We start from the raw sequence: 57,671 nt of genomic DNA, 5'->3' as shown, positions 1-57,671 counted from the left end.
ACGACCGAGAACATCCGCCAGGGCTGAGCCGTCCGCAGGAGATCCGCCAAGGGCCTCAACTGCCCGAGCACGAACCTCAGCGGCCGGATCGTCGGCCCGAAGAAGGAGGACCTCAAGTACCCGACCTCCGGAGGAAATCGCAGTCGAGTGTCCAAGGGCCTCGACCGATCGGGCACGAACGACGGTGTCGGCATGCTCGGCCGCAGCGATCAAGGGCCCGACGGCCTCCGGGCCGATGCTGCCGAGGGCAACCGAGACCTCGTGTCCGATTCGGTCGCTGGGGTCCCCGAGTAACGCGATCAGGTCAGCGATCGCGGCGGAGGCATCGGGGCCGATCCGGCCAAGGGCCATCACAGCTTCTGCTCGAACATTCTCCCTGCGATCGCTCAGAGTTTCGCGAAGCCCCTCGACCGCCGCCTTTCCGACGCTCGCCAAGGCAAGGGCGGCTCGGAAATCCTGGTGCGTCTGTTCCATCCTACGATCACCGAACGGAGTGTGCAGCGCATGGAGCAGAGCGGGCACGGCAGGAGCGGCGTCAGGACCCAGATCGGTCACGGCGTCGAAGACGGGGAGTCGCACCTGGCCGTCCTTTTCCTCCATCAGGACATTGATCATCGCCGGCAAGGCGACCAGTCGGGTTTCAGGATCGGCTTCGCGGATAGCAATGGCCGAGGCCCGTCGCACCTCGACATTGGGATCGTTGAGTCCCGCAATCCAGGAATTCACACGGTCGGCGGTGGGGCGCTCCTGAACCGAAGCCGGGGAGGTCGTGCCGATCACACTTGAGGCGACGACTGTGTAGAGCGTCATCCAGAATCGAGCACGCACAATCATCCTCCGGTGCAATGAAATTTCCGGCGGGAGGGCCTACCTCGTCCGTCCCGCCGAGTGGACAGCTTGATCAGGCCAACAGTCCTGGCAGCGGCTCGGTGCTATCGCCGAAACGATCGACCGGCACGCCGGCTCCCTGGAGCATCGAAAGCAAGAGGTTGGACATGGGCGTCTCAGGGCGGCACTTCAGGTACTGGCCAGTACGGAGCGCCCCGCCCCCTTTGCCCAGCACGATGACGGGCAAGTTGACGTGGTCGTGGCGGTCGCCATCGCTAATCCCGCTTCCGAAGAGAATCATCGAATTATCGAGCAAGTTCGAGCCGTCGGACTCTTCGACGTCCATCATCTTCTCGATCATGTAGGCAAGGATCGAGATGTGATAGCGGTCGATTTCCCGGAGCTTCCGGTGCTTTTCCTCGTCGTTGCCGTGGTGCGAAAGCTCGTGGTGCCCGTCGGTGAAACCAAGCCAGGGATAGTTCCGATCGGTCGCCTCCTTCGTGACCATGAAGGTTGAAGCGCGGGTGCTATCGGTCTGGAAGGCCAGGACCATGAGGTCGCACATCAGGCGGAGGTGTTCGTCGAAGTCGCTCGGAATGCCCGAGGGCCGCTCGAAGTCAGTACCGGAAAGATCTGCCGAGGAGGCGTTCTGGATCCGCCGCTCAACCTCTCGAACGCCCGTGAGGTACTGATCGAGCTTGAGGCGGTCGGCCGAGGAGACCCGATTGCGAACCCGACGGGCGTCGTCAAGCGCGTAGTCGAGGATGCTCCGGCGGTAGAAATCGCGATCGGCAACGGTCGATCGGGTCAGGCGTTCACTACCGTCAGTGAACAGGCGGTCGAACACGAGTTTCGGATTGAGTTCGTAAGGAGCGGGCGAGGTTGAGGTGCGCCAGGAGATATGGGTCTTGTAGGTTCCACTATATCCGAAGGCATTGCCCGACCGGGCGGCTTCACAGCCGAGTTCGAGGCTAGGCAGGCGAGTCTGGTTGCCGACGTGCCTAGCGTAGAGTTGATCCGCCGAGATATCGACACGAACGGCATCCTGGGACTTGTACGCCTGGGCTCCCGTGAGAAAACTCGCGGCACCCTGGCCGTGGCCGCACCCCTCGTCGTCGCCGTTGGTCAGCGCCGTATTATGCGTCAGACCGTGGAAACAGTTGAGATACTGGCGAGCGAATGAGAGCGGCTGGAGCGTTTCAGGAAGATTGACCAGGGTCCCTGGCCGCTCCGGGAACCAGGCCGGCAGATGCACCCCATTGGGGACGTACCAGTAGCACATCCGGACGGGAGGTCCATCCTTCACCAGGCTGGCCAAGCTTGCGACGGCGGGAAGGCTCTCCATCCAGGGCAGGGCAAGTGCTGCCCCCATCCCTCTGAGCATCGTCCGTCGGTCCATCGGAATCGCCATGTCAATGTCCCTCGGAAACGGATACGGATTGTGTGTCAGAATGTCCGATCGCCCCAAGACCCGAGAGTCGCGACGATCGACCCACACGATTGATTTATTCGGCGACACCTCGGTACTGGAAGGCCCGGCTTTCGACGATTCCGAGAATGATCGCGCGAATCCGGTAGTCGTCGGCGACAAGTCGCTCCCGAATCGCTTCGACTTCGGGATAATCGTCGGGCAAGAGGCCACGGCCGAGGCCATAGGTCATCATGTTCTCGACAAGCGTCCTGGCGAACTTTTTGGTCGAGGTGGAGGTGAGCACTCGCTTCAGTTCTCCGGCGTCCGCAAAGGTTATCCCTCCAGGCAACTCTCCCGAGGGATCAATCAGGAATTCGCCGTCCGTGGACCTCCAGCGACCGATTGCGTCGTAGTTCTCCAGGGCAAAGCCAAGGGGATCCATCTGACGATGGCACGACGCACACTCAGGATTCGTCCGGTGAAGTTCCAGACGTTCGCGAAGCGAAGCATCCTCGGCCGCCTGAGGATTTTCATCCAGCTCAGGCACGCCGGGAGGAGGGGGCGGGGGAGGTGTTCCGAGGATCTGTTGCAGAATCCACTGACCCCGCTTGACCGGGGAGGTCCGATTCGGATTCGAGGTCAGTGTCAGAACACTCGCCTGCGTCAAGATCCCACCCCGATTGCGGTCCCTAAGCGCAACCCGCTGAAACTCCGCACCCGAAATTCCCTCGATTCCGTAGTGGCGCGCCAGGTCTTCGTTGACGAAGGTGTAGTCTGAGTCGAGCAATTCGAGGATGCTGCGATTTTCTCGAAGGATTGAGGCGAAATAATGCTCCGTCTCTTCTCGCATCGCGTTGCGTAAGGCGTCGTCGAACTCGGGAAAGAGCGATTCGTCCCGAGAAGCTCCCGCGAGTGTTCGAAGCTGCAACCATTGTCCCACGAAGTTCGCGACAAACGCCTCGGATCGAGGATCGTCGAGCATCCGATCGACATGTCGAGACAGATCGTTGCGAAGCGTGTCCTCTCGGGCAGCGCGAAAGAGCTCGTCATCAGGCATGCTGCTCCAGAGGAAGTAGGAGAGTCGATTGGCCAGTTCGAAGGCGTCGAGCGGTCGATCTTCGAGCGACTCTTCCGGCTCGACGAGGTAGAGGAATTGGGGGGACACAAGAGCCGTTGTCATTGCGACTTGAAGGGCGCGTTCGTGGCTCTCGCCGCGGTCGTAGGCCAAACGATACATCTCAAGAAGCCGCTCCTCCTCGCCGGGTCGGACCGGACGCCGGAAGGCCCGTTCGGCAAACAGAGCGATCGCTTGTCGGGCACAATCCATCGTTGAATGATGTGCACAGCGAGGAGTGCAAGAAAGGAGTCGACGGTGCGATTCGGGGAGCCCCTCCGGCTCGACCGGGAGGGGACCTCGGACAACCATTGAATCGACGTGCAAACCGCGGGCATCGCCATACCGCTGGTCTCCGCCCGCAATGGCGGTGACAACATCGGGTCCGAGGACTTCGGCCTCGCTCTGGCCCGAAGCCAATGCGACATGAGCCAGGGAATCACCTTCGGCGACGGTCAACCAAAGCCGATAGACGACCGTTTCGTCTTGCACCTGCACCGCTTCAACCCGACGTTCGGCCGCACCCAGACCAATGACGAGCAAGGGGGGAGGCACGGAGTCAGCGATCCGAACTCTCACGAGGCTGAAATCCACCAGATAGCGGCCAGGCTTCAGGGCGTGTTCAAATTCGACCGGCTCGTCCATCGGAAGCGGATACGTTCGCAGGCCGATGAGTTCGGCGGGGGCAAACCCCTCCACATCGGGCAGAACGATTGCCTCGTCCAGAGCCCGCTCGGCAGCATCCAGGTATTTTTCAATGTGAATCGGCGAAACATTCAGAGCCGAGCCGACGTTATCGAACCCGAACCCAATCTCGTCCGGAGGGAACGCCTCTGAGAGGCGAAGGTTCACACCAAGAAGGTCACGGATCGTGTTGTCGTACTCTTGCCGGTTCAATCTGCGGAGAACAACCGGAGGTGGACGCATACCATCGGGACGAGAGGCCAGAACGTCCTGCTCAATCCACTCGATCATTGCATCAAGTTCTTCGAGCGACGGTTGCGGCAGGTCGACCGGCGGCATGATGCGGCCTTCCAGCGCATCAAGCACACGGAGCCAGGTCTCACCGTCCTTGGCAGCAGCAGTGCCATCGTCGAACCGGTCCAGGACGATCCCCGCTTCTGCATAGACTTCTGCGTGGCAGTCGATGCAGTATTGCTCAAGCAGAGGGAGTACTTGCTGGCGAAAGGTGTCGTCCGCCACCGCCCCAAGGGCGAAAGAGGGAGGATGGAACATCCCCACCATGATCGCACCAAGTGAGGCAAGCAGACGTCTCCGGTCGTTCGGCATCATTCCAGTTGACTCGCGATGACAGCCGTGAGTGTAAGCGGTCGAGATCGCTTTTCCGACATAAGTTTGACATAGCGAAGGGGACATGTCGAGAGGCTTCGCTCAACGTTGAGTAGCCACTATCGAACGATCGCGCCTATGAAAATGTACGGTCCGAAGTGGTTCTGGCACGACGCCATCAGAGTTCGTTTCGTACGACTCCCGTAGCTCGTTGAACGGCGAACACCCAACCAAAACCAACTCGGCAATTATTGTTCAATACAGAGATTGACTCTGGTCGGCCACGTCGGTCTCCCCGGGCCATCCTGATCTCATGGCAAAGCGGCTAAAGAATTATCGCATTACCTTACTTAGTTCTATCAAAAATTTGGAATCGACACGTTTCATGATTATGTTTACACATGAACATAAAATTACTCATCAACCACAGAAGTGGGCTCTGATGAGACTTCCGGAGACAAGGGCATCATCATTTCTTTCCTGGGGGCACGCGTTTCAACGTGCCCGACCCATGCACGTTCAGATTCTCGATGGTGAGTTCGTCTGCCAATCGGTCTGGACCGATTCGGAACGTCACACCGCTGAGACCAGAAGCCATTTCTCCCTCGGGTTGGTAGGAAAATGTATCTCGGTCGAAGTGCGTGAGTGGAAACGCCTTCAGTCCCGGCCCGAGTTTCAGCATGAGGACGTTGTCTTCCTCGGCAACAACAGCGTCGCCAACAAACTCGTTGGAATAACGACCAAGATAACTCACGGTCGGTAATGGCGGCGAGCGATCGACCACTTCCTCCTGATAATCCACACGTAAACCGTAATTTGGCGTGGACAGCTTCTCGAAGACAGGAGTCATTGTCATGAACCAGTCACGCTCAAGTTTCCCATCGTCAAACAGATCGAAGAAACTCAATGCAACCGCCTCGGGGACGCCGATTGGCGCCCCATTCGTGAGAACGACGATACCAAGATTCTCGGCCGGAAGAAGAAAAACGCACGTCGCGGCCCCGAAGTCAAACGCACCAGAGTGGCTGAGCGTCAGCCGGCCATTTGGGTCTTGGCCCACGTTCCACCCGAGCCCATAAAAGCCGGTGCGGTCGGCCGAATGCGCTGCCGGTGTGCTGATCACTTGCGGCTTGAAAGTCTCTTCGAGTTGGTCTCTCGCGATCAACAGTTTGCCATCGACAATGCCCTCGGCGATGAGGAGCCGCATCCACCGAGAAAGATCACGGGCCGTGGAACTTGCACCACCGGCTGGAGCCTGAGCGTCGGGCTGGCGATCATATTTTGCGACCCACTGACCATCGACGCGAGCGTGGAGCTTCGCACGGTTCGAAGCGGCCGCGTAATCGGCGTGCCGGTAACTTGTACGCTCCATCCCGAGCGGCTTGAAAAGCCGGTCGGTGGCAAGATCTTCCCAGGTGGTGTCGACAGCCTTCGAGGTTGCCACCCCAGCCTGAGTGAAGGCGAAATTCGTGTAGGCATAGCTTGCTCGAAACAGACCTGCTGGCTTCTGGAACCGTATTCGGTGAAGCACGTCAAACCGGGAATATCCCAGATCTTCGAGGAGGTCACCTGCATGTTCGGGCAACCCGGTCCGATGACAGAGCAAGTCGCGGAGCGTGACCTCGCCTGACACGAAGTCATCATACAACCGGAACGAGGGGTCCAGGTCCGACACCTTCGAGTCCCAGGACACGATTCCTTCGCCGACAACGGCAGCGATCACACTCGACGTTAATGGCTTCGAGACCGATGCGAGTTGGAACACCGTGTCCGGGTCGATCGCGTCTGGCTTCCCGAGTTCTCGGACACCAAAACCTTTCAGGAAGACGACTTCATCCTTATGGACGATGGTAATCGCGAGACCCGGCACCCCGGTCTTCTGTCGGATCTCCTCGATGTACGGTTCGAGCCCCGACACCGCGGCGATCACTCGATCGTCGGGCTGATCCTCCCCCGGGTTTGGGAACGCGAGGGCCATCATCGTGAGTAACCATGGCGAACATGGTGCAAGTGTCATGAACGTTCTCCGAAAGAATCAGAAGGCTGAAGGTTTACTGGGAGATTTCAGGATAAACCCGGGCCACAGTGGAGTCTCGCAGATCGAATGTGTCGAGTGACTTCACCGCAAACTCGATCATTCACCACCCATCCGATCTTTTTCCGGACAGCCTAGTTGGGTGCCAAACCAACTTCCGTAGTCCGCTCGATCATTTCGATCGGGCTGGAGAAGGAAAACCCTCGGCAGACCTGATCTCGCGAGACCTGTACACCAATGGCAGATTGCTCCTCAAGTCGACATGAGAACCGCTGGAACCAGCATTCTGCACGGTCAAGAGATCAACACTGTGATGAGGAGTTACCCTCATCGGCATGCTCGCACGTCACGAGGCAGTTTGCCCTTTGTTCGAGCACAATCCAGACTCCACTCGATCAGCCAGAAACGCACAGCCGATGGATTCAAGGTCAAGCTCAAACCAGGGGACCCCTTAAAAAAAGTGCAATCACTGCAATCAGAGCAACCGATATAACCTGCGTTCAAGGCGTCAAGGTCAAGGTCAGTGGGATCATTGTCGACAGGATGTCGCCGATGAAATCTTGACCCTAGTTGATGACGTCCCGATTGGTGATCTTCACTGTAAAGGACGACGCCAATGCTCAGGAAGTGCATCGGATTCGTACTGGTTGTGGCCTTTGCACCCGGTTGCGGAAGTGTCAACGTGATCAAGGACCCGGGCCCTGGGCAAGCGGGAATTCGATACTATCGACCCAAGCCGTATTTGCTTGTGACTCCGGCAGATCCGACGGGGCGAATGGTGAAGATCGAGACGAAATTCCTTCCCGACTTTTCCGAAGAGTATGCACTTCGAATTCGTGGCAACGGCGCAGCCAAGCTGAAAGACGGCTGGAACCTTGTCGAGGTCAGTGCTGGAGGCAAGAACCCGCCACCTCCCGCCCCTCCTGAGCCTCCTGCAGCCCCCGAAAACGTTGCAGGGGCCGAAGTCCCGGATATGGTGGTGGCTGGGACGAATGTTCCTATCGGATATTATGAATCTGTCTTCGGCGAGGTGGATGGCCGGAAATTCCTGAAAGGCTGGCAATATGTCGGCTTCTCCGTTATGGGAGGTGCATCACCTCCCGTACCATCACTGGTCACAGGCAACGGAGGCAACGGTCAGGGCGTCTCATGCCCTCACGGGCGTAACGGCAATATCCCCTGCCAGCCGAACGAGTACGGGGTACCTGCCTGCATGGAGAACGGGCTTGGAATGTATGAGGTCGAACCGCCCCTGTTCGGACTAGTCATGATTAATGGTGTCATGACCTTCCGCATGATCGATGAGATCGCGATGAACCAGGTCTGCCCCTCGTACGTGACGGTGCCGAAGCCTCAACCACAGTTTCCGCAAGAAATTCCGGTCGAACGGGATTCCGACGTCCGGACCGACCCCGACCCCTCGGATCCGGCGACCGATGTCCGCGTCAGCCCCGAGGCTCCGGCCCCCCCCAACCCCAATCTGCCCCAGTCCAATTACGACATTCCCTCGAGCGTTATTCCGCCTCCAATCATCCCAACATTCTACGCGCAGTAACGCTCAAGAATGCACTTTGGCTCCATGATCGCTTGGAGAACCCTGGGTGAGTCGACATCAGGAATTGTTTTGCTAGCGTAATTCCTGCCTTCGTCTGATCGGAATTGAGCCACGAACACATGCGGGGTTGGGCATTCGGGCCGGCCCCGTATGTGTTTAGGAATCGGAGTGGTTCCAAGAAAAGTATTCAAGTTTGGTAGCCTCAATGATTGTCGCCAAGCTGAACAGCAAGACGAATGTCAAATTGACAGAGTCGATGGTAGACATCCTTCGCTCGCTCTGGATCATCATCCCGAACACATCGGTAGAGTCCGGCGAAAACCCGAGCACATAGCTCGGCTTCTTCCCAACGCTCCAGGCGGAACTCGTCGATCTGACGAGCAAGGTCGTCGAAGAGGGACCCAGCGATTGACGGCCGATTCATTGCCAGGCAAAGTTCTGCCTGTTGAAGTGCCCGAAGAAACCGTTCCCGACCCGTTCGAGCCTCCCGAACCGCTCGGGCCATCACGGAAAGTGCCTCTGCGTTGTTGCCCGATTCGAACAGGTCTCGAGCACGGTCCCAGGGGTCCGGCTCCTGGAATTCGGTGGCGAGATCCTGGGAGCCCAGATTGTCCGGGAGCCTTTGCGGAGGCTCAGGTTCCGGTTCCGGCTCGGGTTCCGATTCGGCCTCGGGCTCGGGCTCCTCGGTGGGTTGAAGCTCGGCGAGCCAGGCCCGGGTCTCCCGGCTTGCGCAAGGCGTCTCGTCATCCATCTCACATTCGGGCCAGTCCGGATAATCCGCCAGCCAGGCCAGGAGCATAGCTTGAACAGCTCGTCGGGCATGGTCGTGGCCAAGTTGATCGAGCGCGAGCATGGCATACCGATGATCATCGAGCCAGCCAAGACCTCCAGGCTCGCCCAAAGCTCGCTCGCAAACCTGAAGTAAGCTCTCCCAATCCTGGTCATCGGCAAGTCTGCGGGCCTCTCGGCGAATTTCCGTGGGAATCGCGGGCAACTCGGAAGAACTTGGGCAGCCGGTAATTCGATAAAAGTCTCCCATCGTCAGAGCCCGAACGACGAGATAGGGGACCGGGTCGGAGGCATCGGTCCCTTGAAGGAACCTGGCGGCCTCCGCAATGCGTCGGCGGGCATCGGAGGTGTCGAGAATCGGTCCTGAACTTGACCGTGAGCGGCTCGAAGGTACAGGACGTTTCGGCTCATCGAAAGGAAGTGACTCACTCGGTTCGTCTTCAAGAAATTCTTCTTCTCGAAATTCGTCCGCTTCGACGTCCTCCTCCACCTCGTCGGGAGGCTCGGGAGGTTCCTCAGTAATGCCTCGGGATTTGACCAGCTTCTCGACAATCTTGCTCACGTCTTCAATGGCCGAGACGCAGGCAGAGAGCCTTGGACCTTTGCGCCCATAGTGCTCCTCAGCCGAGAGACTTTCATTGAGCTGGTCGATCGAGGTCCGACAGTCTCGAACCTGCATCAGAAGGGTTCGATAGAACGACTCGTCGGTCGCTTTCACGGCATTGTCGAAATCCTCGGCACGGATCTTGCCCTCGGCCTTGAATTCGTCGGCACGGTCGGGATTCTTGGCAATGGCCTGCTCGACATCCCGAGATTCCTTGTATCGGAAGAACGAATAGCACAAATCGCCGAGTGCGTGGGTCAGTGGGACGGATCGGAGAATCAACGGCAAGGAGCGATCGCCATCGAGCCATTCGATCACTCCCTCCCGGAGTTCCAGGTCACCATCCTCAGGTTCCGGGTGCATCGTCTCCCAGAATCGCTCTTGCATCTGTCGGATTAAGATCAATCCATCTCGGAGACCCGGCAAACCGAAACGACGAGCCAGCGCATCGGCAACGAAGGCAGCAATGCGGAGGTCTTTCGTTCGTTCACGGAGCAGATCCGTCCCCAAGCTGATCACAGCGTCGAAATCAGCGAGTTTTCGGTCCCGTTCATAGATATCTCGGCTCGACGCATCTTCATCACTCTCACGAGCAGCCTCGAGCTGAGCAAACTCGTCTTCCCAGCGGAGGTCGTCTCCAGCGGGTCGATCCTCGGAAATCGGTGTCAGAAGGGAATCGAGATCCAGGAATTGTGCCGATGCCATGAGCGATCCTGACCAGAGCGGTCTACTTCAGAGACAGATCGGACGATCGGGACCGCAAGGCCCCGATCGAAAAATCTTCCCAGGAACCAACCAAAGACTCAATCATCGTTACTCAATCTCATACGTGAACGCACCCGATTCGTCCACGCTGACGCGAGCCGACCGGATGGCGTCGCCTTCGGCCATGCGGGCCAGCAACGCCCGAGAAAGCTCCGGTAACAAACTGCGAGTCAAGATATGGTCGACATTTCGGGCACCGCTCTCGACCTCAGTGCATCGAGCGACAATCGTATCGATGAGGGCATCATCATACACCAGGCTTGCCCCATGGTTCTCTGCCATCCGACGAACAATCCGGTCGAGTTGCATCCGGGTGATCTGGCGTAATACGTCGTCACGAACCGGATAATAAGGTACAACGATCATTCGTCCAAGCAACGCTGCGGGGAAAGCGTTCAGCAAATCGGGCCGCAGGGCCTCATTCAATTCTTCGGGTGAAGGAGTGGCCTGGCCAGCCGGAGAAACCCGCATGATGGTGTCTGTCCCCACGTTGGAAGTCAGCAAGATCACCGTGTTCTTGAAGTCAATTTCGCGTCCTTCTGCGTCTTCGAGAACGCCCTTGTCAAAAACCTGAAAGAACAGTTCCATCACATCTGGGTGTGCTTTTTCAACCTCGTCGAGCAGGAGGACACTATAGGGTCGTCGGCGCACTGCCTCGGTCAAGACACCCCCCTCTCCGTAACCGACGTAGCCGGGAGGAGAACCCTTCAGGCCCGAAACCGTATGGGCTTCCTGATACTCGGACATATTAATCGAAATCAGGTTTCGTTCTCCCCCATAGAGTGCCTCGGCCAGCGCGAGAGCCGTCTCGGTCTTACCGACACCGCTGGGGCCAACCAGGAGGAAGACGCCGATCGGTCGGCGAGGATCGGTCAAGTTGGCGCGAGCCGTACGAATACGCTGACTGATCGCCTCAAGGGCATGCCCCTGACCGACAACGCGCTGGCCAAGCATTTCATGAAGATTCAGTACCGTTTGAATCTCGTCAGCCATCATGCGACCTGCCGGGATTCCGGTCCAGCCAGCAATCACCTGAGCAATGGTCTCGGAATCGACACACACTTGCATCAAGGGAGACTCACGCTGAAGAGCCCGAAGATCGGTGGTCTTGGCAACGAGCTCGGCGCGGAGTATCTCAAGATCGGGGAGAGGGGTGCTGGACTCAGGACGAGGTTCCCCGTTCTGTTCGGAATCGGAAGCAAGCCTGGCCTGTTCAATCGATTCGAGCAATTCGCGGATTTCCGTGACTCGCTCGCGTTCGACCGCCCATCGAGCCTCGAGTTCGGCCAGGCGGGTCTCGGCTTCGACGAATTCTGCGGATCGAGCCGCGATAAGTTCGCTATGGGGAGAGCCAGCAGCCTCGTCGCGTCGGAGGATGCCGAGTTCGATGTTCAACGCCTCGATCCGACGGCGGGCATCCTCAACCTCAGCAGGAGTCGCCGCCTGGCCGATGGCGACGCGAGCACACGCCGTATCGAGCAAGCTCACCGATTTGTCTGGAAGCTGTCGACCACTGAGATATCTGGCCGACAAGGTGACAGAGGCGTGGATCGCCTCGTCGAGGATCCGAACCCGATGATGCCGCTCCAGCATCTCGCTGATGCCTCGCATCATTGTGACCGCTCTGGGCTCATCAGGCTCCTCAACCTTCACAACCTGGAAACGACGGGCGAGGGCCGCGTCCTTCTCAAAATATTTTTTGTACTCAGCCCAGGTGGTTGCGGCGATCGTCCGCAACTCTCCCCGAGCCAGGGCCGGCTTGAGAAGGTTGGCGGCGTCTCCCTGCCCGGCCTGCCCCCCTGCGCCGATGATGGTGTGGGCCTCGTCAATAAACAGAACGATTGGGACGGGTGAGCTCTTGACCTCAGAAATCACCTGTTTGAGCCGGTTCTCAAACTCGCCCCGCACCCCGGCTCCGGCTTGGAGTAAACCGAGATCGAGGACGTGAATGCGAATATTCCGGAGCACTTCAGGCACATCACCCGCCACGACACGCCGAGCAAAGCCCTCGACCACGGCCGTTTTCCCTACGCCCGCCTCGCCTGTCAAAATCGGGTTGTTCTGTCGCCGTCGAATCAAGATGTCCACCATTTGGCGAATTTCTTCATCACGACCGATGACCGGATCGATCTCACCAGCCTCGACTCGGGCTGTCAGGTCGACGGTGTACTGGTCAAGCGCTCGACCAGCACCAGCTCCTGCCGGCGTTCCCGTCTCTATTCGGCCAGCGGAAGGTGCGGCCGTCGACGCCGAGGCCGGTCCAACGTCCTCGACCGATCCGGCTGCGACATCAAGCAACTCGGCCTCGAGGCGATCAGGCGAAAGCTCGGTCAAGGTCGAGGACATTTCCCGTGTCAGCCGTCGTAGCTGATCGTTGCTGAGCAAGGCCAACAAAACGACTCCCGATCGAATTTGTCCGAGACCATACTGGACAGAAGCGAGGAGCCACGCCTCCTTGATCACGTCCTCAATCTGAGGAGCTAGCGTTGGCGTTCTTGAATTTCCGGTCTTGAGGCGGTCGATGGCCGAGATCAGGTCGTGCTGAAGCTGGCTCAAATCGATGTTGAAGTGTCGGAAGATTCGTTGAAGATCCGAATCGACAGACTCAGAAAGCTTGAGCAACCAGTGTTCGATTTCGACACTATAATTCGTGCGAGACAAGCAGAGTCCCGCGGCGGCCTGAAGCGCATCCAGGCATGTTGGGTTGAGTTTCTTCACCAAGGTCCCAACCTGAATCGCCATCGTCCTATCTCCTTTGTGAATTGAGTAACATCGCGTTGAGCTCAGACACAAGCAAGACCATCAGGTGTCCGAAACCCAAGAAGTTCGACACATCCCCATCGAGAATGCCCGAAATCTTTGTCCCTCTGGTGAGAAAAATTGAGTAAATCGATTCCGGCCGTCGTCAAGGATCTCCGACTCGAGACGAAGAATTTCTCTGGAGACATGTTGCAAGACGCTCGCACAGAGGTTTAGATTCAAGCTGCATGTCCTGTAAGGCTTGAAAAGGCCATTTTGACATGTTGGCTGGCTGGCCTATTCAAGGGTGCATAAAGCCCACATAACCAACCTCAACATTGAGGAACACGTTAATGCCTGGCGATGAGAGCCTCCAGCACAAGCTCGACCGCGTTCGTCCCCCTCGCGTCCAGATCACCTATGACGTTCAAGTCGGCGACGCGCAAAAAAAGGTTGAGCTACCATTTTTACTCGGCGTCCTTGCGGACCTATCGGGGCATCCAGAAGAACCGCTTCCTTCGATGAAGGAACGAAAATTTGTCGAGATTAATCGCGACAATTTCAACCGGATCATGGCGGGAATGAAACCGCGACTGGCGATGAAGGTTGACAACCAGTTGCAAAAAGATGGCACCCGTCTCGGAGTCGAGCTCAAGTTCAAGTCGATCGACGACTTCGAGCCCGAGCAGGTTGTTCGCCAAGTTGAACCGTTACGCAAACTTCTGGAAGCCCGCCAGCGCCTGGCGGATCTGAAAACAAAAATCACGTCGAACGATCGACTTGACGGCTTGCTTCAAGATATTATCAAAGATACCGATCGCCTGAAGCGGCTTGGGGAAGAGACGGGGCATCGAGATCAGAACGAGTCCGGATCGTCGGACACAGGCGAATAACTTGGGAGGCCCCATCATGAGCACCGAAGCCAACGAACCCCAGGGCCAGCCCGTTGCCGAACCCGAGACGACGACCCAATCCTCAGCCGAGCCAAGCCTTCTAGATCAGATTCTTGAGGTCAGCCGGGCCAAGAGCGAGGAAGATCGAACCTATCAGAGCGATCTGATCGGCCAGTTCGTCGAAGACGTCATGAGCGGTCAGATGAAAGTCTCGGCCAACACCGAGGCAATGATCAATGCCCGCATTGCTGAACTCGATGAACTCCTGAGTGATCAGCTCAACGCCATCATGCACCACGAAGACTTCCAAAAACTGGAAGCATCGTGGCGCGGCCTGAACTATCTGGTGCAAGAGTCCGAAACCGGAACAATGCTCCAAATTCGGGTGCTCAACGCGAGCAAGAAGGATTTGTTGCGCGACATGGAACGCGCAAGCGAGTTCGACCAGAGCGCCTTGTTCAAGGCCGTTTACACGTCCGAATATGATCAATTCGGCGGCACCCCATACGGTGCTTTGATTGGTGACTATCAGTTTGGCAAGCATCCGCAAGACCTCGCCTTACTTAAGCGGATATCCAACATCGCGGCCTCGGCACACGCACCGTTTATCGCCGCCGCAGGTGCGGATATGTTTGGGCTCGAATCATTCACGGAACTCCCCGAATTCCGAGACCTTGCCGAAATTTTCCGGACCAGGGACTACGACAAGTGGAATGCCTTCCGCCAGTCGGAAGACGCTCGGTACGTCGGACTCTGTCTGCCTCACATCCTCCTCCGGCTCCCTTATGGTCCCGAAACCAAACCGGTTGATGCATTTCAGTTTCGGGAGAGCGTCGATGGGAAGGAGCACGAGAAATACCTCTGGGGGAATGCCGCCTACGCCATGGGAGCTCGGTTGACCGATGCCTTCGCCCGCTTTGGCTGGTGTGCCTCCATTCGAGGCGTTGAGAACGGTGGACTCGTTCGCGATCTTCCCGTACACACCTTCTTGACCGACGACGGCGAGATCGCGGCCAAGTGCCCGGCGGAAGTCCTCATTTCTGAGCGCAGAGAAAAAGAACTGGCCGACCTCGGGTTTATTGCACTGACCCACTGCAAGAACACCGACTTTGCCGCCTTCTTTTCGGCCCAATCCTGTCAGAAGGCGACCGAGTACCAGGGGACTGATGGTGACACAGCAACCGCAAATGCAAGACTCTCGACCCAGTTGCCATACATCTTGATGACGAGCCGGTTCGCGCACTATCTCAAGTCCATTGCTCGAGACAAGATCGGCTCGTACATGGAACGAGCCGGATGCGAACGCTGGCTCAATGACTGGATCATGAATTATGTGACCGAGGACGATTTTGCCTCGGATGACACCAAGCGGCTTTATCCACTTCGAGCGGCCCGCATCGACGTTGAGGACGACCCACGACGCCCCGGCTGCTATCGGGCCATCGCCTACATGAGACCACACTATCAACTCGACGAGTTGACTGCCTCCTTGCGGCTGGTCTCCGAATTACCCGCCCGTGCGAAGTCCTGACGATTCGCCGGTCACACCAGATGAACAAAGGCTGGATCGATCGATCTCCAATGCGTGATCGAATCGATTTGGCCTTCTCGACTCGGGTAGAAGGTCTTCCAAGTCACCCGGACCGTGGACGATTTGATTCGTCCAGTCCGTTCCACTTTCATCCAAGGCCCCTCAAAGTGGGCCGTAGTCCCTGGGGAGAATCCCGATGGCCGCCGTAGACTATTTCTTGAAGATCGACGGCATTGACGGCGAGAGCCAGGACGACAAGCACAAAAACGAGATTGAGGTCCAGTCCTGGAGTTGGGGCGAAACCAATAGCGGCGATGCCTCCCACGGCGCCGGGATGGGCGCCGGCAAGGTGAGCATGCAGGATTTCCACTTCGTCATGCAACTCAACAAAGCGTCACCGAAGCTCATGGAAGCATGCGCAACCGGCAAGCACATCAAAGAAGCTACATTGGTCTGCCGCAAGGCAGGTGAAACACCCCAGGAATACTTGAAAATCAAGTTCTCCGACCTGCTCGTCTCCAGCTATCAGACGGGAGGGAGCAGTGGTGATGTCATCCCGGTGGATCAAATCAGCCTGAATTTTTCAAAAATCGAGTACGAGTACAAGGAACAGAAGCCTGATGGCTCTCTCGGAGGTGCCGTTAAGGCCGGATATGATCTGAAGGCCAGCAAGAAGGTCTGATCCGGTTGACCGATTCGGTTCGACCGAGCCTTGGCGATTGAGGATCGACTTCCCTTGTCTTCCCAGGGAAGCCGATCCTCATGATGATGGGTCGTCACAATCCTCTTTGGCATTGACTGCCATTGCTGGCGAACTCTCCCGAGATTGGGCCCGTCCCCTCGAACCTCTGGACCGGATTGAAGGTCTTCTGATGGCTGGTCGCGATTCCAATCCTCGATTTCAACACTCGCTCTGGGATCGTTTGACCAATCCGGACCTGATCCGTGGGAGCGACGTTGGTGTCACTGTTTCCAGCGAAATCGAACGCATCAAAAATGAGGTGCGCCGCGATTTAGAATGGCTTCTCAATTCACGTCGGACTCCAGGCGATCCCCCAGCCGGCATGAGCCATCTCTCACAATCGTTAATGACCTATGGACTACCTGACATCACGTCAGTAAGCCCGGGCGACACAGACGCCCGCAAACGCCTGACCCAATTGCTCGAATCCGTGATTCGCGATTTCGAGCCGAGACTCTCCAACGTCCGAGTGATCTTCGAGCCACAAAAGCAAGACAATACGCTCGGCTCTTTACACTATCGCATTGAAGCCATTCTTCGCGTCGACCCTGCTCCCGAACCCGTTATTTTCGACACGGTTCTTCAGCTCGGCAACAAAGCATTCATTGTCAACGGTGAGGACACATAACTTGCATTCAGCCTCGATCTCCTTCTTGAGAAAGACGAGCGTTATTATCGAATTTGCGAATAACCTAGGTTTTCATTAAATTAATAGCCCAGTCGTTTTCCCATCTGTCCTCGTTCAGGTTCAATCGATCCAGGCGGTTCGATTCCTGGCCGGCTCGACCTCTGGGGCCATTGGACCACAATTTGACGTCGTGCCTTGTTCTCGAACGAAGACCGCCCCACTTTCGTTCTTCCCTTGGCGAAGGATTGATCATGGGCTGCCATGAACGACGACTTTCTCAATTATTACAATCGTGAACTTGCCTTCATCCGTGAGATGGGGGCTGAGTTCGCACAGGCTCATCCTCAAGTCGCCGAACTCCTGATGCTGGAGGCGGGCCGATGTGCGGACCCCCATGTGGAACGCCTTCTTGAAGCGTTCGCGTTCCTCGCGGCTCGCTTGCGCAAAAAGATCGACGACACCTACCCGGAGCTGACCGACGCCCTGCTGGAAGTCCTTTACCCTCACTACCAGCGACCGATCCCCTCCATGACGATAGTCCAGTTCTCTCCCACAACGGATCCGTCCAAGATCGTTGCTGGATACGAAATCGAGCGCGGTTCCCGCGTTGTCTCTCGCCCCCTCGATGGCGTGCGATGCCAGTTTCAGACCGTCTATCCGGCCTGGCTCTGGCCGGTTGCGGTTGAGTCTGCCACGGTCTTGCCAGACCGAGTCACCATCGCAGGAAAGCCGGTGGGATCGGTGGCAATGATTAGCCTTGAGCTTCGGTGCGCGGCGGCCGGAGACTGGAGAAGCCTTGAAGGATTTGATCGTCTCCGGTTCTTTCTCGATGGTGGCGAGCCGGTTCCTTCGACGCTCTACGAAGCGCTCTTCAATCGATTGGTTGCGATCTGGCTTCGGGGTCGAACAACTTCGGGAGAGGAGCAGACGATCCCTCTCGGCCCCAACGCCGTCGAACCCGTTGGGTTCGAATGTTCTGATGGCATGGTTCCCTATCCCGAGCGATCTTTCCCCGGCTACCGGCTGCTCCAGGAGTATTTCGCGTTTCCCTTGAAATTTCAGTTTTTCGACCTCACGGGACTCGACCGGCTCTGTAGAACCGGATTCGTCGGGCCGGTCGAGGTGATGTTCTTCCTTGATCAGCCACCACATACGGATATCACGATTCGGCCCGAGAACTTTCGCCTGGGATGCTCCCCTGCGGTCAACCTGTTCAAAAAGGTTGCCGAGCCAGTTCGGCTCGATCGCCTGAGGAGCGAGTATCGCCTGGTCCCCGACGTTAATCATCCCTTGAGTTTCGAGATCTACTCGGTCGACCGGGTAGAAAGTGTTGGCTCCTATCTCAACGACTCGGTCAGCTACCGGCCGTTCTACGCCCTGCGGCACGCCGACCGCGAGCGAGGGCCCCAAGCATACTGGTTCTCCCGGCGACAGCCTTCGCTCAGGTCGGGAGATGCGGGCACCGACGTCGAACTGACCTTCGTTGACCCGTCGTTCTCCCCGACGACTCCCTCCACCGAGAAGGTGACCGCCTACCTAACCTGCTGTAACCGAGACATCCCCGCCCGATTACCCTTTGGAGGAGATCAGGATGTTGTCTCGCTGGAGGCCGAAGCCCCAGTCGGTCGTGTCCGGTTGTTGACTCGCCCCACCAAGACTCTGCGTCCTCCATTGGGGCGCAACACCCAGTGGAGAGCCATCTCGGGGCTGGCCTTGAATCACCTCTCACTGACCGAATCGGAGCCAGGGATCGAGGCCCTCCGTGAACTCCTGGCCGCTTACGACTTCGCGGATTCAGCCGTAACTCGTAAGCATATCGGTGGGATCATAGGAGTCTCCAGCCGTCGCATTGCTGGGAGGACTGGTAACCGCCTGGGAAGGGCTGTGAGCCTGGGGATCGAGGTCGAATTGACCTTCGATGAGTCGGCTTACTCCGGAGCCTCTGCGTTTCTGATGGCCTGCGTGCTGGAACGGTTTTTCGGATCATATGTCACGGTCAACTCATTCACCCGACTGATCGCACGGCGCAAGCAGCAAGAGGGAGTTTGGAAGCGATGGGCACCGCGCAGCGGCGATCGGACCCTGCTCTAAGCGATCGGCTATTCACCGATCCCACACCGTTTGACTTCTTTCAAGCCGTCCGATTGCTCGAGCAACTTGGAGCACCGTCGGGCCGCCTCCCGATCGGACACGACGGGCCGCCCGCCCGGGAGGCGGTCCGGTTCCTGGCTCATCTCTCGCTCTCGTTTCCTCCCAGCGCGATCACGGGGATCGACGGTCGCCCCCCATACCCACCAGCCAATCCTGCGGAGTCAATCGGTGTCGCTTCGGAGCGGTCGGCGATGGAGACGCCTCCTAAGCTGACCACCGCGTTTCTCGGCCTGGTCGGCCCCCTGGGAGCCCTACCGACGGTCTACACCGAAGCGCTTGTCGGACCCGATCGTAGGCGACGCGCTGCGGCCGCGATGTTCTTTGACCTTTTTCATCACCGAATCGTCTCACTCTTCTACCGGATCCGTCAGAAGTATCATGTTCCGCTGCTCTGGGAAGCGTCTCGGACCGCTGGAGGCGCAAGAGCCGACCGGTTTGCTCGCCACCTGTTTGACCTCATCGGCCTGGGCTCCCCATCGCTCCAGGATCGGCTCGCAGTCAAGGACGAGGCCCTGCTGTTTTATAGCGGCGTGTTCGCGCAACAGCATCGACCAGCGATCATGCTCGAACGACTTCTCCAAGATCACTTCGGAGTAACGGCTCGCATCCAGAGTTTCAGTGGTCAGTGGCTCCGTCTCGATCCAGACCAGCGGAGCCGTCTCGGTCGCCAGGGAGCCTACAACGGGCTCGGCACCGAGGCCATCGTGGGACGAAGGATCTGGGACGACCAGAGTAAGTTCGGCGTCATCCTTGGGCCAATGGGTCTCCAGACGTTCCGCGAGTTTTTGCCAAGTGGTAGTGCCTCTCGTGCGCTGATGGACCTGACCCGCCTCTATATCGGGCCGGAGTTGGATTTCGATGTTCGCTTGATCCTGAAATCGGCCGAGGTGCCTCCTTGCAAACTTTCCGTCGATTGCAACCATGCCTCGCAACTGGGACGTACGAGCTGGCTCAACCGCCGTTCCAACCGACCCGACGCCGATGACGCTGTCCTCCGACCACCTCCCAAACCCTAGGGATCGTTGCGGAAGACCTTCAAGCGTAGTAGCCTGAGAACGCCGTCTCCGAAGACAAGAGAGGGTTTCTTGCCCCGCATTCAACGTGTGTCCACGCTCAAGACGGCCGGATCGCGGGTCGTGCCACCCCGCCCCGAGAATGAGAAGAACGATCATGTCGAAGCGAGCCGTTCACTGGTATGAGGGGATGTTCCTCAAACCTCACCACTTCCAGGCCGCCGATCGCTTCCATCGCGATCGGCTCCGGGAGTCGGAGGACTGGCTGCACCCGCACAATTGGGGTCTTCGATCGCTGGAAATTGACCCAGACGCAATCGCCAACTTTACCTTCATCCTCCGGTCATGCCAGGCAAGGTTCAGGGACGGCACAACCTTGAACGTTCCGGGCGAAGCCACCGTCGATCCGCTCGACCTCCGGCCGATCCTCTCCGCTCATCCCGAGGCGACCATCTCTCTGGCGGTCCCGACCTGGCAACCCGGCCGCGCAAATGTCGCCCTGTCCTCGTCGGCCGATGGTCCTCGATATGTCATCGATGCTGTCGATCAGCCGGACGAAAATACCGGCGGAGACGAGGAGGGGATCGAATTCCGGAGGGTCCAGGCGCGACTGCTGGCTTCGCACGTCGATCCAACCGGGTACGAAACACTTCCGCTTGCTCGGGTCTCCCGATCGGCCTCAGCCGATGCACCCCCTCGGATCGTCCGATCGTACACCCCTCCCATCCTCGGACTCGACGGCTGGGAACCGCTCAACGACGAGGTCCAGTCCGTCTTTCAGATGCTCCGAGCCTGGATCGATCAGGAGGCCAGCTATCTTGTCGGACGAAAAATCACCTTTGAAAGCCAGGTTATTGGCGAGTCGGATCGAATCTTGAAGTTGAGTGCCGTCAACGGTGCCTTCTCCGCCATGCAATCGGTCCTGTTCACCCGGGGGTTGCATCCCATTCATGTCTACATTGAACTTTGTCGACTTCTCGGCCATCTCTCGATTTTTGACGACGCGAGACGTCCGATCGACGTACCCAACTACGACCATGATGACATCGGACCGATCTACGCCCGTGTAATCGCCGAAATCCGCCGACTCATCGGTGGCGGCAGGGGTCCAGAATGGACCAAGCGTTACTTCCAGCTCGAAGGAAGACGGTTTCAGGTCCATCTTGACGCTGACTGGCTCCGAGAAACGACCAAACTTTACATCGGCGTCGAAACCGTCGAATTGAACGACGCCGAATGCGACGAATTGATGAGAGGGACCAACTGGAAACTCGGGGCAGGGGAGCAGGTGGGCGAAATCTTCCGCCAGGGGCAATCAGGCCTCGGCCTTCAGCCTCTCAATCGAATTCCGCCGGCCTTGCCTCGCAATGTCGTCTACTTCGAAGTTCAGAAAAAAGAGCCCTACTGGCGAGACGTCTTGCGGACCCGAACACTCGGACTCCGGTTCAACCTCGAAGGCGGTTCCTTTCTGGGAGACTCGGAAGCCAAGCAACTGGTGGCCCTTCCCAGGCCCCGGATCGGGTCGCTCGTGGAGTTACAATTTGCCGTCTATGTGATTCCCCACGCCTGATGCATTGCCGAGATCGTCCAGACGGAGTCCATCGCCGCAATGACCGATGCGTTCGCTGATCTCATCCACCCCTACTTCGAGCACGTCATCGCCCTCCAGGACCGTCTGGCCTGGGGAGAGTCTCCCTCGATCGACGTGGTGAAGAACGAATTGCTCGTGTATCTCGACCGAATCGAAAACCGAGCCGCCACCAACCCTCTGCTCGCCGAAGACTTCGCCATGGTCAAGTACGGACTCGTTGCCTGGACTGACGAGGTCTTGACCGACTCCGAATGGGGCCAGTCGGTCGATTGGGGTGCTCAGGAACAGATCCTCGAATGGGACCTTTACCGGAGCAACCTCCGCGCCGAGAAGTTCTTTGACATGGCCGCTCAGGCCGAGCGGCGAGGCAGTCCCGACACGGTCGAGGTTTACTTGCTCTGTGTCGCCCTCGGTTTCCGAGGTCGGATGGCTCTGGTTGATGAGACACAGTTGCTCGACTGGGTCAGCCATCTGTATCAACTGGTCCTCCAGGCCAGCTCCGTCTCGTCGAAACCTGCCTTCCCCGAAGCGATCCAGGCTGCCAAGCCTCAAGGCATCGGATCGCTTCGCGGGGCCGGATTGCTTGTAACGGTGAGCTCCCTCGTGGCAATCTCGGCCCTGGTGACACTTGCCTTCTACATCCTGTCGGTGCATCTCGACTATGTTCGATGACGAATCCGTTCGAGTGTCCTGCACCCGGGCAACCGAGGCATGATCATGCTCTCTTCGTTGTTGTGGAATAAAGTCTCTCTGATCATGTACGGGGCCGTCGCGATTGCTAGTGCGGGGGCTGCCGTGTTGTGGTCGAAGCATCCGTTGCGATGGCTGTTGGTAATTGCCACCATCGTTCTCGCGATCGGAGCGTTTGGACCCTGGAAGGTCCCGGAGATCGACCCGCAGTTACCTTCGATCTTTTCGGGATGGGCGCTTCGGGTTTGGCTCTTTGGGCTCGGATTGATTGCCCTGCTCTCGATGACCCATCTCGTTGCGACCCTCGTCCGCCATGCTCGCGGCCTAACATTCGAACAGGGCGAGGGGCGTTTCTCGGATCTCGATGCCGCCTGGCAGGAGATCCAGATCCGACTGGGTCAGGCTGGTATCGATTTGGGCCGGCAACGCCTTTACCTCTTGCTCGGCCCCGACGAGGGACAGGCCACGGCACTCATCGATTCCGCCAATGTGCAACTCTTTGGACGCGCACCGTCCTCGGCCGACGCTCCCATCCACGCCTATGCGGTCGCCGACGGCGTCTTGCTCAGTTGTGCTGGAGCATCGAGCTTTGGCAGAGCCAACGGAGACGGTCCCGATCGCCTTGCCCACCTTTGCCGCTTGATTCGTCAGCTGAATCCCGAGGAACCAGTGCTCCGAGGAGTGGCCGCCTTACTTCCGATCAGCGTTGCAGGCAGCGGGAACGAGCTCCAGGTCGCCTCGGCCATTCGGAACGATCTGAATGCGATTCGATCGGGCCTGCGGCTCCGCTGCCCGACCTACACCGTCTTCACTGGCATGGAGACGGTCGCCGGCTTTGATGATTTTGTTGCCCGAATCCCGGCCAATCTGAGGCAAAGTCGCTGTGGATTCTCGATTCCTGGCGCTCAACTTTACCGATCCGAATTCATCTCCATCGGCATTCAGTGGATGCGCCAGTGGTTCAATTCATGGTCCCTGGAGCTTATGGTTCAAGAAATACGCAATAAAAATAGCAATAGTCGGTTGATGCTCCTCAATAACGTCGTACGCCGCAACCGCGACCAGTTAATCCATCTGCTCGACGCATCCCTTTCCACGCATGAGCAGTCGGAGCCGGTCCTGTTCCGGGGATGTTATTTCGTTTCCAACGGGGCCGAAGACCACCAGCGGGCATTTGCAACGGGACTGGTTGCGGGCCGGGGTGGGCGACTCCTGGTTGACCACGGTCTCACGACCTGGTCAAAGGAAGCCGAACGGCTCGACGCACGATACCGATTCATCGCGATGGGCCTGGCGTTGGCGGCTACATTTGTGGCCGTCCCGTTCTGGTATTTCGGCATCATCACCCGATTGGAAGAAACCGATCAATCATGGATCGGCTGGACCGGGCTGATAGGACTGGCGCTCACCTGGATCGTGGTGCTGAGTATCTGGCGGCTACGTCGTCCCGCTGTCCAGACCACGGAAGCCACCGCGGGCAAAGCGGAAATCCCTAGCGTCGCGTAACCCGAAAGTGAAGTTCGCCGATCAGAACGATGTCAGCGGAGTCGGGGAAAGCCCGATCGCCGACCCGAATTCGTGTCCGCTCTCCCATCTTCAGGAAGGTCCCGTTCTTGCTTCCGAGATCTTCCAGCACGAAATGGCCTTCGCGTTCTCTCAGGCAAGCGTGGCGACGACTGACCCAGTGATCGCCGGTCAATGCGATGTCGCACCCCTCGCCTTCGCGACCAATGACCGTCAGATCCGTCTTTGTGATTGGCACCGAGGCAGCCGGTTGGCCATCCGGTCCGATGAACTCGAGGAAAGCTCGAGGGGAAAATTCCCGGCAATAAAACACCTCTCCTGAGGGACTAACCAGTGGAGAAGGTGTCGATACCGACGAAGCCTCGCGAAAGACAATCACATGCCGGCCAACCCTGAATCGTGACCCTTCGGTGAGGGGAACTGAGCTATGTTCGGGAATCTTCAGATACACACCATTCACCGTTCCGAGATCCTCGACGACAAGGTGATCGTCCTCATCAACGACAAAACGCAAATGGCGATCGGCGAGGTGTCGGGTCGCGGAACCCCGACCCACGAACTGTTCCACAGCCGACCGCCCTAGCGTGAACTCACCCGAGGAAATCGTTGCAAGCCGCTCGAAAATGCTTTCCCCATCTCCTGCAAGAATTTCCAGCCTCAATAGCGACGAATCCCGCTCCTCCGAAGAACCGGGAGTGATCCCGGGTACATAGGTTGCGTTTGCTGAACTCGGCGCCCGGGAAGTTGGAGAAACTAGAGGTCGAGACGGTTTGCGAACCTCCTCGACGGGCGACTTCGAGGAGGGGATCGCCGAGATTCCCGTTGATCCCGGCGACGCTGGTGCCTGAACTCGCGGATCGGGCGAGGCGATCGGTTGTGGACGCTTTGGACCTACAGCGGTGTCGAACTCCTGGCCTGGTACGATCTCCCGAGCCAGTAGAGCGGAATCCGTTGGAGGCGCCTGGGAAGGAATCGACGTCTCCCAAGGATTCTCCCGTTTCACTCGGTCAGCCAAGGGCAACGGCTCGGCTGCAGCGGGCCGCGTTTCCCAGAAATGGTCGGGAAGATCGTTCGGCTCAGGCCGGATCGACCGTACAGAAGGAGTTCTCGGGGCTGGCACGTCGTCCCGTCGAGGAGGCAACATCGTTTCCTCACCCGAGTCAGCGGGAAGTTCCCTGGATCGGGCGACGTTCTGAGGTGTCGCATGCCCCGCAGACGGAGGGGAGGCACTGTCTGACGCTGGAGAGGCGGCCCGTTGCTCGGCGAGTTTGGCCGCCTGGGCCTCGGCAATCATGCGCTTGACATCCTTGCGTGGCAGGCCGATGGTTTTCTTGTCACCCGACAGGTCGTCGTCGTTCGGCATCGGTCGCCCCTATCAATCGTTGAGTTCACCTCGGGACCGTCGGCCCGTCCGATTTCGATTCGCTCCCAAGCCATCATTGACAAATCAAATCAATCTATCTTGATTTGAGAATAGGTGAAAACGTGTTTCAGAAATTGGTTGAGAAGATCGCTGAGCCGACAACTCAGGCTGATACTATCCTAGGAATCGACACCGGCCTCGGACAAGGGAGCGACGCATGGCCCAGGAATTCAGGACGTAATTGTACCGGGCAGGCATATCCCACTATACTCGACCGAATGGATAAACCGGCACGCTGTTACTCCGATTGATGCTCGAATGAACTCTCACGAGTTCGCGTTGCGGATTCTCCCGAGAAAGAACGTCTCGGTGATCCACATCGACGATCGAAATTCGAAACGTTGGACATAATCTGGACACCAGGATTGACTGGCGACAAGGAAATTTAATGATCCCGTTCCACCGACCTCGATTGCTGACTGACAAGAGTGGCAACGGTTCATTCCGGCCGGCTCTCAGGCGACCTGGATGATCGAGTGTGGGCTTAAAGTATGCTTCGTCGGAGGAGTCGATGGAATCCTACCAGCAGGCGAATCGTCCGTTGACGGTCAGCACCCCTCTGGGGCCGGATACGCTCTTGCTGGTCGGGCTGAGCGGAACCGAAGCGCTCTCGCAACTGTTCCGGTTCCGCCTTGAACTGATCGCCACCAATCAGACTGACATTCCCTTTGAGAAAATGCTTGGAAGGAAGCTGACCGCCCACGTGAAGTCTCCCGGAGGCAAGACACGTCACTTCAACGGGATCTGTTGTCGGATGGCCCAGGGTGGTCGCGACCCGCACTTCACGACCTACCAGGCCGACGTGGTTCCTGAAGCCTGGTTTCTAACTCGGAAGGCGCAGAGCCGGATCTTTCAGAGCAAAACGGTTCCGCAAATCCTTCAGGAACTGTTCGAGGGACTTTCGATCTCCTTGAAGCTCAAGGGAAAGTACGAGCCACGCGACTATTGCGTGCAATATCGAGAAACCGATTTCAACTTTGCCAGCCGCTTGATGGAAGAAGAAGGGATATTCTACTTCTTCACCCATTCCGACGGCGAACACACCATGATCCTCGGTGACTCATCCGAGAGTCATCCTGACGTTCCGTTCGGATCGCAGACCACCTTTGCCGCCCAACTCGATGATAACGTTGACGAGGAACGGATCCATGAATGGGCCAAGGCCCAGGAACTGAGATCCATGAAGGTCACACTCTGGGATCACTGCTTCGAGTTACCGCACAAGCATCTGGAAGCCGAAACTCAAATCATGGACTCGGTTCAGGTCGGCACCAAGTCGCATACGTTGAAGCTCGGCAAGGCAGAGAAACTCGAACTGTACGATTGGCCAGGAGAATACGCCCAGCGTTTCGATGGGATCAGCCCAGGCGGGGAAGAACGCCCCTCGGACATTCAAAAAATCTTTGAGGACAATCGCCGGACCGCTGAAATCCGCATACAGGAGGAAGCCGCAGGAGCCCTGGAAATCGCCGGGGCCGGCAAGCTCCGTCAGTTAACCGCCGGCCATCGCTTCAGCCTAACCCGCCACTTCGACGCTGACGGCTCCTACATCCTCACCTCAGTTCACCATTCAGCAACGCTCAACAGCAATTACCGCACCGGCAATCTCGACGAATTTCTTTACAGAAACACCTTTACGTGCATCCCCGCCGCACTCCCCTATCGTCCTGCGCGGCGCACTCCGAAGCCCGTGGTTCAGGGAACCCAAACCGCCGTGGTCGTCGGACCAAAAGGTGAGGAGCTGTATACCGATAAATATGGTCGCGTGAAGGTCCAGTTCCACTGGGATCGTGACGGGAAACACGACGAGAATAGCTCTTGTTGGGTCCGTGTCTCCCAGCCGATCGCCGGCAAACGCTGGGGGACCTCGTTCTGGCCCCGGGTCGGCCAGGAAGTCATCGTCGATTACCTTGAAGGTGATCCTGATCAACCAATCATCGTTGGCACCGTCTACAACGCCGATCAGATGCCCCCTTATCTCGGTGACGGCCCCGACGACGCTCACAAAGACGATAATAAGATAAGCGGGTTCAAGTCGAACACCTCGACCGGCGGATCCGGCTTCAATGAGTTGCGGTTCGACGACAACAAGGACAAACAACAGGTCTTCCTCCACGCGGAACGCAACCTCGACGTTCGGGTGAAAAACGACGCCAAGTACCGAATCTATGGCAACACCCACCGAATCATCGGCTGGGAGAAAGACGGCGACTCCGGTGGTAGCCATTACGAGGAAATCTATCAGGACGAACACCGCTACGTTCGTCGTCATCAGGTCCAACAGATCGGCGGAAACTTCCAGTTCCTCGTCGGCAAAGGGCCCGAGGACGGGGGCAATGTCGACATCGTCATTGAGGCCGACCGCAAAGAGTTGATCCGGCGCGACAGTCACGAACACATCGAAGGGACTCGCCGAGAACGAGTCGATGGCAACCAATCCCTCTCCGTCAAGGGAGATCTCCTCGAACAGGTCGGTGGCGAGCGATCGACTCAGGTTGGCTCCAATCGCAGCGAGCAGATCGGTGGCGATCAATCACTCAACATCGGCGGAAACTTCTTTGAGAAAACCGGAATGAACCACGCGGTCGACTCCGGCATGGAAATCCACCTCAAGGCAGGCATGCGGGTCGTCATCGAAGCGGGAGCACAACTGACGCTCAAAGGGCCCGGCGGGTTCGTCGATATCGGGCCAGCCGGTGTGGCGATCCAGGGAACGATGGTCCTGATCAACTCGGGAGGCGCGGCCGGGGCAGGAAGCGGAAGCAATCCCAATTCACCGATGTCTCCTGAGGCACCTTCCGACGCTGGGGAAGCACAGCCGACCACCCCTGAGAAAGCCGACAATGCGAAGACTGGCCAGAAGTCCTCGTCCTGATGACCACTCCTTCAACGATTGTGAACTCTCACAAACATCCCCGTTGATTAAGCCGAGGAACTCGCCATGCCCCCTGCCGCCCGTGTTGGAGACCTGCACACCTGCCCGATGGTCACTCCCGGAACTCCACCTGTACCTCACGTGGGGGGCCCGATTTTGCCCCCAGGCTGCCCGACCGTCCTGATTGGTGGACAACCTGCAGCCCGAGTTGGCGATATGGCGACCTGCGTCGGTCCACCTGACGCGATCGCGATGGGATCGCCAACCGTCCTGATCGGCAACATGATGGCTGCGCGTCTTGGCGATTCGACTGTTCATGGCGGCATCATTAGCGTCGGCATGCCCACAGTTCTGATCGGCATGACCGGCCAGGGTGCGGCCCTTGTCTCGGCCGCCAAGACCGGCGCCCCGTTCTGCGAGGTCTGCTCGAAATGACCACCGGATCGCGGTTGATGACCAGGTGAACTCGTGGCCCATGTCGCTGCCATCCTTGAGGTCCTCGCAGGACCCGATTCCCCCCGGTCTTTTCGAATCGAACCGGGAACCACGGTCCGAATCGGTCGCGCGGACAGTGCTGACTTCATTCTGACCGACCGCTCGCTCTCTCGCTTTCATTTCTCCCTCTTCCTCCGTGATTCCACGATCGAGCTCCATGACGCATCGAGCCGCTTCGGCACCTTCGTCAACGGCGATCGCGTGACCAGCGCAATCCTTCGTGACGGTGACATCGTCGAGGCCGGGGTGAGTCGATTCACCGTCCGACTTCTCGTGGAGCCTCGGCCAGCCCCTCGGTCCGCTCCAGTCACTCCTGAGCAGCCGATCACCGGACCTCACTCTCCCTCTCAGAAGTCACTCCTTCCAAGGAGTCCCCTGGAAATCCTCCAATCGCAACCGCACCCACTCTTCGCAATTCTCGATGCAGCCCGAGATCCCTTGATTCCCGCTCTGCTGAACTCCTGTCCCGAACGGAATCAATCGTTGTACGAGGGCCCTCTCGCCGATCAGCTCGTGGAGTCAGCCCCCTCTTTGATTTCGCTTCCCACCGAATCGAGATTCCTAAATACCCTCTTGACCGAAGGATGGGGGAAAAGCTGGGGAATCGCGCTCTCGACAACCTCTCCGTTCGACGACCTGCGCAAGCACCTGAGACGATTTCTCACCATCGAACGCGAAGGAAGTGAACAGGTTCTGTTTCGTTTCTATGACCCAAGAGTCCTGAATATTTTTTTGCCTACATGCACTCCTGACGAGCTTCTTCAATTCTTCGGCCCCATCCAATGGATCGTTGTCGAAGGCGATCGACCAGACGAACTTCGACGCTTCGGAGTCGACCGGAACGGACTTCACCGCGAGGTCACCTCGGTGACCTGTTCCCCAGGTGCTTCGGAATCGTGCGAGAGCCCCTGAGTCCTGGCGCATCAGTGACCATTACGGCAAGGGACCTGGACCTCGCCAGCGACACATCGGAATCCAATCATGTTTAGGCTGAGGCGATCCCAACTTGATCAGATCAGCTCGGCCCGACGGGTCAAACTTCACCAACGGATCGCCGAGCGTTATCGTCACCATCTGCCCGAGATCACTGCACCCTGGGACGATCAGGAACTGCTTCGCCGCGTTGAGCAGGCTGATCGCAAGGCCATGAGTCTCGGCATCCAGACCGAGCGTGGAATCTCGCAATATGTCGGATTCGCCCTAGTCAACGGCCCGGATTTTGACGAACATCCCCAAATTAAAGCGTATTTTCAATCTTCCGGATTGACCCCCGACGAAAAGATGCAACTGCTCACAGATCGCTGCGCGTCTCTTGAGCAATCGCAACGGTTCCCCTGAGCCACAGTCATCCTGACTCCGCCGGCACCCTTCGGGTTCTTCGACAGAGGCCACGACCTTCCATGATCTTCGCGACCGCTTTGCCGCTGGCCCCTCCGATCAGCCCACCGACCATTGCATGGGATGTTGCGGTCCTGATTGTCGCGGGCGGGATACTTGCCTATCAGGCCATCCAGAAGGCGACGGAAAACGCCCCGACTGATGTTGTCTCAGACACGACCGATTGTCCAAAGAAACCCTGTCCGCCCTGCGTCCCTCCCGTGGGTACCGTCGCATTCGAAATTCATCGCGTCCCTCCCTCCAAACCTCATTTTCCTTGCTCAGGGGACCATGTGCACTGGTTCATGAGGATGCAAAATCCGAACAATTGTCAATGCTTCTGGAAACGCAACTTCAAGCCTCCAACCTGTCTCAATCCGGGAGAGGTGTTTCAACAACCTCCAGGAGCCGTCCCGATGTGATCGTCTCGGTCACTGGTGCGTCATCGCCCAACTTGGGATTCCCAGAAGAGGTCAACCGTGGGTTCACTCGGCCGGCTAATCGGTTACGACATTCGCTTCGCTCCTTCACCTAGGCTCCAAGGCCTGTGGACGAGCGAGCGCCGAGAGCAGTTTCTCCTCCGCCCCGAAGTCGACTATCCGTACTCGGTCGATCGCGCGGTCTGGCCCTCTCGGTTTCGGCTTGGAAGCGCGGAACCGCCTCCAGGTCTGGAAGGCGCGGAGATGATCCTCCTCGATCCGGCAACGGCGAACACTCACTACCAACTCTTTGACCTCTGGGATGATCTCACCCGAATGCTTGCCCCTCACAGGGCGTCCTCAGACGGGGATGTCGGCGTGAGTATCGGCCTGGTGTTCCCGGAACATGACCCAGAGAAAACACTTACCCTTGAGGACGAATGGTGTCGTGCGATTCTCGGATCTCCCATCCTCCCCTCTGAACCTGATCCGGCCTGGAAACGAATTGGTTACGACGTGGCCAACAGCGGCTTTCTCAGCGCGATCTCGAACTGTGGCATGTCCGAATCCGAGCGTTCCCCCCTTCGAAGACGCTGGAGCAATCACCTGAACACGTTCGGGCTGTTCGAATCGGGAGATGCTGCCATTCGATACTGTGTCGACGCCAACGAGCGGATCAAAGACGACAGCCCTTTCTTCGTTTTTGAACTCCACCTCATCTGGAGCAGCATCCCGATTTCCTGAACGTGCCCGCGCTCGATTCGTTGTGGACGCTCCCACTGCAAGCTGGGGAAAGACTTCGGGGCTCATCCTTGTGGTTTGGGCTCAATCATTCAGAACGATTGGCCTTCATCGACACCCTTGCCCCCTTTCGAATCGAAAGCGCTCGGAAAGAGTTCGGTCGAAAAGGACCATTGTGTTTGGCTGTTCGAATTGATTTATTGGATGCAAGGTGATGCGTCGTGTTTCGTCGGTCATCGAGGAGGGAAGGAGGCGTTTGTCCCTCGCGTCGAGCCGAGTTCCCCCCGAAGTCTCGAGGGATACCCCATGGCCACCGTGACGCAACCCCCGCTGGCCAAGCCGCTCCGGGCTCGCCTGATTCTTGAGGGAACCTCCGCCTCGGTTTCCTTGATCCTGATCGCCTGGCTCTTGCTTTGGTTTATCTGGCAGGCACCCCGCGCGACGGCCATCCGGGCCTTTGTCGTTCCGGAATTGGAAGTGCCGTACCAGGGGGCTGATCAACAAGCCTTGATCGACGCTGCGCTCGACAGCGACGGTCGCACGTTGCCACTCAATCAGCTTGAGAGTGCCCTGAGCGACGCTGTCTCCGGCCGAGGCGACCCGATCGTCGTGTCCGTCTCAGTTCCGACGATCGCCTCAGGTCCCCAAACCAGCGGACTCGACCAGGATCGATTCGTCTCGCTCGTGACTCAGGTGGCTCAGAAAGCCCGGAGACCCGTCCTTCTTGCCTTCGATCTCTCCCAACTTCGAAGTAGTCGCGAGCGAGGACTCTTTGGCAACGCTCCCACCCGAGGACTATCCGAGGCGCTCCAGACCATCGATGTTCCGGACGAATCGCCAGGAATCGGTGTCATCTTTTCCTGTGGTCCGGGACAGACGAGCTGGATGATCGACGATCTTGGCCGATCGGTCTTCTCCTATTATCTGCAACGAGGACTTGAAGGAGAGGCCATTGCCTGGACCGAGCGGAGCCGGGGCGGACAGTTCTCACTCGATGGCCTCACCCAATACCTCCGCCATCACGTCGCAACCTGGGCTCGGGAAAACCGAAACGTCGTACAAACTCCGGAGCTGGTGACGCTCGGTACGTCTCCCGATCGACTCACTTTCTCCCCGATTCGCCCTCCAGGGCAGACTTCGACTGATACCTTGCTCACCAATCCGGACCCTGCAGAAGACTCACCCAAAGCCCTCACTGACTCGAGCCAATCGGCGGGACCGAGTGACGAATCCCCCGAGGATCGCTCGCCTCGTTCCCCGACTCTCGACCCGCTCAATGCACTGCTTCAGGCTCTCATCGACGAGTGGAAGGCACATGATGCACTGCTGCGTGACGATCCTCCTGCCTACCGTTTCGCACCAGCGCAATGGCAACTCTATGAACGTGATCTTTTGCTTGCCGATCGACTCATCCGAGAGGCCTTTCGTGATCCACAGATCAGGCAAACGGCTTCGCAACGTCTGATGCAAGCAAGTAGCGTGCGGGGGAACATGACCAACACCGTCTCCCGTCGACGAACCGAACAGCAACGATTCCCGATCCGTACCCTTGAGTCCGACCGAGACGCCCCAGGCATGCTTCGTGAGGCTCTCGAATACCTGACGGGACGGAGTGTCGAACAGCTTGCTCGCCGCGAGGTCGTATCTTCTCCCTCACCCGCTGCCAAAGCAACAGAGACCAGCGAGCCCGATTCGACAGTGACTGAAGAGCGCCAGCCGACACCGCCTCCCGAGCTTGTCGCGGCGACCCGGGGAATCCACGAGATTCCCTTCCTGGAACTTCAACTTCCGGCTTGGGCCTATCGATTCACGGAGCGCGATGCCTTCAATCGTCCTGACTACTTCCGGAACGCAACGCGAGGCGATCTTCTGCTCCGGACCGCCCTCGCTCGACGTGTCGCCGAATCGTCCCTGGCTCGCGATCCACGCGGTCTACGCAGTATCACCAATTCGATCGAGCAAGGCGATCGTGCTCGTCGAGAGGTCCAGGATCAGCTGTTCGGACTTGACGAGGTGATCCCTAAATCCATTGAAGACCGATTGAACGAATCCCTAAACCATTACGAATCCGCCAGATTCACGATGGATCGGTTTGCCCAGGGGCGTGCCTTGCTCGAACGAATCTTCGCCCAGCTTCCCGCTTTGGCGCAATGGAAGGTCCGAGATGCCTCCTGGATCGCTCCTGATGATGAGGCCTCGCTGCCCGAGGCCGTCGTCCGGGCGCTCGATGCGGCCGACTCGCTGGCCACGCGGCTCGCGACCGTTGCGATCGACCCGCGAGTAAATTCCTTGGCCGCCGAAGAGCTTGACCGTTCCATTGATCAAGCCAACCGGACCTTCGTCACGCTTCTGGACCAGATGAATGATCGGGCCTCAAGACTCTCTCGAGGCCAGTGGCAGGCCCTCCACCTGCTGCTCGATACGCCCTTGCTCTCCTGGCAGACTCGCGAAACTCTGTTGACGTACGAAACCAAGGAATGGCGACTCTCTGGGCAAGCTCCTCCCTCTCGCGAACCCCGAAACCAGGCTGATCCCGATTCGCAATTCGATCGGGCCTTGATGGCCGAGGCCGCCGCCCTGGCCAAGCTCGACAGTCGGCTCCGCTTGCTTTCCGAGGCAACCGCGCCGGACGGAGCTTCCGAAAGCCTTCTCCGATTGGACCGTGCCGCCGACGATCTCCGCGCTCGACTTGTCCGCACGGAGGAGACTGCCAACCCTGACGACCTGCTTGATCGCTTCGCCTCCTTTTCGGACACCGTCGGCGATGTCCGACGGTCGTTCACCGGAAGCCAATCCCGTCGGCTTCCTACCGTCCACGACGAACTATTTCTGGTTCTCTGGAATGATGAGTCCAGGTACCGCCTCCGTTGCGCCGCCGAAATCGAGCTGATGGGACAAGACGCCAGAGACGACCAGCCCACCCGTCGCCTCGACGCCTTCGGCCAGCGGATGGCCGCCCTGCTGCACGCACAGAGGCTCGTGGAAGACAACGATCGTGAGGGAAGTGAGTTGCTCCGTCGGACCGCGAACGAGGCCCGGACGAACATTGGTGTGGAGGAGATCCAGGGAGGCCCTGAGGTTAGCCCGAGGTCCGGAGTACTCGCCTTGCAATGGCAACCGAGCACTGATCGCCTGATGATCGGTCCCGAAGGCCATCAAGCCGCGTTTCAGATCGCTGCCGTCAACCGCAACGCAGCGGTTCCCGAGGGCCTCGCGTTCGTGGCCGCCCTGATGCCCTCCGGAGGGTCGGGGGCCTGGCTGAAGGTCCGAGCAGAACAGGCCACCGAAGGCAGTCGACTCGATCGGATTCCCGGGGGCCTCGTCCCGGTCGGATCCGTTGCCCAATCCGCTCCCCCTACCGTCTCATTCGTCGCGACGCAGGAGGATTTGGACGTCTCTGGCTCTCCCGACGTGCAGGTTCAGGCCCGTGGCTTCTATCGTGGAAAGGTCATTCAAGGTGAAGGGAATCAACCTCTGGTCATGTCGATCGTCGCCCGAGACTTTGGCCAGCCGGTCGAGATTACCATTGCCCAGAATCTCGAACCTCTGAAACGAAAGCTGGAGCCCTTCAACATTCCCGTCACTCCGGAACGTTACGACGTGTTCGCACTAAACAACGGCACCGGATTCATGCACCAGGACACGGATCTGCCCTATCTTCTGACGATCAGCAACACACGACAGCGACCACTTCGAGTACGAATCGTTCGAACATTGCTTCCCGCCGATGGCAAGCAAGACGAGCCGATTCTGCTGGGAGAAACCAAAGGTGTCGAGTTGCAGCCCGGAATCCCTTGGGAAGTCCGAAGCACCATGAAAGCGCTTGACGTCCGACCTCGGGACGAAGACCGATTCCTGAGAATTCAGGTCTTCGAGGAGGGGTCGGCCCCCGACGCCCAACCGATTCGAGAGAAAACGGTCCGGTTTCATCAGATGTCCTGGAAGTCTTACCTGACGGTCCAGGCCGGAATTGATCCCAAGGTCACTCGCGTTCGAGCCACCGATACGCCCTTTGGCGCCTTCGTGGTCACGCTTTCGCGACGTGAGGGCGACCCGGTACGTGAGCCGATCATTCACGATGAGATCAGCTGCACATTGAAGCAAACCGTGACAAAGCCGCCTGCGAATCCCGACAAATGGTTAACTCCTGGTAAGTTCATGTACTTTGATCATACCCTCGAAGACGACGACCAGTATCCCTGGCGCCTCAGGGTCGGAAACGTGACGATTACGTCCGACATGATCAGCAACCCTCCGCCCCAGGAGAATCCCTGAGCAAGAGTCAGCCAGGTGGCCTCCTGGTCAATCCCTAGGGCCTGATCGCAGACCGCCCGCATCAGTGACCGTCGCTCGTGATCGTAGTAGGCCTCAGCGCCGACCCAAGGGAGAGATCATGGATCCGAAGCCGAATCCAAACCCCAACGGGAATCCGACCCCTCCGCCGGACGATGACCCCGGCAAGACCCTCAACCTACTCTCCCCCTCCGGCTCCCAGGTCGGAGGATCAACTCCGCCATCGCAAGGCTCCTCGTCGCCCGATCCGCTTACGGAGCAGGAATCCACTGGCAAACTCTCCTCAACTGAAGGAGGTTTCCGACCTCCTTCCATCAGCGTTCCCGAAACCGAAAATCATCCCTCCGCCGACCTCCCTAGCCAGATCGGGTTGATCCACCCTGGCATGGTCTTGCTCGATCAGTACGAGGTGCTCGAACACCTCGGCGAGGGCGGTATGGGGGCCGTCTGGCTCGTTCGAAACACCGGCCTTGATGCGAAACGCGTGCTCAAGGTGATCAATCCGAGCCTCGTCGGCAGCAAGTCGCTCCGTCAACGCTTCACTCGCGAAGCGAAATTGATGGCCAAGATCTCCTCGCACCCCCACGCCACAGTGGTGCATGCCACAGGAGTGGCGAATGGGGTGCCTTACATCGAGATGGAATACATCCGGGGCCGCTCCCTTCGGCACGAGCTTGGTGCACGTCATTCGATGGCGATGGACTGCATCGCTCGACTTGCCTCGCAGCTCTGCGACGTCCTCGGCGAGGCACATCGCCACGGCATCGTCCATCGCGATCTGAAGCCGGAAAACATCATGCTTCTTGCCGACCGAGAACCCGGTAAGGAGTTCCTCAAGGTCCTTGACTTCGGCATCGCCAAGCTCATTGAACAGCAAGATGGGGCCGAGAGTGGCATCGCCACGCAGACTCTCGGAACCGAAGGGTTCATCGGCACCGCCGCCTACGCCAGCCCTGAGCAGATCAAGGACGAGTCTCCCGATCATCGCAGCGACCTTTACTCGCTCGGGGTCATCCTGTACGAGATGTTCACCGGCCACCGCCCGTTCCCGCAAAAGAAGCCTGAACAACTACTCTTCGCCCACTGCTTCGAGCCGCCCCCGCCGTTCTCCGATCACGAGGGAGTCGAGGCTCCCCCCGCTGTGGAGCAGGTGATCCTCCGCTGCCTTGCCAAGGATCGCAACGATCGGCCCTCTTCCGCCGAAGAACTCCGCCAAGATCTGCTTGAAGCCGTCTTCTCTGTTCTTAGCCCCACAGAGGTCTTCACCGAGTTCCAGCCCCCCCCTCCGACCGAACCTCGACGAGTTCCGAACCCCTCGCAACCCACGCTCCCCCTCAAGCCAGAGTCCGATCCCCTTCTGCGGAACCGACGATGGCGGATTGCTCGATGGATCGTCACGGGAATCCTCGCGACGGTCGCCGTTGCGGCCTCGGCCCTGATCGCCGTCCGGTCCTTCGACGGAGCATGGGACAACAAGACTACTGCTCCCCAGGCCCACACCGATGAGATTCCGAGCACGTTTCCTCCCTCGATCCTGGCATATCTTGCGGATCGAGGATTTACCCCTGGCGACGATGCCCTGCCTGACCCGGGCGGAAACCCTTCGGTCATCATCCGCAATTCCGACGGTCTCCGCCTCTTCCGGCACTCCGGAGCCTATTTTCCCAGGGGGTACACTCCCGACACCGCGGCCGGTGAAACCGATGGCTTGCCCAATGCCATCGTTCGGGAGGATGGTCCCCGTTTCATGCTCGTCCTCGGGACCGATGAGTATGGCTTCGAGATGGGAGCGCCCGATGAGTACGGCGGAATGAAAACGCTCCCAGAGGAACAACCGCGGCACCAGGTCGTTCTCTCCACCTTTTACCTGCAGCAAGCCGAGGTAACCGTCGGTGAAATGGAGGCGTTTCTCAACGAGGTCGAGCAGTGGGATCGCACTTCGTCGGACCTGGAAATCTACCGGCAAGCGATCGACGATCTCCAGCGAGCCGGGGTGAAGTTTCTTGCCCACCCCGCCGCTGGTGTCACCCGTGAACTTGCTGAAGCCTACGCTCACCATGTCTCAGGACAGCTTCCGACCGAGGCTCAGTGGGAATACGCTGCCCGATCCCGAGGTCAGGACCGACCCTTCGTCTGGGGTTTTGAAGAAGACAAGAAACGCGCCAACATTGATTCCGGTCTCGTCTTCTCCCTGGCCCCAACCCACGAAGCAACCCTCTCGCCCGACGACCGTCTCCAAAACCGGATCGCCTCAGGAGACATCACCGATCAGGAAATACTCGACCTGGCTGGCAACCTCCGCGAGTGGTGCCGAGACGTCTGGCGGCCTTATGGTCGGCACGCTTCCAGCACCGACCCACTTGAGGAACCCGTCGATCGGGAGGAGGCCAACTACGTGATCCGAGGAGGCTCTTACCTCACGGAATTCCCAGAGACAGCCCGCACCACCTGGCGCGCCGACGCCACCACGGTCGACTATAAAGGCCCCCTGAATCATAGCGATCACGATCTCGGCTTCCGCGTGGTTGTCGAATTTCTTCCCCTTCCTTCTGACCCGTCTGCTCTCATCAAGCCCGAATGATTCGAAATCCGATTCGTGACAGCCCGCGCTCGGCCAATTGAGCCGAAAGGATCAACATCATGGGACTCCTTCCGATCGCGGTGCTCACAATGGCCGGGCTTGCCGTGTCTCTGGAGGACCAGGCCCGCTCCGCTCCCTCTGCCGATCCCGAGCTTTGGGCCGTTGTCATCGGGATCGACGAGTACACTGAGGGCCGCGCCTTACCTGGCTCTCGGGGCGCGGCCCGCGATGCCGAAGCCTTCGCCACCTGGCTCACGACCGAGGCCGGTTGGCCAGCCGACCACATCAGGCTGATGATTCCTGGGGCTCCAGCCCAGTTGCGCCCGATCCGGGCCAACCTCGACCACGCGATTACCCAATGGCTTACCGATCGCGTTCGACCGGGAGACCGCATCGTCGTCTACTTCGCCGGTCAGGCCGTCAGCCTCCCGCCCGTTCCAAACGCAAAACCAGGAGACCCGCCCCGCGATTACCTTCTCCCCCTCGACGCCCGCCTCTCCGACCTCGATGGGACTGGCTGGTCGCTCGGCGACGCCCTTGATCCGATCGCCTCCCGAGGTGATCATCCAATCCTTTGCCTGCTCGACACCGGTCCATCCGGTCGAGTGCGTCCCGTGGCCCCCAACGGAGTACCGTACGATCCCGCCCCTGCCTCCCGCATGCTCCGTAGTGTGCAGCGATGGCCAGGGACGACCGCCTGGCTTGCCGCCTCGGACGGCCCCGCCCGCGAAACCCGCGACGGCCGCGGCCTGTTCACCTCCCGATTGATCGAGGCCCTCGGCAATCGACAGGGCGCTCGCAATCTCTCGGCAGCACTCGACCGGCTCCGCCGCGATTCGGACCTTGCCGGGCAACGCATACAGACATCCGGCGGGTTCGATCTCAATCTCTCCCTCGTTCGAGATGCCATCCGCCCGGCTCGCGACCTCATCACCGAGCCGATCGTCCAGCGAGGCCACGGCGACCGTGTCATCGCCGTCGCCTTTACGCCGGATGGAGGCCAGATGATCACCGCCAGCATGGACTCGACCGTCCGAGTCTGGAGAGGGGCAGGGGAGGAACTGCTCCGCGTTCTGTCCGGAGTCCTGGTCGGTGCCCGCTCCCTCGCGATCAGCTCCGACGCCTCGACACTCCTGATTGGAGGTGGTCAGGGCGAGGTCGCCGTCTACGACCTGAGCCTGGAGCGATGGCGATCTCCCCGAGCTGTCGTCCACGAGTCTCCCGTCCGGTCGGCTCAGTTCTTGCCTGGCGAGACCCATGCCGTCACGCTCGACGAGGCAGGACGATGTGCCGTCTGGGATCTGACGCTGCCCGAAGTCAGCCTCTCCACGATCATCGCCGACGCCGGAGCCTTCGCCATCACCACGGCCACCGATCCCGAGGGTGTCGGCTTCGCCTTGATGGTCGAGGAGAATCGCTCTCGTCAGATCAATCTTTACACTCCCACCGGACAGTTCCTCCGCGCGTTGCGTGCTCCGGAATCGGCTTCAGGGGCACTCGCGCTTGGCCCCTCGGGTGATCGGCTGGTCATCGGGACCACAGACGGACGGATCGTTACCGTCGGAATCGAGGGTCGAATCCTGAGTGAACATCAGATCGGCCAGGCGATCTCCTCACTTCGAGTCGCACCCCGATGGCTGGTGGCGGCTGCCGGATCATCCTTGATCGTCATTTCCGAGGATCATCACGGCCCCGCAGCCCCCCTCGATCTAGGTGAGACGATCGACCACATCTCCCTCTCGGCCGATGGACGACGGTTGGCGGCCTGCTCGACCTTCTCGGGGAAGATCCTCGCCTGGGATCTCACCGCCGACGGCCGATCCGCACAACCGATCCTCCTGGATAATGCCGGAAACGGCGCGGCGCTCTCCCTCGCCTTCAATCCAGGGGGCGACATTCTTGTCTCTGGCGATGGACAGGGTAGTCTTCGCTCCTGGGACCTGCCGGCGGGAACCGCTCGGCCCACTGTCGAGCGAGGGACCGGCGCGATCCGTCACGTCGCCGTTTCACCAGACGGCCGCCATCTGCTCCATCTCGTCCAGGATGACGAATCGACAGGCTCCGCCTTGATCTGGGACCTAGCCGAGGCTGATGGCCGAGGCGTGCGCACCATTCCCGGCCGCTTCGAATTCGCAGGCCGATTTCTCGACGACAACCGCCTCGCCCTCCTTCAAGCCCCGATTGCGGGCTCCCCGGGAGGACCGGCGCTTTTTGATGTCCCCACCCTTGCGCGACTCCCCGTTCGCTTCGATCGCCCCTCCATTCGGAACCGACCATCGCGAACTCGGTTCACCTTGCTGACCAGTTCCGGCGACGGGTCCCGGATTGCCGCAGCCAACGAGACCGGCCCGGCCTTCATCTGCCTCTGGGATGCCAACACCGGCGAGCTACTTAGCGAACCGCTCCGCGATCTCGACGGGAGCGTGGCGGCCCTGGATCTTTCGACCGACGGCCGCCGCCTCTTCGTGGCTGACGACCTCGGCATCGCGAAAGTCTGGGACCTCGACGAACAGGCCGAGCCGGTGCTCGCTCCCCGCGTGCTCGATCCCGCGAACGATGCCCCGAACGGCTCGGCCGTTGAGATCACGGCCGGAGCGATTGCTCCCCGTAACGCTGGGCTCGTGTTGCTCGGTCGCCGAGACGGACGCCTGGAACTCTGGAATCTCAACACCGGGGCCACCACACCGGTCACTCGGCTTGATGGTGCCGTTGCCTCCGTCGCCTTCTCGGCTGATGGCCAACTACTGGCCGCAGCCGGTGATGATCGCCGGATCGTTCTCCGTCAGGTGGACGATCCCGGCCGGCCGATTGCACTCGGAACCACTGGTGTGAATCACCAGGAACGAGTCCACTCCCTGGCCTTCTGGACCAACCAACCGATCCTCGCCAGTGCCAGTCAAGACGCGACCGTTCGCCTCTGGCAAACGAACCCGTCAGAGTTGCTCGGCACACTCACCGCCTCGGAGACTGGCGCGAGCTGGGTCGCCTTCACTCCAGAAGGGCTCTTCGACGCCTCTCCCGACGGGGAGCGTCGGGTCGCCTGGCGGATCAACGACCAGCTTGCGCCGGGGAACGACGACGATCGGGTGGCGTACCTCGATCAACTGGTTGCTCAACGGCATGTCTACGGCCTGACCGACGTTCTTCGACGAGGAGAACGTCCCGAGCCACCTCCCTTACCGTCGACGAGACCCCCACTTGTCATGCTTGAACCGGCCTCACCTCACGATCCAAACCGCCGCACGGTTGAGTTGGTCGTGAGCCTTGGCGGCGAGGAGATTGAGAGTCTGAGGCTCTATCACAACGGATCGAGTCTCGCGGTACCTGAGCCCGATAGCCGCCGTTTCCGTCTGCCACTAACACTCGTTGAGGGCGAAAATCAGATCTACGCCCTGGCCAGTCGTCCCGGCACAATCGACGGCCGCTCCGACATTCTCCGGCTCCAATGCGACGTTCCCACCCCTGGCCGATTGCATGTGCTGGCGCTCGGCGTGAGCGACTACCGGAAGAACCCCGAACAAGCATTGCAGTTTGCCCATCTCGACGCACAGGCTCTGGCAAGCCATTTCGGGAAACACGCCCCGGGAAGCGTGGGAAAAACCGTTGTTCTCACCAACGATGCGGTCAGCCGGGAATCCGTTGAAGACGTCTTCCGGTCCCTTCGGCAAGAGATCCGCGACCATCCTGAGGACACCGTGGTGGTCTTCCTCGCTGGTCACACCGATGTCCGTCGCGAGTTCTTCTGCTTGCTCTTGCCCGAAGCCGATTTGCCCACCCGTCTCCCAGGACAGACCTCGATGCCCTTACCCGAGCTGGTCGCCATGCGAGGTGCCCATGACTCAACCGAAAGTCGCGCCCCTCGGCCCGGCCGCGACCCGATCCTTGATCCGGTGGTCTTGCCTTATGCTGAGATCTATCGCCAGATGCTTACGCTCGATGCCCTCAACCGGCTCGTCATCATCGACGCCTGTCAAGCTGATGCCATCTTCGACGACCGTGGTGTTAGTCTCTTGATGCGTCGCTTGGCCGACCGCGATGCCTACGAGGCACGAACCTCTTACATCCTGGCCGCTCGCCGAGGGGAACGTGCACTTGAAGCCTCGGAACTTGAACACGGCTTGCTCAGCTACAGCCTCCTCCGAGGTATGGGAGCAGGCGGACTGCGAGAGGTCTCAGGGTTAACGATCTTCGATCAATATCCCATGGCTGACCTGAACGGCGATTCCTTGATCCGAGCTGACGAATTGAGGCAATACGCCAACTTGACCCTTCCCGCCCTCGCCGAGCATTTTCTCGGTATCCCCCTGGCCATGAGAGGGGCTCGTGGCGAAGGGGACCTCCCGAACACGAATACGCTTGCGCAGGGTTCAGCCGATTCCTCCTCCGCCAGTTTCCCGCTCGTGGTACTTCCTTGAGCTGTGCGTGATCGATGGATTCAAGGGACCTTCACGACTCAGCAGTGAACACGTCATCCCTCGCCATTACTCATTTGAGGCAAACCCCTTCGGCACGGGAACCTGCGGGTCGAAGATGGCAATCTCTCCCGGCAGTCGGAACGAGTCGGGATCGAAGTAAAGATCCGCAACCTGTCGGTTCGACGTGAACTCGGCAACTCTTCGGATCACGCTGGCCCGGAAGTCGTCGAGGGTAATCGGCTCGTCAGGATCGACCATCGGCCGGATCCGGGCTCTCACCGTGACCGATTCGATGACTGCCTGGGCAAAGGCTCCGAGCGTCGCCAACCGCTCGCTCGGCCGTTGCTTCGATGCAACGAGGACGATCACCCCCCGTCGGTAGGCCAGGTCACGCACCCAGAGGTCGTAGCCCCGACCAATCCAGTCGGGATGGTGCAACCCATCAAGCAACAGGACAACCTGGCAACCCTCACTTGAAAGCCGCTCCAGGACCTCGGAAACAAGTCCAGCATCCACTGCAGGGGCGGGTGGCGTTGCGTCGGCGGTCGCATCGCTTCCGAGCAACATCAGCTGCGATCGTCCTCCGGAAGGCACCACCAGATGCGACTCCAGCACAACGAACACCGAGTCGCCGGCCCTCAGTGCCCCCGAGTCGGCCCGCGCTCGAAGCTCCTCAAAGACCTCGGCAATCTGGTCACTCGTGGCCGAGAACACACCTTGCGCATCATTCGCTGCACCGAGCACGTCCCGATCAATCTGCGATTCCGGGAAGCGAGACTGATCGGTCGGTGCAGCAAGGAATGACGCGATCTGCTCCGCATCTCGCGAAGCCGACGCGATCGAGGGAACATCCTCGCCGAACGCCTCGACTCCGATCGACCGAATCACCAGTGCCGGTCCTCGAGGAGGTTCGGGCAGGGTTGGCGGCTCATAAACCACGCGAACCGTTTCCGTGTTGCTCACTCCCTGATCATCGACCGCCTCAACCACAATCAGGTTCGTGCCGAGTTGGAGCGTCAATTCCCGCTCGGCCCGGAGCGATGGCGGCGGCTCGTCCGGGTCAACGCCGCCAAAACCTTTCGTACCCACCCGAAAGGAGAACGACCGAATCAACCGAGACTCGGCGGCCGTCGCGGTCGCCGCGATCGTAAGCTCCGGAGCCTGGACCCGTTCCGGCACCCCTTCGAAGGTAATTGTCGGTGGTGCAAGGATGCGGACAGGGGCCTCGTCGGCCCCTCCCCGAGCGATCGCAACCGCCGCACCTCGGTCGGCGGTTTGAAGCAACGTATCGATGGCCTCTGGCCTGAGCAGTTGCTCCTCGTAGCGACTCAAAGGATGGAACCGTGTCGGCTCCATCAAGGCACCAATCGGGGGATTGACATGCCATCCAATGAGCCGATGGTCGCCAGCAACCGACGTATCGTAATACCCTTCCGGCATCCAGAGGACCCATTCTCGGTCGACCCCAGGATAGAAACTCAACAACGGACTGTCCCGCTTGGTCGTACCCACTGGAAACCGATCGGCTTCACCATCTCGAATAACCTGAAGATAGATCAAGCGATTGGGCACCGAATCATCGACCAGGCTCGAGAACTGCTCGATCGGAATCGGAGCGTTGCCGTTCACCCCTTCAATCCCAGCCTCATCGACCCGATCTCCCACATTCAGGCCCATCAAATCAGCCATGCTTCCGGCGACAACCTCGGCAACTTCCCAGCGTCCCTGATCATCTCTCTGAAAGGTCGCACCCAGCGGCGGACGCTGATCGACCCCCTCCAGCGACCAAAGCCGAATGGTCTGATCGTCCGAGACGGTGGCGAGCCATCGACCATCGGCGGAGGGTGCCATGCCGAGCACCGGTCCTTCGTGCCCTGATAAAACTCGGGTCTTTCGACCGTCCCGAGCCCGGTAAAGGACCACTCCTCCCTCACAGCCGACCGCCAACATCAACTCCTCGCGACCACCCTCCGCCGGCAGAAAACTGTAGCACCACCAGCGACGCTCCCTCACTCGATCCAACTCGATCGTCGCCCGAACCCGACCGTCTGGGCCGATCAACTCAATCGCATAAATGCCCGTTGGCCTGACCGACCACCCCTCGAACGTTTCGAGCGCTCCTCGAACTTGACCGGCATCTTCGACCGAAACTACCGTCCGAGCGGCAAGGTCGAATCCCTCGTACGGGCGGGGCTCGTCCGGCTGGAGCGGCCGTCTCCGAGAATACGCGAGCGAAGTGCCCTCATCGTTCAGAAACCCGACATCCCAGAGCGTTGCCCCATCGCCAGAAAGAACCATCATCTGCTGATCTGCAAGTGATTTTCGAGGGTCCGCAACGTAGGCGGCCTGGCGATCCCCTCCGCCAATTGCCAGCCTCGAACCATCCGGACTGAATGCAAGACCCAGAGCACGAGCTCTTGTATAGACCAGATTTCTCAACCGACGCCCGTCTGGAAAGCGCCGAACGACGATGTCACACTCACTCCGAGGAAGCTCGGCCTCACCCCCCGACCGGTACTTCAATACACTGACCGCGAGCAACTCGCCATCGGAACTGATGGCAAGTGCTTCGATCGAACCGTGGGTGAGTCGTCCGTTCGCATCCAGAGCATCGCGGTTGAGGAATTCGAAAATCCTGAGATTCGCCGTTTCAAAGCGAATGAGCATTCCATTCTCTCGACCAGCGATCACGAATCGTCCCGAAGGGTCGACGACCAGAGCGTTGATCCGGAGCTGGTCTTCGCTCAAGTTCTCCGGTTGCACCGACCGCGAAATCAGATTATTCCTCCAGTCCCAGATGCGGACGATTCCATCATCCCCGGCGCTGGCGACCCGCTGACCATCAGGAAGGAAAGCCACCGCCTGGACTCCTCCCACGTGATCGTTCAAGACAGCTACCGGGGTCGGTGGAAGATCCTGAAGATCCCAGATTCGCACCGTGCCATCCAGGCTGCACGAGGCGAGCATGCGACCGTCTGGAGAAAAGCTCAATCCTCGCACCACGTCGCGATGACCAATGCGTTGTTTGGGAGCAACATTCGGATCGAGGTCGGTGATCCGGGAGATCGGAGCATTCCCATCCGGCTCCATCAGCTTCGGATAGGCATAAAGCGTGATTTCCCCACCGCTTGAATCCACGCCATAGCCGGCAACCGCGAGCACGCGCTGCCCCTCGGCATCAGATGAGGGAGACAACGCAATCGTATAGATGGACCCGGCCAGCCCGCGAAAGATCGGAGGACGGAGAGTTGCCGACAATCGCTCTCGTCCGTCCGAAAAATCCCAAACATTGACAACCTTGTCCATGCCAGCCGAGAGGAGCGTTCGATCATCAGCGAATAATAGCACCCGCAACTCAGCCGAGTGCCCCCCACCATTGTGGACCAGGATTGGCTTGCTGAAATCGCGGATGGATGATTGGCCAACAACCACTCCGCTCCAGACTCCCAGGGTGATAACCAGCACGACCCAGTTCAGACGTATAGGAAGGCTCCGCCCTGCCTTGCCATTCCAAAGGAGGCTTCGCGGTCGATCACCTGATGCAATGAGCCACCGCATGTGACGGTCCTTCCGCTTATCGTTCCGAACTTCTGCGAATTGCCTCGAACTGAACCATAGCCCCTGGTCCCGATCCTCGCATTCCCGAATGGCCGAGAGCCCGATCGAGCAATGGTGCCACGAACCGCGAGTTTCAGCATAACCGTCAGAAAAGGAACAAGTCGACACACTGGTTTGGCCGATAAATCCATGACACTTCATTGTCCTTCTTCAAGATGGACGACGGGTGTAGGCGATCGGACGGACGGACATCACTAAATCAGGGCCTTTGTGGGCCCTGGGTTCAGCGACCCTCACTGACCTGACAAGAGGAGTGAGTGCAATGAAATGGATGTCCCGACGTCTTCGAATCACCGGGATTGCGGTAAACGGACTCGTAGCAACCAGTCTTGCTCACGGTCAGTCCCTGCATCCTCCGATCTCGCCCCCCAAACACGCTCCCGCACCAACAGTCACCGCCTATCCACAGGGTTATCAGCACCCGGCCACTTCTCTCAGCTCCGACTCGCCCTATACCACGGTTCCGGTATTACCCCTCAGTACCGATGTGATTGAACATCAGAGCGGGTATCGTTCTCAGACCTTGAGACCAGCCGGGCCAGTCGGTGTCCCGTCCGCTCAATCGATCAGTCGCGATCAGTCGGGCTACGGATCGATGCCACTCATGGCCACTCCACCTGGAGACTGGACCGACATCCCCTCGCCTCAATTTGGTGGCTCTGCGCCAGGAGTCGTACCCGAATCGGGCCTTCCCTATGCTGAGAGCCCATTGACATCACCGGCTCTCCCCTCAGAACTTCCGCCTGTTGACGGCGGTTTCGATTTCGAAGCCCCGACGGTTCCTCCCGCCTCACTCGGAGACCTCGCCTTGGAATCGTCGGCCGGCGCTCCGGCCACAGGTCTCGGAGGCGCTGTAGGCCGAGGCGGATTCGGGCTCCCCGGCCTGATCGGCGATATGGGTCCCATCTTCGTCCGACAACAGCGGGCCGCGCAGGAGGGACGTCCTCCGCTGCAACCACCCGAGGTTGGGGACTTCAACCTCCGAGACCTGCCGGTGTCGATCCGGGGGATCAAGCTGTCAGAAAATCAGTCTCCGATCCCTCAGGACCGCGTCTTCTATTCCTTCAATTACTATCAAGATGTGAACGAGTCGATCAACGAATCGCTGAACATCCCCTTCCGTGACATCGCCGTTTACCGCCATGTGCTCGGCTTCGAGAAAACCTACCTCGGTGGGCTGGGCTCCTTTGGGCTCCGGGTGCCGATCGAGACGGTTTCGGCCGTGGGGATTTCCCCCGCAGCAGCAGCCCTCGCCGGCACCTCAACGGCCGTCGGGAACATGCAACTGTTTCTCAAACACATCGTTTATCTTGGGGAGGTTGGGCTTGTCTCGGCGGGTCTTCAGATTTCTGCCCCGACCGGACCAGCCAGCTTCGCCAATGCCGACTTTCTCGCACGACTGAACCCCACCTGGATTCAACCCTTCGTTGGGTATTTCTATAACCAGGGACGTTTCTACGCCCACGGATTTAGTTCGATCGACGTCCCGGCCTCCGACGCGTTGCCGACGTTCCTCTATAACGACATCGGCTTCGGCTACTTACTCTACCAGGCTGAAACCCCTGGCCAGTTCCTGACGCTCATCGCACCGACCTTCGAAATTCACATCAACACTCCCTTGACCCATCGCGATCCGTTCAACATCGAAGATCCGTTTGGAACCCCTGACATGGTTAACCTGACCTATGGAGTGAATTTTGGGTTGACCGATCGCGCCCTACTGAGCTCGGCCATCATCACCCCGGTCACGGGTCCTCGACCGTTTGACTTTGAAGTTGCAGTCCTCTTGAACATCTATTTTGGTGGCACAAGTCGACTGGACAACGTACCGCCCTACGCACGGACGCCCGGCTTGCGATATGCCACGGCTCCACCGATCATCGGCAACTGATTTCCGGTTTCCTGGCAGAACCAATCGACGGGACGAGCCTCCCTCGTTTCCTAGAAGGAGAGGCTTGGCCCGGTTCATCATGACGATCAGCGGCGATTTGCAAGGAGCGTCATGGGTCCACCCGGCAACGATTGATTCGCCACTTGACCAGGGCGGTTTCTACGTCCTGGATTGGAAGCGGTTCGCTGCTGAAGAACGACGACGTCTCCTTCTCGTGCCTGAATGATATTGGCATTGGGCCCTTGTCGAGCCACTTGATCGAGATTCCTCGGAGAGTCCAGCAGCAAGACACCATAGCGAGGGTCGTTAATTCGATTGGCCTGCACAACGTTTCCAACAGACCCACCAAACAGGTAAACGCCTGCGACCGTCGAACGAGGCTGGCCCTGGCCTGGTACAACTGCGAAGACGGTCCCAACAATCAGATTCCCGAGACCCGAGGTCGCTGTCGGACCAAGACCGATGTAGTTGCGTTGAATAAACTGTCGACCCGGAGTGCCCGGCCCCCCTTGAAGAAGGTTCGACACCGCTTCCTGTTCTTGAGCCAGTTCCGTGGGGGAAACGTTGATCGCCACACTGTCAATGAAGATTCCCGAACCAATGTCTCTCGGCAGGTTCGGGTTTTCCGGGATAAAGTCTTCCGGAGGAGTCGAGCGAATCTGATTTCCGGTCACAAAATTCCCAACCGACCGACCTCCAAACAGCGTCACTCCGGTCGAGATGTTTCGCTCGATTCGGTTTCCAGGGCCTCGCTGACCCTCCGGAGCCGGCGAGGCGCCAATCTCATTGTTTGCGGCATTCGACAGGTAGATCCCATTGATATTCCGGAACACGACATTCCCCTGAACCCGGTTTGGCACAAAGGGTGTGGCGGCGCCAAGGGACTCGGCCGAAGGAGTCTCCTCCAACTGCACACCAACCGCCGTGTAGGCAATGGCGTTGCCAAACACGATGTGACTGCTGGACCGATCGATCAGGACCCCGATATCCTGGACCTCCGGTTGATCAGGAGTGAAGATGAACCGTCCGTTGATCAACGTGATCGAGGTAAAGGCTACCGGGTCGATCGGCTGTCCATCCACGCCGACGAGCGGCCGAATCTGGGTTTCAGGAGGTGCGTCGAGTTCCGTCTGGATCTGGCTAATCGCCGTTAGCGTCGGGTTGTCAGCCCCTCCGATCACATTACCGATCACCAGGATTTCGCGAGACTGAGCACCGTTGATCCGGACCCCCGATCGCGTGTTTCCTGAGATCACGTTCCGTTCGCTGAAGTCCGGACCACCAACCGTCACCCCAACGGCGTTGGTCAACACAATGCCATCCTGTTGGGCCAAATTCATCCCTTGAAATGACGGCAAGGCCGTACCATTCGAGTTCGTTCCGACATAATTCCCGGAAATGATCAGGTTCGAGGGCGAGAGGTTGCCAGGTGACTGCAACACCTCGATGCCCGTCGTGGTATTGCCCGAAATCGTGTTCCCACCGGCATCGACCGCTCCCCCAACGACCACTCTCGACGCGTTGTCCAGCACGATGCCCACGAGGTTCGCCTCGTTTGGTACGAGCCCGAGATAGCCAATCCGGTTGCCCTGGATCAAGACCTCTGAGGAGCGTGCCTCCTGACCAGCGTTGACCACGCGGATCCCAGCTCCGGTCGATTGTCCAATGATGGCATTCCCCTGGCCGTCTGAGGTTCCTCCAAGTCTGACTCCGCTCGATTCAACCAGCCGGATCCCGTCGGCTCGGGTCGGCAAACCATTGCGCAAGATCAGATTCCCCTGCACCAAGGCTCCGCTCGATCGGTTGAGGAAAATCCCACTCTCAGCGTTTTCTGACACCCGGCTGTCGTTAACCTGAAGCCCAGGAGCATCCTGCGCCAGAACCCCAAACCCTCCATTCCGAAGGCTCCTGTTCAGCCCAAGCTCCGCGTCGGGCGACCCGACCACGAGAAATCCGCTGCTACCGTTCTGATCGACCTCGTTGCCGACCAGGCGAATCCGAGGCGAATCCGTTACCTGCACACCGTTTCCGTCGTTGCCAATCGAACGGTTGTTCAGGACGCGTAGCCCCGCCTCGGGGTCGTCGCCGGGGGACGAGAGATTCGAAAGAACAATCCCGCTCCCTCGATTATTCAGGACTTCGTTCGAGGCCAGGCCGACCCGAGAGCCACCCGGTATCGACGCATCCACATAGCGGACACCGTCTCCAGCATTCAAAGCCACAAGGTTTCCATATACCCGCACCGAGTCGGTTGCACCCTGCTCCGGCCCGATGACGAAGATGCCATGACTGGCGTTCCCGATCACAAGGTTTCTCTCGCCCGATCCCAATCCACCCACCTGACTTCCAGGAGACTGGAACAAGGTGATTCCTCCCAGCGTGTTCGCCGCCTGGGATTGATTCGTGCTCAGTGTACCGACAAGGTTGCCTTGAATGGAGTGGTCGGAGCCGCCGCCGACCAGGATTCCGAAATCGCCGTTGCCGGCGATCAGGTTCCCGGCTCCCGCCTGACCAACCAGCGTCCCCGTTGTCAGGTTAAGCGCAACTCCATTGCTCCGATTCCCCAGAATCGTGACATCATCGCTCCCAATGCCAATGCGGTTCGAAAGGATCATGTTCCCCCAGGCCGGGAATTCATTCTCTGGGCGGTCGAACACCTCGACCCCTGACCCACCGTTGGCTCCAATCACGTTGCCCGTGTTGCTCGTGGTACCGCCGATCAGTGTTCCACTCGAATCCAGTACGAAGACTCCGTTGCCGACATTCCCCAGGGGGACATTCCCAGACTCGTCGGTCCCAATCCGATTCGACTGGATCACCGTGCCCTGCACCCCGGAAGATGACTGAACGTTGAGAACCTGCACACCGGGTCCGCCATTGGCCGAGATGACATTCCCAAGGCCAGGGAGACCGACCCGGTTCCCCGGGGAACCTTCGACCAGGACCCCGGAGCCCGCGTTGCCAACCCCTCTCGTTCCGCTGAGGTCCGTACCGATCGCGTTGTTCAGCACCGCGTTATCGCTCGAACCGTCCCTTAGCGATACTCCCGACCCGAAGTTCCCGGAGATGTGATTTCGGTTGTTGAAGTCCGCCTCCGACATCCCGCCGATGGAGTTTTGTGACGCCGAACGGAGCGTCACCCCATCCCCTTGATTTCCTAGCGCGGGTAAATCGTTTGGTGTGACCCGGCCGATCTGATTGCCGAAGACTCTGGTCGTCGTCGACCGGTCAATAAGCACACCACTGCCCCGGTTGGCGACGATCCGGTTCCCTCGAATCAGGGTGCCCTCCGACTGCCCCGCCACACTGATTCCGTGACCACCATTACCGAGGTTCGGCAGTGGGCCACCCGGATCGCCGATCACCTGCCCGACGACATTGAAAAGAATCTGAACATCGACGCTCTGCGAGCGAACAGCAATCCCATCCCGAATATTCGCAGCAACGATGTTCGCCGAACCCGTGTCGACCCCTCCCACAAGGGCGTTCCGGGTCGTTTCGAGCAGAATGCCGAATCCACCGTTGCCCTGTCCCTCCATCGGCAGTAACGAATCGAAACCCACTCGGTTTCCGATGATACGGACATCCTGTCCCTCTCGCACCACAATACCGCTTCCCTGGTTGTCAAACACACGGTTGCGATCGAGATCGTTCGTTCCACCGATGATTGACTGAGAAACGGTGACAAACAGAATCCCGTGACTCAATGATCCTTCCACGGTGTTCCCGACCACCATCACGTTGTTCGCCGGACCAGCCATGGCGATTCCGAACCGCTGGACGGGGCTATCAAACCCCGGATCTCCCGGAGCGAATTGCTCGAAACCGATCACTCGGTTGTCTCGGATCAGTAAAGTTGATGACTGCTCCCCGCGAATTCCGTCTCGACGATTGGCCCGGATGAGGTTGTCGATCACCTGATGACCAGACGCCCCGGCCAGTTGCACTCCGTCAAGAATGTTCCCAATCGCCTGGTTATTCCTCACCACCACCGCTTCGGCGGGTTCATCGGCCAATACATCGATCACCGCCACACCCGATCCGAAGTTGCGCAAAAATATGTTATTCTGAATCAAATTCCCCGTCGCGCCCGGACCTTCAACTCGGATCCCGTCTCCGAGGTTGTAGGCGACCGTGTTGGGCGAACCACCAACCGTGTTCAAGGGGGCATCCTGAATCAGAACACCCGAGGCACGATTCGGTAGGATTCGCAATCCTGTTGCATCGGTGCCAATCCAGTTTCCCACGAGCACGTTATTCGAGGCGAGCGCCCCGAGAATCGCCACTCCCTGCTCCTGGTTCCCGGAAATCACGTTTGAATCAAGTCGGTTTCCTTGCCCGGAGTCAATCACGACCCCCGACCTCTGATTCCCTCGCATAGAGGTACCCAGGTCATCCGTACCGATACGGTTCTCGAGAATGAGATTGTTCGAGGATCTTTCGATCCGAATGCCATCCCCTTCATTGCCCGAGATCGTGTTGTCAATGATCTCGATCAGCTGAGCATCGCGCAGCCAGACGCCATCTCCCTCAAACTGCAACTCAGTATCCTGGCGTTGATCCACCACGCGATTGCGACGCACGATGACGTTTTCCGAATCGAAAATCGCAATCCCGACACCATTCTCAAGGACATCATTTTCCTCAACCAGTCCCTCGGAATTTGCGAGGACCAAGATCCCCACCCCAGCATTGCCCGACACCTCATTACCGGCAACCAGATTGTCAATGGCATCGGGACCTTCAAGAACGATTCCGTTCCCCCCACCGAGCCGAACGAAGTTTCCCAACGTTGAAGTGCCACCGATCTCATTGCCGGTCGCTCCCTCTGCCACCCGAATTCCCGATCCACCATTCGCCTCGATCGTATTGCTACGCACAAGATTCCCGGAAGTACCCGTCCCTGACACCCACACGCCAAGCCCGGTATTCCCAGAGATAATGTTCGCTCCCTCCACCCGGTTATCTGAAGCGCCGTCAAGGATTAACAATCCATTCAAATTGTTGACAATGATGTTTCCCAGCACGACGTTCTCGACCGTCCCCGAATCGGAAATCACCACACCACCATTGCCACTGCCTCTGATCGTGTTTCCCGGTCCTACCGCGTTAAAAGATGCTCCTCCATCGATCCGAACACCATCGCGAATACTGCCCTCAATCAAGGCATTGGCGAGCTGATTGGAATTCGTCCCGGTGCCGGTCATCCAAACGCCGATTTCGCTTCCAAGGATTGACGTGCCTGCGGCGACGAGATTCTCCATCGCACCCGAATCAATCCGGACTCCTGCGTCTTGCGCCGCAGAAATCACTGTGCCAATCACGAGGTTTCCGGTCGTGCCAACCCCACTAATCCTGATGCCCGTCTCACTCCCGTCAATTCGATTATTCACATCGACGAGATTGTCCGATGCCCCAGCCGCGATCAGAACCCCGACCAGCCCATTCCCATACGTGATGAGCCCATCGAAGTCCGATCCGATGACATTGCCAACCAGAACGTTTTCCGAGGCACCGGTCCCCAGGATTTCCACCCCTCCGTTGAGATTGCCAGACACAACATTGCCATGTGTCAAACCCATACCTCCGACGAGCGATCGTGCCGATTCCTGAAGCCGAAGCCCTACACCATTGCCCGATGGGAGGCCCTCCACGTCGAGACCGAGATAATTTCCCGCAATCCAGACCCCACTCGCGCCGTTGACGAGCACTCCCGCATCTGTGAAGCGAATGATCGACAGCCCCAGGAGAGACGAATCGGTGGCTGTGGAAGCGACTTCAAGCCCCACCTCAATCGAATTTCGACCATCAAGTTCGATCACCGGTCGACCCTCTCGATTGGGAGCCGACCACCCGTTGATCGAAACCGGATCCGTGATGATCGGGAGCGGGGTCAACAGTGAGATCGTTCCATCGATGGCAAAGGTGATCTCATCAAAACCGGGAGTTGCATTTGCATTCAGAATTGCTTGCCGAAGCGATCCGAATCCTGAATCAAATGTGTTGGTGACAACGAATCCCGGCAGGATCACCGCGTTGGAGAACTCCGAAGTTTCCCTCCCGGCTCCATCGACCCGAGACGCCGTCACCGTGATGGCTGGACCGACGAGGCTTGAAAGATCCGCGTTCACCAGCGTTCCGAACGTGACCTCCCCCAACCCATTGGTCGTCACGTTGAACTCGCCGAGAAATTGCCTTCCTTCCGCATCTCCTGGGTCTCCGTCGCTTGCGAAGACCTGTACGAGGAACACCGTGTTCGACGCTGCCCCGCTCAGCGTTCCGTTGAGACGAATCGTGGTTTGGTTGATGGTATCGACCGAAGCTAAGATCGGCGCAGGTTGATCGTTGTTTCCACCATTTAGTAGCTCAATGCCCAGTCCCGAATTCTGGAAAATCGAGTTTCCCAGAATTGCTACTCCCGTTGCTTCGGAGACCCGAACCCCCACACCATTTCTGCCGATCACGTTCGCATCGGCAGAAACCGTGCCTCCGAGCGTATTGTTCGATGCTCCCGGGCCGTTGAAAACCACCCCACCCGCCTGATTCCCAAGGTCCAACTCCCCAGTCACATCAGTCCCCACGCGATTGTTCGCAATGACGTTGTCCGACGATTCGACGAGAATTCCTGCCCCGGAAAATTGCCGAATGTCCAGCCCTCGAATCACACTCCCATTCGAACCAGAAGCCAGATACAAACCGTTAACCCCGACTCCCGCTCCAATCCCATCAATGACCACAAGGGGTTCACCCGCATAGCCTGGGGCAGTCGTGCCATCAATCAACAAGTCCCTCTGAATCGCCGGCAACGCTGAAAGCAACTCAATCGTTCCCGAGACACCAAACTCAATCACATCACTCGGATCGAGACTCGCGCCTGCGTCAAGCAGCGCCTGACGGAACGATCCCAAACCGTCATCATTGGTATTCGAGACGGTGAACGTCGCGAGCAGGAGCCTCGGCTCCATGACCTCCATTGCCAGTCGCCGCCGGCCAGTCATCGACCGGTGGGAATGACGTCGCTTGTCTGTTCGCCGCGCGGTTCGGGTGGATCGAGACATCGGCTCGAGTCTCCAGGTGCAAAGCAAGAAATAAACCATCAATTGCCGAAAAATCAGCCCCGATCATCAAGGAACCTATCAGCATACATCTGCACAAACATGTCTCAATTTCATCCGTTGAATAGCGACGTCGCACGATGATGAATCCAAGGTCCACCGAACGATCGCCATTCCGAGTCGACATTTCGCAATCGGTGGGAAAAATCAGGAAATGTCGAAACCATCAACAGGATGGCTACATGCATTGCAAGTTCCGCAGACCTGAGAGTTCGGTGAGCGTTCGAGCTCCACAATGTCTGTCACCATGAACAATGTCATTCTGCACCTTGAATGTGATGCACACAACCATTATCAATTCCATGAATTCAGACAAACCCAGGCATCCTGACAAACCAGGCGAACAGGAGCAATTGGGCGAATTTTTTGCTTTAGTCTATCAGCACTGTCCGCGATGTCAAATGGTCTCGAGGACGATTCAGGTCTCTCGGCTCACCGTCTTCAACTGCCTGAGAGGTCGATTTCTTGAGCGAAGATGCTCTGTATCGGATCACGTTCGAACTCATCTTTGAGAATCGAAAATCCAGCCTCCCTCTTCAGCACAAAGTCCCCTCTGTTGCGTCCCGAATCGGCAATACCTTTGGTTTCGAACGCTATCCTCTTCAGTGAACGCATTGCAATCGAAACCGATTTCGAGACAGCTGTCCTCGATATTGTTCGAAACAACTGGATTTCAATCTGTGACTATAGAGCGGTAAGAATGAAACATCCCTCTCTCAATTCCTGAACGTTCATGGCATCATGATGAGTCACCGAGGACGTCTCACGAGAACCAACAGGAACAATTGCCATTCTTTGACCGTTTAACTCACAATAAGTCACTTAATATCTACCAAAGAGCGATTGATTCAGAATCAATCCTTCCTGGTCACACCTCACTCCACACCGAGACTCCAAGGCTGGGAACTCCAAGATGAAACTAATCGTTTCCGAACGACTGAGACCAATATCAATAATCACCATTTATTCTCTTCGTTCCCGCCATGCCTTCCTCCTCGGCACGATTGTCCTGTTCCTGGGCCTGACCATGATGGCTCAGGGCAATGACAGATCGCAAACGGATGATCCGCCTTCACATCGGCTCTGGTCCAAAGCTCACGCTGTGCCTGCCGAGACGACCAGCGAGCAAAGTGGATACGTCTCGCTTTTCGAGGGAACGATCGGTCGCATCAACATCGGCACTACCAGGCATGGCGTGAACGCATCTCTCGCCGAGTTCAATCCCCAATCGTCCGAAATGTCAATTGTAGTCGACGCCCATCGAGCAATCGGCACGAATGCGACGGGCTTTGCCGTCCAGGCCAAAATTCATACCCGATATCACGTCGGCGAGAGCGGCCGAATCGACTGCGGCACGAAACAAAGCACTCTGCAAGTTGGCGAGCGGCTCACGGACTCTCCTGGTGGCTACCAAATGGTCGATGACCCGGCGACCAGGACCACGCATGTCGATCCGATTCCCTTACCCCATCACGGGATCATCAACGTCACACCCAATGAATCTCGAGGCCTTGCCTCCATCTCAACCTGCTCCAATCATTGTCCGGTCGAGCAGACTCACTTCCTCGTGCTTAACCTTGAGACAGGGGAGAGCCGAGACGTGCTGGACTGCCGTCACATGTCCGCATTTATCGTCGTCGACCATCTCGGACTGGCCAATCACCCGATTCTGGGCGGTGAGATTGCCTGGTACCCCCGTAACTCCGAGACCCTGGTGCATCTGCAACAGATCATCGACGGTCAGCCCCCAACCGAGGAGTCTCTCCTGGCCCATCCCGACAGCCACCCAATCAACTGGGACAATTCGCCCGATCGCAAGACTTTTTTCGCCGTCCCAAGGAGCGGCAATCAATGGCATGCCTATAATCTGACCACCGAGGGCGACACCCTTAGGGGGCGAAGCCTCGATCTCTTGATTGCTGGAGCCGAATCGACCGATTGCCGCGCCCTCTGTGTCGGACCCGACGGCTCGGTCTGGGCAGGGTTTGCCAGTACTCGACCGGGCGAAGGTTCGTTGCTCCGGGTTGTCCGCGACATGCCAGGGGATCGCGCCCCCTCCGACCTCGGCCCGATCGCCACTTCCAATCCTGACGACGCGGCCTTCATGGACGACTCAGGACAGGTCAAACCTGACCATCACGATGTTCATCGCCTGGACGACGGCACCCTTGTCCCTCGCTTCCTCAACATGGGAATCGCTACTGCCCGAGTCGGGACCGTCGCTCTGACAACACTCTACCCGTTCACCCTTCACGCCATTCAGATTCCTCCCGATCCCTCTGGACCCTCTGATCCCGAATCGACCGATTGTCCCCAAAGCGGGAACCAAACGACAATCTCCGATCCTTCAATCCCTTTCACTGTGTCGGAATCGCCTTACGTCATCCTGCGACGGGGTGAGATTGAGGCGGTCATCGTCGACAACCAAGCGGTTGATGACGATGTTCTCCCCGGCCATCGCGCCGGATACAACGGACTTGCCGCCCTTCGCCATTCCAAGCGAACTGAAAACCTATTCGTCCCGACCTATAGCGG

28 protein-coding genes and 1 pseudogene (1 of these 29 running past the window's edge) are annotated in these 57,671 nt (G+C 58.7%); 20 read left to right on the top strand and 9 right to left on the bottom strand.

Annotated features, from left to right (window positions below):
• The 4 genes from HG800_RS19720 to HG800_RS19705 all read right to left on the bottom strand — a co-directional run.
• Positions 1 to 828 carry the 5' portion of a HEAT repeat domain-containing protein gene (locus HG800_RS19720; protein WP_169978684.1) on the bottom strand. Its footprint begins 1,341 nt before the window's first position, so 828 of the gene's 2,169 nt are visible here — the first part of the coding sequence; the start codon lies at positions 826 to 828; its stop codon lies beyond the left edge, outside the window.
• A gap of 73 nt (positions 829 to 901) precedes the next feature.
• Complete coding sequence (locus HG800_RS19715; RefSeq protein ID WP_169978682.1) at positions 902 to 2,239, bottom strand: DUF1552 domain-containing protein; 1,338 nt, start codon at positions 2,237 to 2,239, stop codon at positions 902 to 904.
• A 94-nt stretch (positions 2,240 to 2,333) separates the two neighbouring features.
• Positions 2,334 to 4,646, bottom strand: a complete 2,313-nt coding sequence (locus HG800_RS19710; protein WP_169978680.1) for a DUF1592 domain-containing protein — start codon at positions 4,644 to 4,646, stop codon at positions 2,334 to 2,336.
• 466 nt (positions 4,647 to 5,112) lie between these two features.
• Positions 5,113 to 6,624 (bottom strand): serine hydrolase, encoded by a 1,512-nt coding sequence (locus HG800_RS19705; protein WP_169978678.1) that lies wholly within the window; start codon positions 6,622 to 6,624, stop codon positions 5,113 to 5,115.
• Positions 6,625 to 7,360: 736 nt separating this feature from the next.
• Between HG800_RS19705 and HG800_RS19700 the strand changes: the two genes are divergently transcribed.
• On the top strand, positions 7,361 to 8,233 hold the full coding sequence (locus tag HG800_RS19700; RefSeq protein WP_169978676.1) for a hypothetical protein: 873 nt from the start codon (positions 7,361 to 7,363) through the stop codon (positions 8,231 to 8,233).
• 202 nt (positions 8,234 to 8,435) lie between these two features.
• Here HG800_RS19700 and tssA read toward each other — a convergent pair whose 3' ends face one another.
• Together tssA and tssH are read right to left on the bottom strand one after the other, a co-directional pair.
• The gene (gene tssA / locus HG800_RS19695) at positions 8,436 to 10,331 is read right to left on the bottom strand and encodes a type VI secretion system protein TssA (protein WP_169978674.1); all 1,896 of its coding nucleotides are present in this window, start codon (positions 10,329 to 10,331) and stop codon (positions 8,436 to 8,438) included.
• 108 nt (positions 10,332 to 10,439) lie between these two features.
• Positions 10,440 to 13,133, bottom strand: a complete 2,694-nt coding sequence (gene tssH, locus HG800_RS19690) for a type VI secretion system ATPase TssH (RefSeq protein WP_169978672.1) — start codon at positions 13,131 to 13,133, stop codon at positions 10,440 to 10,442.
• Positions 13,134 to 13,483: 350 nt separating this feature from the next.
• On the opposite strand from tssH, the gene tssB reads away from it, so the two are divergent.
• The 9 genes from tssB (at position 13,484) to HG800_RS19645 (ending at position 23,875) form a co-directional block, all read left to right on the top strand.
• Entirely contained in the window at positions 13,484 to 14,023 is a 540-nt protein-coding gene (gene tssB, locus HG800_RS19685) for a type VI secretion system contractile sheath small subunit (protein ID WP_169978670.1), read from the top strand.
• Positions 14,024 to 14,039: 16 nt separating this feature from the next.
• A complete protein-coding gene (gene tssC / locus HG800_RS19680; protein WP_169978668.1) occupies positions 14,040 to 15,554 on the top strand; it encodes a type VI secretion system contractile sheath large subunit in 1,515 nt (504 codons plus the stop codon).
• Positions 15,555 to 15,750: 196 nt separating this feature from the next.
• Positions 15,751 to 16,236 carry an Hcp family type VI secretion system effector gene (locus HG800_RS19675; protein WP_169978666.1) on the top strand — a complete coding sequence of 162 codons (486 nt, stop codon included), beginning with the start codon at positions 15,751 to 15,753 and terminating at the stop codon, positions 16,234 to 16,236.
• Between the two features lie 37 nt (positions 16,237 to 16,273).
• Entirely contained in the window at positions 16,274 to 16,924 is a 651-nt protein-coding gene (gene tssE / locus HG800_RS19670; protein WP_169978664.1) for a type VI secretion system baseplate subunit TssE, read from the top strand.
• A gap of 261 nt (positions 16,925 to 17,185) precedes the next feature.
• Positions 17,186 to 19,015, top strand: coding sequence for a type VI secretion system baseplate subunit TssF (gene tssF / locus HG800_RS19665; RefSeq protein ID WP_169978662.1), 1,830 nt, complete (start codon positions 17,186 to 17,188; stop codon positions 19,013 to 19,015).
• The gene (tssG, locus tag HG800_RS19660; RefSeq protein ID WP_169978659.1) at positions 18,979 to 20,091 is read left to right on the top strand and encodes a type VI secretion system baseplate subunit TssG; all 1,113 of its coding nucleotides are present in this window, start codon (positions 18,979 to 18,981) and stop codon (positions 20,089 to 20,091) included. Before tssF ends, tssG begins: the two co-directional genes overlap by 37 nt.
• A gap of 154 nt (positions 20,092 to 20,245) precedes the next feature.
• Complete coding sequence (tssK, locus tag HG800_RS19655) at positions 20,246 to 21,658, top strand: type VI secretion system baseplate subunit TssK (RefSeq protein ID WP_169978657.1); 1,413 nt, start codon at positions 20,246 to 20,248, stop codon at positions 21,656 to 21,658.
• Positions 21,659 to 21,697: 39 nt separating this feature from the next.
• The gene (locus HG800_RS19650; RefSeq protein WP_169978655.1) at positions 21,698 to 22,351 is read left to right on the top strand and encodes a DotU family type IV/VI secretion system protein; all 654 of its coding nucleotides are present in this window, start codon (positions 21,698 to 21,700) and stop codon (positions 22,349 to 22,351) included.
• Between the two features lie 45 nt (positions 22,352 to 22,396).
• On the top strand, positions 22,397 to 23,875 hold the full coding sequence (locus HG800_RS19645) for a type VI secretion protein IcmF/TssM N-terminal domain-containing protein (RefSeq protein ID WP_169978653.1): 1,479 nt from the start codon (positions 22,397 to 22,399) through the stop codon (positions 23,873 to 23,875).
• Here the strand turns inward: HG800_RS19645 and HG800_RS28470 are convergent.
• On the bottom strand, positions 23,862 to 25,037 hold the full coding sequence (locus HG800_RS28470) for an FHA domain-containing protein (protein WP_390622640.1): 1,176 nt from the start codon (positions 25,035 to 25,037) through the stop codon (positions 23,862 to 23,864). The two genes, HG800_RS19645 and HG800_RS28470, sit on opposite strands and share 14 nt — an antisense overlap.
• A 790-nt stretch (positions 25,038 to 25,827) precedes the next feature.
• On the opposite strand from HG800_RS28470, the gene HG800_RS19635 reads away from it, so the two are divergent.
• From HG800_RS19635 to HG800_RS19600, 8 genes and pseudogenes are all read left to right on the top strand, one after another.
• A complete protein-coding gene (locus HG800_RS19635; RefSeq protein WP_169978649.1) occupies positions 25,828 to 28,191 on the top strand; it encodes a type VI secretion system Vgr family protein in 2,364 nt (787 codons plus the stop codon).
• A gap of 66 nt (positions 28,192 to 28,257) precedes the next feature.
• Positions 28,258 to 28,551: pseudogene (locus tag HG800_RS19630) on the top strand (PAAR domain-containing protein); the annotation flags it as partial.
• A 108-nt stretch (positions 28,552 to 28,659) separates the two neighbouring features.
• Positions 28,660 to 29,598, top strand: a complete 939-nt coding sequence (locus HG800_RS28465; RefSeq protein WP_169978645.1) for a DUF4123 domain-containing protein — start codon at positions 28,660 to 28,662, stop codon at positions 29,596 to 29,598.
• A gap of 69 nt (positions 29,599 to 29,667) precedes the next feature.
• Entirely contained in the window at positions 29,668 to 30,024 is a 357-nt protein-coding gene (locus tag HG800_RS19620; protein WP_169978643.1) for a hypothetical protein, read from the top strand.
• A 518-nt stretch (positions 30,025 to 30,542) separates the two neighbouring features.
• Positions 30,543 to 31,226, top strand: coding sequence for a hypothetical protein (locus tag HG800_RS19615; RefSeq protein ID WP_169978641.1), 684 nt, complete (start codon positions 30,543 to 30,545; stop codon positions 31,224 to 31,226).
• Between the two features lie 303 nt (positions 31,227 to 31,529).
• Positions 31,530 to 35,498, top strand: coding sequence for a hypothetical protein (locus tag HG800_RS19610; protein ID WP_169978639.1), 3,969 nt, complete (start codon positions 31,530 to 31,532; stop codon positions 35,496 to 35,498).
• A gap of 118 nt (positions 35,499 to 35,616) precedes the next feature.
• Positions 35,617 to 38,097, top strand: a complete 2,481-nt coding sequence (locus HG800_RS19605; RefSeq protein ID WP_169978637.1) for a bifunctional serine/threonine-protein kinase/formylglycine-generating enzyme family protein — start codon at positions 35,617 to 35,619, stop codon at positions 38,095 to 38,097.
• 59 nt (positions 38,098 to 38,156) lie between these two features.
• Positions 38,157 to 42,512 (top strand): caspase family protein, encoded by a 4,356-nt coding sequence (locus HG800_RS19600; RefSeq protein WP_169978635.1) that lies wholly within the window; start codon positions 38,157 to 38,159, stop codon positions 42,510 to 42,512.
• A gap of 66 nt (positions 42,513 to 42,578) precedes the next feature.
• Here the strand turns inward: HG800_RS19600 and HG800_RS19595 are convergent, their stop codons facing one another.
• Entirely contained in the window at positions 42,579 to 45,977 is a 3,399-nt protein-coding gene (locus tag HG800_RS19595; RefSeq protein ID WP_169978633.1) for a hypothetical protein, read from the bottom strand.
• Positions 45,978 to 46,938: 961 nt separating this feature from the next.
• Between HG800_RS19595 and HG800_RS19590 the strand changes: the two genes are divergently transcribed.
• Complete coding sequence (locus HG800_RS19590; protein WP_169978631.1) at positions 46,939 to 48,021, top strand: hypothetical protein; 1,083 nt, start codon at positions 46,939 to 46,941, stop codon at positions 48,019 to 48,021.
• 86 nt (positions 48,022 to 48,107) lie between these two features.
• Here the strand turns inward: HG800_RS19590 and HG800_RS19585 are convergent, their stop codons facing one another.
• On the bottom strand, positions 48,108 to 55,079 hold the full coding sequence (locus tag HG800_RS19585) for a right-handed parallel beta-helix repeat-containing protein (RefSeq protein WP_169978629.1): 6,972 nt from the start codon (positions 55,077 to 55,079) through the stop codon (positions 48,108 to 48,110).
• A gap of 970 nt (positions 55,080 to 56,049) precedes the next feature.
• Between HG800_RS19585 and HG800_RS19580 the strand changes: the two genes are divergently transcribed.
• Positions 56,050 to 57,671: hypothetical protein (locus HG800_RS19580; protein WP_169978627.1), on the top strand; the 1,622-nt coding region annotated here is incomplete at its 3' end.

It is taken from the genome of Tautonia rosea (assembly GCF_012958305.1).
Taxonomy (GTDB): Bacteria; Planctomycetota; Planctomycetia; order Isosphaerales; family Isosphaeraceae; genus Tautonia; species Tautonia rosea.
The sequence above is the reverse complement of the archived record's forward strand: the minus strand, read 5'-3'. Positions and strand labels throughout refer to the sequence as shown.

What these genes read in the sequence shown, in the direction of transcription:
- HG800_RS19645 (WP_169978653.1), top strand. Translation starts at nt 22,397, where the DNA reads ATGCTCTCTTCGTTGTTGTGGAATAAAGTCTCTCTGATCATGTACGGG.
- tssH (WP_169978672.1), bottom strand. Translation starts at nt 13,133, where the DNA reads ATGGCGATTCAGGTTGGGACCTTGGTGAAGAAACTCAACCCAACATGC.
- tssC (WP_169978668.1), top strand. Translation starts at nt 14,040, where the DNA reads ATGAGCACCGAAGCCAACGAACCCCAGGGCCAGCCCGTTGCCGAACCC.
- tssK (WP_169978657.1), top strand. Translation starts at nt 20,246, where the DNA reads ATGTCGAAGCGAGCCGTTCACTGGTATGAGGGGATGTTCCTCAAACCT.
- HG800_RS19715 (WP_169978682.1), bottom strand. Translation starts at nt 2,239, where the DNA reads ATGGCGATTCCGATGGACCGACGGACGATGCTCAGAGGGATGGGGGCA.
- tssB (WP_169978670.1), top strand. Translation starts at nt 13,484, where the DNA reads ATGCCTGGCGATGAGAGCCTCCAGCACAAGCTCGACCGCGTTCGTCCC.
- tssA (WP_169978674.1), bottom strand. Translation starts at nt 10,331, where the DNA reads ATGGCATCGGCACAATTCCTGGATCTCGATTCCCTTCTGACACCGATT.
- HG800_RS19620 (WP_169978643.1), top strand. Translation starts at nt 29,668, where the DNA reads ATGTTTAGGCTGAGGCGATCCCAACTTGATCAGATCAGCTCGGCCCGA.
- HG800_RS19610 (WP_169978639.1), top strand. Translation starts at nt 31,530, where the DNA reads ATGGCCACCGTGACGCAACCCCCGCTGGCCAAGCCGCTCCGGGCTCGC.
- HG800_RS28470 (WP_390622640.1), bottom strand. Translation starts at nt 25,037, where the DNA reads ATGTTGCCTCCTCGACGGGACGACGTGCCAGCCCCGAGAACTCCTTCT.
- HG800_RS19675 (WP_169978666.1), top strand. Translation starts at nt 15,751, where the DNA reads ATGGCCGCCGTAGACTATTTCTTGAAGATCGACGGCATTGACGGCGAG.
- HG800_RS19635 (WP_169978649.1), top strand. Translation starts at nt 25,828, where the DNA reads ATGGAATCCTACCAGCAGGCGAATCGTCCGTTGACGGTCAGCACCCCT.
- HG800_RS19605 (WP_169978637.1), top strand. Translation starts at nt 35,617, where the DNA reads ATGGATCCGAAGCCGAATCCAAACCCCAACGGGAATCCGACCCCTCCG.
- HG800_RS19705 (WP_169978678.1), bottom strand. Translation starts at nt 6,624, where the DNA reads ATGATGGCCCTCGCGTTCCCAAACCCGGGGGAGGATCAGCCCGACGAT.
- HG800_RS19650 (WP_169978655.1), top strand. Translation starts at nt 21,698, where the DNA reads ATGACCGATGCGTTCGCTGATCTCATCCACCCCTACTTCGAGCACGTC.
- tssG (WP_169978659.1), top strand. Translation starts at nt 18,979, where the DNA reads ATGGGCACCGCGCAGCGGCGATCGGACCCTGCTCTAAGCGATCGGCTA.
- tssF (WP_169978662.1), top strand. Translation starts at nt 17,186, where the DNA reads ATGAACGACGACTTTCTCAATTATTACAATCGTGAACTTGCCTTCATC.
- HG800_RS19600 (WP_169978635.1), top strand. Translation starts at nt 38,157, where the DNA reads ATGGGACTCCTTCCGATCGCGGTGCTCACAATGGCCGGGCTTGCCGTG.
- HG800_RS19585 (WP_169978629.1), bottom strand. Translation starts at nt 55,079, where the DNA reads ATGTCTCGATCCACCCGAACCGCGCGGCGAACAGACAAGCGACGTCAT.
- HG800_RS19710 (WP_169978680.1), bottom strand. Translation starts at nt 4,646, where the DNA reads ATGATGCCGAACGACCGGAGACGTCTGCTTGCCTCACTTGGTGCGATC.